General features: G+C 61.4%; 52 protein-coding genes (2 of these 52 only partly in view). 13 read left to right on the top strand and 39 right to left on the bottom strand.

Translation table 11 applies throughout. The features are described from left to right. Positions 1-310, bottom strand: the 5' portion of a protein-coding gene (locus AC1MDC_RS00495) for a tetratricopeptide repeat protein (protein ID WP_480392247.1). Its footprint begins 224 nt before the window's first position; the window shows 310 of its 534 coding nt (coding positions 1-310); its start codon is at positions 308-310; the stop codon falls past the left edge of the window. Between the two features lie 158 nt (positions 311-468). Here AC1MDC_RS00495 and AC1MDC_RS00490 point away from each other — a divergent pair, with 158 nt between their 5' ends. From AC1MDC_RS00490 to nudC, 3 genes are all read left to right on the top strand, one after another. Continuing rightward, entirely contained in the window at positions 469-1,242 is a 774-nt protein-coding gene (locus AC1MDC_RS00490) for a class I SAM-dependent methyltransferase (RefSeq protein ID WP_480392246.1), read from the top strand. Between the two features lie 82 nt (positions 1,243-1,324). Next, positions 1,325-2,137, top strand: a complete 813-nt coding sequence (locus AC1MDC_RS00485; protein WP_011334292.1) for a crotonase/enoyl-CoA hydratase family protein — start codon at positions 1,325-1,327, stop codon at positions 2,135-2,137. A gap of 6 nt (positions 2,138-2,143) precedes the next feature. Then, positions 2,144-2,974 carry an NAD(+) diphosphatase gene (gene nudC / locus AC1MDC_RS00480; RefSeq protein WP_085696056.1) on the top strand — a complete coding sequence of 277 codons (831 nt, stop codon included), beginning with the start codon at positions 2,144-2,146 and terminating at the stop codon, positions 2,972-2,974. On the opposite strand, the gene AC1MDC_RS00475 is transcribed toward nudC, so the two are convergent. From AC1MDC_RS00475 to AC1MDC_RS00460, 4 genes are all read right to left on the bottom strand, one after another. Next, positions 2,942-3,721, bottom strand: coding sequence for a TSUP family transporter (locus AC1MDC_RS00475; RefSeq protein ID WP_085696057.1), 780 nt, complete (start codon positions 3,719-3,721; stop codon positions 2,942-2,944). The two genes, nudC and AC1MDC_RS00475, sit on opposite strands and share 33 nt — an antisense overlap. A 106-nt stretch (positions 3,722-3,827) precedes the next feature. Then, entirely contained in the window at positions 3,828-4,349 is a 522-nt protein-coding gene (locus tag AC1MDC_RS00470; protein ID WP_227232638.1) for a hypothetical protein, read from the bottom strand. A 216-nt stretch (positions 4,350-4,565) separates the two neighbouring features. After that, positions 4,566-5,045 carry a nuclear transport factor 2 family protein gene (locus AC1MDC_RS00465; RefSeq protein ID WP_480392245.1) on the bottom strand — a complete coding sequence of 160 codons (480 nt, stop codon included), beginning with the start codon at positions 5,043-5,045 and terminating at the stop codon, positions 4,566-4,568. A gap of 53 nt (positions 5,046-5,098) precedes the next feature. Further along, positions 5,099-5,665 carry a TetR/AcrR family transcriptional regulator gene (locus tag AC1MDC_RS00460; protein WP_480392244.1) on the bottom strand — a complete coding sequence of 189 codons (567 nt, stop codon included), beginning with the start codon at positions 5,663-5,665 and terminating at the stop codon, positions 5,099-5,101. 269 nt (positions 5,666-5,934) lie between these two features. Between AC1MDC_RS00460 and pssA the strand changes: the two genes are divergently transcribed. Beyond that, complete coding sequence (gene pssA, locus AC1MDC_RS00455; protein WP_480392243.1) at positions 5,935-7,278, top strand: CDP-diacylglycerol--serine O-phosphatidyltransferase; 1,344 nt, start codon at positions 5,935-5,937, stop codon at positions 7,276-7,278. A gap of 150 nt (positions 7,279-7,428) precedes the next feature. Here pssA and efeO (AC1MDC_RS00450) read toward each other — a convergent pair whose 3' ends face one another. Genes efeO (AC1MDC_RS00450) through efeU form a run of 4 tightly spaced genes read right to left on the bottom strand, consistent with a single transcriptional unit; the run spans position 7,429 to position 11,637 of the window. Further along, a complete protein-coding gene (efeO, locus tag AC1MDC_RS00450; protein WP_480392242.1) occupies positions 7,429-8,253 on the bottom strand; it encodes an iron uptake system protein EfeO in 825 nt (274 codons plus the stop codon). A gap of 20 nt (positions 8,254-8,273) precedes the next feature. Then, positions 8,274-9,572 carry an iron uptake transporter deferrochelatase/peroxidase subunit gene (gene efeB / locus AC1MDC_RS00445; protein ID WP_480392241.1) on the bottom strand — a complete coding sequence of 433 codons (1,299 nt, stop codon included), beginning with the start codon at positions 9,570-9,572 and terminating at the stop codon, positions 8,274-8,276. Positions 9,573-9,589: 17 nt separating this feature from the next. Then, positions 9,590-10,789, bottom strand: coding sequence for an iron uptake system protein EfeO (gene efeO / locus AC1MDC_RS00440; RefSeq protein WP_480392240.1), 1,200 nt, complete (start codon positions 10,787-10,789; stop codon positions 9,590-9,592). 8 nt (positions 10,790-10,797) lie between these two features. Then, entirely contained in the window at positions 10,798-11,637 is an 840-nt protein-coding gene (efeU, locus tag AC1MDC_RS00435) for an iron uptake transporter permease EfeU (RefSeq protein ID WP_085696065.1), read from the bottom strand. Between the two features lie 180 nt (positions 11,638-11,817). Between efeU and AC1MDC_RS00430 the strand changes: the two genes are divergently transcribed. From AC1MDC_RS00430 to AC1MDC_RS00405, 6 genes are all read left to right on the top strand, one after another. Then, complete coding sequence (locus AC1MDC_RS00430; RefSeq protein WP_480392239.1) at positions 11,818-12,831, top strand: AraC family transcriptional regulator; 1,014 nt, start codon at positions 11,818-11,820, stop codon at positions 12,829-12,831. 268 nt (positions 12,832-13,099) lie between these two features. Further along, the gene (locus AC1MDC_RS00425; protein WP_480392238.1) at positions 13,100-14,764 is read left to right on the top strand and encodes an AMP-binding protein; all 1,665 of its coding nucleotides are present in this window, start codon (positions 13,100-13,102) and stop codon (positions 14,762-14,764) included. Between the two features lie 16 nt (positions 14,765-14,780). Then, positions 14,781-15,542, top strand: coding sequence for an SDR family NAD(P)-dependent oxidoreductase (locus AC1MDC_RS00420; RefSeq protein WP_227232633.1), 762 nt, complete (start codon positions 14,781-14,783; stop codon positions 15,540-15,542). A gap of 12 nt (positions 15,543-15,554) precedes the next feature. Beyond that, a complete protein-coding gene (locus AC1MDC_RS00415) occupies positions 15,555-16,745 on the top strand; it encodes an acetyl-CoA C-acyltransferase (RefSeq protein WP_085702021.1) in 1,191 nt (396 codons plus the stop codon). 20 nt (positions 16,746-16,765) lie between these two features. Further along, positions 16,766-17,893, top strand: a complete 1,128-nt coding sequence (locus tag AC1MDC_RS00410) for an acyl-CoA dehydrogenase (protein WP_480392237.1) — start codon at positions 16,766-16,768, stop codon at positions 17,891-17,893. A gap of 14 nt (positions 17,894-17,907) precedes the next feature. Then, positions 17,908-18,681 (top strand): enoyl-CoA hydratase, encoded by a 774-nt coding sequence (locus AC1MDC_RS00405; RefSeq protein ID WP_480392236.1) that lies wholly within the window; start codon positions 17,908-17,910, stop codon positions 18,679-18,681. 100 nt (positions 18,682-18,781) lie between these two features. Here AC1MDC_RS00405 and AC1MDC_RS00400 read toward each other — a convergent pair whose 3' ends face one another. From AC1MDC_RS00400 to argH, 11 genes are all read right to left on the bottom strand, one after another. Next, the gene (locus AC1MDC_RS00400; protein WP_039768643.1) at positions 18,782-19,933 is read right to left on the bottom strand and encodes an acyl-CoA dehydrogenase family protein; all 1,152 of its coding nucleotides are present in this window, start codon (positions 19,931-19,933) and stop codon (positions 18,782-18,784) included. Between the two features lie 3 nt (positions 19,934-19,936). After that, positions 19,937-21,043 (bottom strand): enoyl-CoA hydratase/isomerase family protein, encoded by a 1,107-nt coding sequence (locus tag AC1MDC_RS00395; RefSeq protein ID WP_480392235.1) that lies wholly within the window; start codon positions 21,041-21,043, stop codon positions 19,937-19,939. Between the two features lie 190 nt (positions 21,044-21,233). Continuing rightward, positions 21,234-21,920, bottom strand: coding sequence for an HPP family protein (locus tag AC1MDC_RS00390; RefSeq protein WP_227232629.1), 687 nt, complete (start codon positions 21,918-21,920; stop codon positions 21,234-21,236). A gap of 156 nt (positions 21,921-22,076) precedes the next feature. Then, positions 22,077-23,255, bottom strand: coding sequence for an MFS transporter (locus tag AC1MDC_RS00385; RefSeq protein WP_480392234.1), 1,179 nt, complete (start codon positions 23,253-23,255; stop codon positions 22,077-22,079). Positions 23,256-23,272: 17 nt separating this feature from the next. After that, complete coding sequence (locus tag AC1MDC_RS00380; protein ID WP_480392233.1) at positions 23,273-24,625, bottom strand: MmgE/PrpD family protein; 1,353 nt, start codon at positions 24,623-24,625, stop codon at positions 23,273-23,275. Beyond that, a complete protein-coding gene (locus tag AC1MDC_RS00375) occupies positions 24,622-25,512 on the bottom strand; it encodes a polysaccharide deacetylase family protein (protein WP_480392232.1) in 891 nt (296 codons plus the stop codon). Before AC1MDC_RS00375 ends, AC1MDC_RS00380 begins: the two co-directional genes overlap by 4 nt. Next, the gene (locus AC1MDC_RS00370) at positions 25,505-26,353 is read right to left on the bottom strand and encodes a polysaccharide deacetylase family protein (RefSeq protein WP_480392231.1); all 849 of its coding nucleotides are present in this window, start codon (positions 26,351-26,353) and stop codon (positions 25,505-25,507) included. Before AC1MDC_RS00370 ends, AC1MDC_RS00375 begins: the two co-directional genes overlap by 8 nt. 163 nt (positions 26,354-26,516) lie before the next feature. Beyond that, positions 26,517-27,341, bottom strand: a complete 825-nt coding sequence (locus AC1MDC_RS00365; RefSeq protein WP_480392230.1) for an ABC transporter substrate-binding protein — start codon at positions 27,339-27,341, stop codon at positions 26,517-26,519. Positions 27,342-27,380: 39 nt separating this feature from the next. After that, a complete protein-coding gene (locus AC1MDC_RS00360; protein ID WP_007951284.1) occupies positions 27,381-28,145 on the bottom strand; it encodes an amino acid ABC transporter ATP-binding protein in 765 nt (254 codons plus the stop codon). A gap of 10 nt (positions 28,146-28,155) precedes the next feature. Beyond that, positions 28,156-29,034, bottom strand: coding sequence for an amino acid ABC transporter permease (locus tag AC1MDC_RS00355; RefSeq protein WP_480392229.1), 879 nt, complete (start codon positions 29,032-29,034; stop codon positions 28,156-28,158). Positions 29,035-29,095: 61 nt separating this feature from the next. Then, positions 29,096-30,523 (bottom strand): argininosuccinate lyase, encoded by a 1,428-nt coding sequence (argH, locus tag AC1MDC_RS00350; RefSeq protein ID WP_266200234.1) that lies wholly within the window; start codon positions 30,521-30,523, stop codon positions 29,096-29,098. Positions 30,524-30,831: 308 nt separating this feature from the next. Here argH and AC1MDC_RS00345 point away from each other — a divergent pair, with 308 nt between their 5' ends. Further along, positions 30,832-31,797: a LysR family transcriptional regulator gene (locus tag AC1MDC_RS00345; protein ID WP_234205364.1), complete on the top strand. Its 966-nt coding sequence runs from the start codon at positions 30,832-30,834 to the stop codon at positions 31,795-31,797. Here the strand turns inward: AC1MDC_RS00345 and AC1MDC_RS00340 are convergent. Genes AC1MDC_RS00340 through arnB form a run of 10 tightly spaced genes read right to left on the bottom strand, consistent with a single transcriptional unit; the run spans position 31,781 to position 42,755 of the window. After that, positions 31,781-32,308 carry a GNAT family N-acetyltransferase gene (locus AC1MDC_RS00340; RefSeq protein ID WP_480392228.1) on the bottom strand — a complete coding sequence of 176 codons (528 nt, stop codon included), beginning with the start codon at positions 32,306-32,308 and terminating at the stop codon, positions 31,781-31,783. The two genes, AC1MDC_RS00345 and AC1MDC_RS00340, sit on opposite strands and share 17 nt — an antisense overlap. A gap of 36 nt (positions 32,309-32,344) precedes the next feature. Then, positions 32,345-33,937: an ArnT family glycosyltransferase gene (locus AC1MDC_RS00335; protein WP_480392227.1), complete on the bottom strand. Its 1,593-nt coding sequence runs from the start codon at positions 33,935-33,937 to the stop codon at positions 32,345-32,347. After that, positions 33,937-35,316 (bottom strand): UDP-glucose dehydrogenase family protein, encoded by a 1,380-nt coding sequence (locus AC1MDC_RS00330; protein ID WP_085696082.1) that lies wholly within the window; start codon positions 35,314-35,316, stop codon positions 33,937-33,939. Before AC1MDC_RS00330 ends, AC1MDC_RS00335 begins: the two co-directional genes overlap by 1 nt. After that, the gene (arnF, locus tag AC1MDC_RS00325) at positions 35,313-35,717 is read right to left on the bottom strand and encodes a 4-amino-4-deoxy-L-arabinose-phosphoundecaprenol flippase subunit ArnF (RefSeq protein ID WP_234205357.1); all 405 of its coding nucleotides are present in this window, start codon (positions 35,715-35,717) and stop codon (positions 35,313-35,315) included. Before arnF ends, AC1MDC_RS00330 begins: the two co-directional genes overlap by 4 nt. Then, positions 35,714-36,058: a 4-amino-4-deoxy-L-arabinose-phosphoundecaprenol flippase subunit ArnE gene (gene arnE, locus AC1MDC_RS00320; RefSeq protein WP_234205355.1), complete on the bottom strand. Its 345-nt coding sequence runs from the start codon at positions 36,056-36,058 to the stop codon at positions 35,714-35,716. The genes arnF and arnE overlap by 4 nt, the downstream gene beginning before the upstream one ends. Then, positions 36,055-37,704, bottom strand: a complete 1,650-nt coding sequence (arnT, locus tag AC1MDC_RS00315; RefSeq protein WP_480392226.1) for a lipid IV(A) 4-amino-4-deoxy-L-arabinosyltransferase — start codon at positions 37,702-37,704, stop codon at positions 36,055-36,057. The genes arnE and arnT (AC1MDC_RS00315) overlap by 4 nt, the downstream gene beginning before the upstream one ends. Continuing rightward, the gene (gene arnD / locus AC1MDC_RS00310) at positions 37,701-38,585 is read right to left on the bottom strand and encodes a 4-deoxy-4-formamido-L-arabinose-phosphoundecaprenol deformylase (protein WP_085696086.1); all 885 of its coding nucleotides are present in this window, start codon (positions 38,583-38,585) and stop codon (positions 37,701-37,703) included. Before arnD ends, arnT (AC1MDC_RS00315) begins: the two co-directional genes overlap by 4 nt. Beyond that, complete coding sequence (gene arnA, locus AC1MDC_RS00305) at positions 38,585-40,591, bottom strand: bifunctional UDP-4-amino-4-deoxy-L-arabinose formyltransferase/UDP-glucuronic acid oxidase ArnA (RefSeq protein ID WP_227232616.1); 2,007 nt, start codon at positions 40,589-40,591, stop codon at positions 38,585-38,587. Before arnA ends, arnD begins: the two co-directional genes overlap by 1 nt. Then, the gene (gene arnC / locus AC1MDC_RS00300; protein WP_480392225.1) at positions 40,588-41,610 is read right to left on the bottom strand and encodes an undecaprenyl-phosphate 4-deoxy-4-formamido-L-arabinose transferase; all 1,023 of its coding nucleotides are present in this window, start codon (positions 41,608-41,610) and stop codon (positions 40,588-40,590) included. The genes arnA and arnC overlap by 4 nt, the downstream gene beginning before the upstream one ends. Continuing rightward, entirely contained in the window at positions 41,607-42,755 is a 1,149-nt protein-coding gene (arnB, locus tag AC1MDC_RS00295) for a UDP-4-amino-4-deoxy-L-arabinose aminotransferase (RefSeq protein ID WP_085696089.1), read from the bottom strand. Before arnB ends, arnC begins: the two co-directional genes overlap by 4 nt. A gap of 431 nt (positions 42,756-43,186) precedes the next feature. On the opposite strand from arnB, the gene AC1MDC_RS00290 reads away from it, so the two are divergent. Next, positions 43,187-44,077 (top strand): site-specific integrase, encoded by an 891-nt coding sequence (locus AC1MDC_RS00290; protein ID WP_085696090.1) that lies wholly within the window; start codon positions 43,187-43,189, stop codon positions 44,075-44,077. On the opposite strand, the gene AC1MDC_RS00285 is transcribed toward AC1MDC_RS00290, so the two are convergent. From AC1MDC_RS00285 to pmrG, 6 genes are all read right to left on the bottom strand, one after another. Then, positions 44,078-45,139, bottom strand: a complete 1,062-nt coding sequence (locus AC1MDC_RS00285) for an ABC transporter ATP-binding protein (RefSeq protein ID WP_480392224.1) — start codon at positions 45,137-45,139, stop codon at positions 44,078-44,080. Continuing rightward, positions 45,136-46,731, bottom strand: a complete 1,596-nt coding sequence (locus tag AC1MDC_RS00280) for an ABC transporter permease (protein WP_085696092.1) — start codon at positions 46,729-46,731, stop codon at positions 45,136-45,138. Before AC1MDC_RS00280 ends, AC1MDC_RS00285 begins: the two co-directional genes overlap by 4 nt. A gap of 3 nt (positions 46,732-46,734) precedes the next feature. Further along, entirely contained in the window at positions 46,735-47,748 is a 1,014-nt protein-coding gene (locus AC1MDC_RS00275; protein ID WP_227232611.1) for an iron ABC transporter substrate-binding protein, read from the bottom strand. Positions 47,749-47,945: 197 nt separating this feature from the next. Continuing rightward, positions 47,946-49,475: an ArnT family glycosyltransferase gene (locus AC1MDC_RS00270; protein WP_480392223.1), complete on the bottom strand. Its 1,530-nt coding sequence runs from the start codon at positions 49,473-49,475 to the stop codon at positions 47,946-47,948. Continuing rightward, complete coding sequence (gene arnT / locus AC1MDC_RS00265) at positions 49,472-51,178, bottom strand: lipid IV(A) 4-amino-4-deoxy-L-arabinosyltransferase (protein WP_480392222.1); 1,707 nt, start codon at positions 51,176-51,178, stop codon at positions 49,472-49,474. Before arnT (AC1MDC_RS00265) ends, AC1MDC_RS00270 begins: the two co-directional genes overlap by 4 nt. A 282-nt stretch (positions 51,179-51,460) precedes the next feature. Continuing rightward, positions 51,461-52,222 carry a lipopolysaccharide core heptose(II)-phosphate phosphatase PmrG gene (gene pmrG, locus AC1MDC_RS00260; RefSeq protein ID WP_480392221.1) on the bottom strand — a complete coding sequence of 254 codons (762 nt, stop codon included), beginning with the start codon at positions 52,220-52,222 and terminating at the stop codon, positions 51,461-51,463. Between the two features lie 219 nt (positions 52,223-52,441). Here pmrG and AC1MDC_RS00255 point away from each other — a divergent pair, with 219 nt between their 5' ends. Further along, positions 52,442-53,755 (top strand): sensor histidine kinase, encoded by a 1,314-nt coding sequence (locus tag AC1MDC_RS00255; protein ID WP_480392220.1) that lies wholly within the window; start codon positions 52,442-52,444, stop codon positions 53,753-53,755. Here AC1MDC_RS00255 and AC1MDC_RS00250 read toward each other — a convergent pair. The 3 genes from AC1MDC_RS00250 to AC1MDC_RS00240 all read right to left on the bottom strand — a co-directional run. Beyond that, positions 53,713-54,264 (bottom strand): PqiC family protein, encoded by a 552-nt coding sequence (locus tag AC1MDC_RS00250; protein WP_480392219.1) that lies wholly within the window; start codon positions 54,262-54,264, stop codon positions 53,713-53,715. The two genes, AC1MDC_RS00255 and AC1MDC_RS00250, sit on opposite strands and share 43 nt — an antisense overlap. 16 nt (positions 54,265-54,280) lie before the next feature. Continuing rightward, positions 54,281-55,936 carry a PqiB family protein gene (locus tag AC1MDC_RS00245; RefSeq protein ID WP_085696099.1) on the bottom strand — a complete coding sequence of 552 codons (1,656 nt, stop codon included), beginning with the start codon at positions 55,934-55,936 and terminating at the stop codon, positions 54,281-54,283. Positions 55,937-56,035: 99 nt separating this feature from the next. Further along, positions 56,036-56,518, bottom strand: partial view of an NAD(P)/FAD-dependent oxidoreductase gene (locus AC1MDC_RS00240; RefSeq protein WP_480392218.1) — the end only. Its footprint extends 819 nt past the window's final position; only the last 483 of its 1,302 coding nucleotides appear in the window; its start codon lies beyond the right edge, outside the window; it ends in the stop codon at positions 56,036-56,038.

Below are 56,518 nucleotides of genomic sequence, written 5' to 3'. Positions count from 1 at the left end.
GTGTGGCATAACCGCGATAGTTGAGGGCCTTGGCGGTATTCGGTTGTTCCAGCGTGTCGAGCAGGGCCAGGGCTTCTTCATAACGTCCGGCCTTGGCCAGACGGTAGGCGTAATCGGTCCGGTCGGCGTCGGGCACCAGACGGCTGGTCTGCATCACGCACTTCTGGGTTTTGGTATCGAACACTTGGCCTTTGGGGCAGTTGGGTTTCTGCACCGGCGCCTCTTCATCGCCATTGGCGAAGGCGAGGGGGCTCGCGAAAACGGCGGCCACCAGCAACGGGGCGGCGAACATAACGGAACGGATAGTCATGGGCAAGGCTCCACAGAGAGGCATGTTTTACTTTGAACACCGCAAGGTGAAAATTTATTCATTGCTTTGTCAGGCTTTGTTAAAGGAAAGCCCTTTTTCCGGCGTTATGCTCGTCAGCATTCGTTGTCGATCTGCAGTTCTACCATGGGAGTTTGGCCATGAAAGATCAGGTTCACCACTCGGCCGCCAGCGGCTACAAAACCGCCGCCGACACCTACGTCAAAGGCCGGCCCGACTATCCGCCGGCCGTCAGTGAATGGCTGATGGGCACACTGGGCCTTGATGGCCACAAGACCGTTATCGACCTCGGCGCCGGCACCGGCAAATTCACCGGACGGCTGGTGGCGACCGGTGCCCAGGTAATCGCCGTCGAACCGGTGGCGCAGATGCTGGAAAAACTGTCACTGGCGTGGCCGCAGGTGCTGGCTGTCAGCGGTACGGCAACGGATTTGCCGCTGCCCGATGCCTCGGTGGATGCGGTGGTCTGCGCGCAGGCCTTTCACTGGTTTGCCAGTACCGAGGCGCTGGATGAAATCGCCCGGGTCCTCAAACCGGGCGGCAAACTGGGTTTGATCTGGAACCTGCGCGACATCCGGGTCGACTGGGTGCCCAAGCTGGACGCCATCGTCAATGCGCTGGAGGGCGACACGCCGCGCTTCTACACCGGCGAATGGCGCAAGACCTTTCCCCATACGGCGTTCGGGCCCTTGCAAGCCCAGCACTTTCAGCATGGCCATACCGGCTCGCCGGAAGATGTGATTTTCAACCGGGTGCGTTCCACCAGTTTCATTGCTGCACTGAGCGACCAGCAGCGCGCGAGGATTGACGAGCAGATAGCAGAGCTGATTGCCGGCGAGCCGCTGCTGCGGGGCAGGGACGTGGTAACAGTGCCCTATGAGACGGCGGCCTTCGTTGCAGTGAAGAACGGCTAGAGTCCCGCATTTGGCCGAACCGCCGTGCTGATGCCTTGTTATAGTTCGGGCCTCATTTCCAGCCCGGTAAAGGATTTCTGCCATGACTCAATACACCGCCTTCAGCGTCGAACTGGCCGACAACATCGCCCATGTGCAGATCAATCGTCCGGAAAAGATCAACTCGATGAACGCCGCGTTCTGGAGCGAAATTGTCGAAGTGTTCCAGTGGATCGACGACACCGACGAAGTGCGGGTGGTGGTGCTCAGCGGCGCCGGCAAACACTTTTCCTCGGGCATCGACCTGATGATGCTGGCCGGCGTGGCCAATGAGCTGGGCAAGGATGTCGGGCGCAATGCACGCCTGTTGCGCAAGAAGATCCTGACCCTGCAGGCATCCTTCAATGCGGTCGACAATTGCCGCAAACCGGTACTCGCGGCGATCCAGGGTTACTGCCTGGGCGGCGCCATCGACCTGATCGCCGCCTGCGACATGCGCTACGCCGCCGAGGACGCGCAATTCTCGATCAAGGAAATCGACATCGGCATGGCGGCGGACGTTGGCACCCTGCAACGGTTGCCACGGATCATTGGTGACGGCATGCTGCGTGAGCTGGCTTACACCGGTCGCACGTTTGGCGCCGAAGAAGCGCGCAGCATCGGTCTGGTCAATCGCGTCTACAGCGACAAGGACGGTCTGATCGAAGGCGTGATGGACATTGCCCGGGACATCGCCGGCAAGTCGCCGATCGCGGTCACCGGCACCAAGGAAATGATCAGCTACATGCGCGACCATCGCATCGACGACGGTCTCGAGTACGTTGCCACCTGGAACGCTGCCATGCTGCAATCCAACGATTTGCGCGTGGCCATGGCCGCCCATATGAGCAAACAGAAACCCGAATTTCTGGATTGAGAAACCATGACATCTCGCTGGACCACTGCAGTACTGGACACCGATCAACCCGGCGGCTGGGCCGTGGCGCGCAGCCCCGAGGGTTTCCTGTTCGATGACAACGGCGCGCTGTTCCCTCGGGAATGGCTCAAGCGTCAGGAATTGTCGATCCTTGCCGAGCACGGTATCGGTCATCTCGATGGCGAACCGGTGTATCTGCTGGAACTGCGCAGCACCAGCGAGGTGCCGGGTTGCAACTGGAAAGGCCTGCGGGCGTTCATGCTCGACGGCGATCATACGATCTACAAGGTGCTGGGCTACGCCGCGCAAATCGGGACATGGGCGCGCGAACACCGTTTCTGCGGCAATTGCGGTCAGGCCATGATCCAGGTGCCACGGGAGCGGGCGATGTATTGCCAACCGTGCGATCTGCGCAGCTATCCGCGAATTTCGCCGAGCATGATCGTGCTGGTGACCCGTGGCGATGAAGTGCTGCTGGCGCGTTCACCGCGTTTCGTCACCGGGGTCTACAGCACGCTGGCGGGGTTTGCCGAGCCTGGGGAATCGGCTGAGGATTGCCTGATCCGAGAGGTGCGCGAAGAAGTCAGCATCGAAGTGAAGAACATCCAGTACATGGGCAGCCAGTGCTGGCCGTTTCCGCATTCGATGATGCTCGGCTTCCATGCCGAATACGCCGGTGGCGAGATTGTCTGCCAGGAAGACGAGATCGAGGACGCCCAGTGGTTCAACGTGCACGATCTGCCGCCGTTGCCGGCGTCCAAATCGATTGCACGCTACCTGATCGACGTCTATGTGGCGCGGCGCTTAGGCCACGCTGAACCAGTGCTGCCAGGCTAGACGCACGGTCAACCCCAGCACCACGGTGATGAACACCGGACGAATGAACTTGGCGCCGCCGCTGATCGCGGTGCGCGCCCCGAAGAATGCGCCGACCATCACCGACAGGCCCATGCTCAGGCCGATGATCCAGTCCACCTGCCCGGAAAACATGAACACCGACAGCGCCGCAATGTTGCTGACGAAGTTCATGCTGCGCGCCACGCCGCTGGCCTTGACCAGATCGATCGGGTAGAGCAACAGACTGCTGACGGTCCAGAACGCGCCCGTGCCGGGGCCGGCCACGCCGTCGTAGAAACCGAGGCTGAAGCCTTGGGTCGATTGCCACTTCTTCTTGATCGGTGCGTCGCTGTCCAGCGGCGCTTTCGGCGTACCGCCAAACAACAGGTACAGGCCGCAGGCGAAGACGATCACCGGCAGCATCTTGTTCAACCATTCGGCGGGCAGGTAATGGGCGACGATGGCGCCGGTCAGCGCACCGACCAGCGTGCCGACAATCGCGTGCATCCATTGTTTGGGGTGGAACAGCTTGCGGCGGTAGAAGGTGAAACTGGCGGTGGCCGAACCGAAGGTCGAACTCAGCTTGTTGGTACCCAGCACCAGATGCGGCGGCAAACCGGCGGTAAGCAACGCGGGCGTGGTCAACAGACCGCCGCCGCCCGCAATGGCATCGATGAATCCGGCAATGAAAGCGACAAGGGCCAGAATGGCCAGAGTGGTGAGGTCAACGCTGAGTTCGAAAGGCATGGAATCGGCTTATTCGGCAGGGCAGGGACGGGCGGTCATCATAGCTGTAACACTGGTTCATCGCGAATGGGATCCTCAATCATCCAGCGGCGCCTTAAGGGAGTTGTTACACCACCGAGAGCCAGACATTGCCGATGAAGAACGGCCCTTTGTTGCCAAAGGGATTGCTGGGAATGGCGAAGACAATGTCCAACCATTCGAAGCCTGGTCGAATCATGCCATTGAGCGTAATCGTTCTTGTTTTTGGATCGACATACTCCGACCCTGACCAGATTTCTGCTTCACCAGTGCTGCGGTTGGTCGCCCAAAGTGTGTAGACGATAAATGCGTGAACCAGTGGATTGGAAGCTTTGCCGCTATCGGTGATGTGAAACCGTCGATCCTTGGTGTTTTGCAGCGGGACAGCCTCGGGCGCCTGAACATTGAATGTCAAAGCGAATGCACCGGGCTGAATGGGGAAGGGCTCGGTTGCCAGATTCTGCCCCTGGTTTCTACCGCCGACCAAACGTGCGACATAGTTACCGTTGTGGTGTACGACAGACATAGGCGTGTCGTAATTTCGTGGAATCCAGTGACTAAAGTCACCGGTGCCGAAATCACCGTTTGGGATCAGATTATTTTGCGTCATATCAGTTGCTCATTGTCATGGGTAGAAGAGAGGGCGGTCGTCCAACCGGCCACGTTCGTTGCATGACAATGATTTGATGAATTTGCAGTTGTCACTACTGTCATTACTGACAGTCCACAAGTACCTTTTGCGATAAAAACAACGGGCTTTTGTTGTTTTGGGGAAAGCACGAAATGGAAGCATCCTTGCTTCCATCTTGAGTGGCGGGCTCCGTGATTACAGACCCAGTTCAGACAACCCCGGATGATCATCCGGACGCCGGCCCAGTGGCCAGTGGAACTTGCGTTCGCTTTCCTTGATCGGCATGTCGTTGATGCAGGCGTAACGCTGGAACATCAGGCCGTGCTCGTCGAATTCCCAGTTTTCGTTGCCGTAGGAGCGGAACCAGTTGCCCGAGTCGTCGCGCCACTCGTAGGCGTAGCGCACGGCGATGCGGGTGTCGGAGTAAGCCCAGAGTTCCTTGATCAGGCGGTAATCCAGCTCCTTGGCCCATTTGCGGGTCAGGAAGGCCTTGGCTTCTTCGCGGTTGTTGGCGAATTCGGCGCGGTTGCGCCATTTGGTGTCCAGGGTATAGGCCTGCGACACGCGATGCGGGTCGCGGGAGTTCCAGCCATCCTCGGCCAGACGAACTTTTTCAATGGCCGATTCACGGTTGAAGGGTGGCAATGGCGGACGAACTTCGGCTGCAGTAGACATGTTTGTCTCCGGATCTATTAACAGTTAAACAACTTGTCAGGCTTATTAAGGCGTTACAGCTCCAATAACTTTCGCGCCATGCATTGCGCATTATCGGCGGCACTGTGATCACCCATCACAAGCGCTACGGTAATGGCGCCATCAATCAGGATCAGCAACTGCTTGGCCAACAGTTGCGGTTCCTCGGCACCATGTTCGGTACACAGCTCGCACAGGTAGTCGAGCAGCTTTTGTTTGTGGTCCTTGGCGACCAGGCGGACCGGATCCTCGGGATCGCCCGTCTCGCCGCTGGTGTTGATGAAGGCACAGCCCCGAAAGCCTTCCGAGGCGAACCAGGCCTTGAGCACGGTAAACAGGTTGAGCAGGCGGTCGGCCGGGGTTTCAGCCTGATCGACGGCGCTTCTGTACCAGTGCATCCAGCGTACGTCGCGGCGTTGCAGGGCGGCGACGGTCAACTCCTCCTTGTTGGCGAAGTAGCGGTAGATACTTTTTCTGGAGACACCGGCGGTTTTCACCAGAAGATCCATGCCGGTGGCAGCGATGCCACTTTTGTAGATCAACTTTTCGGTGACATCCAGAATGATGTCTCGGGTTGTGTCGTTGCTTGTGATTTCGTTCATGTGGTGAACAGTAGAACGATCGTTCTCCTTGGTCAAGCAGTTATTTCTATTGTTCTTGCTTTGATCGTTCCCACGCTCCGCGTGGGAATGCAGCCCGGGACGCTCCGCGTCCCTTCCAGAGCTGGAACGCGGAGCGTCCCTTGAGGCATTCCCACGCAGAGCGTGGGAATGATCAACGATCAGTCAAGTCATTACAGACACTCACAAGACCCGAAGGAGTTGATGGTGTAAGCTCTCGGGTTCTTCGGATTCGACCCATTGCGAGCCCTATGCCGTTGCTTTTCAAACGCTCTCTGCTGCCCAAACTGCGCAGCTTTCCGCTGACCGCCGAGGCCGTGACGATCCTGCCCGCCGCCGCCGATTTCCGCCGTTGCCTGCTGGAGAAAATCGCCCAGGCGACCCAGCGCATCTACCTCGTCGCGCTCTATCTGCAAAACGACGAAGCCGGCCAGGAAATCCTTGATGCCTTGCACGCCGCCAAACTCAAGCGCCCAGAGCTCGAGATCGCGGTGGTCGTCGACTGGCTGCGGGCCCAACGCGGCTTGATCGGCGCCGGCAAACAGCCGGGCAACTCGGCGTGGTATCAGGAAATGACCCGCACCCACCAGAGCGAGGTGCCGATCTATGGCGTGCCGGTGCAGACCCGCGAGCTGTTCGGCGTGCTGCACCTCAAAGGCTTCGTGATCGACGATTGCGTGGTCTACAGCGGTGCGAGTCTGAACAACGTTTACCTGCACAAATTCGACAAGTACCGTTTCGACCGTTATCACGTGCTGCAAAGCCGCGAACTGGCGGACTCGATGCACCATCTGGTCAAGCACGGCCTGATCGAATCGAAAGCGGTGCACCGCCTCGACCTGCCGAACCTGCCGACCACTCGCAGCTTGCGCAACGACATCGGCGATCTGCGCAGCCGTCTCAAATATGCGGCGTACGACACCAGTGCCGGCAGCACGGCGCATACCGGCCTGTCGGTCAGCCCGTTGCTGGGTGTGGGCAAGAACAACCCGCTGAACCGGGTGATTCTGGAGCTGATCGCCAGCGCGCAGAAGCAACTGACCATCTGCACGCCGTACTTCAACCTGCCGCTGGGGGTGATCCGCGAGATCAACCGGGCGCTGGCGCGCGGCGTGAAGATCGACATCGTGGTCGGCGACAAGACCGCCAACGACTTCTACATCCCGCCGAGCGAGCCGTTCAAGGTGATTGCCGCGCTGCCGTATTTGTACGAGATCAGCCTGCGCCGTTTCGCCAAGCGGCATCAGCGCAACATCGACAGCGGCCAGTTGAACCTGCACCTGTGGCGTGAAGGCGACAACAGCTATCACCTCAAGGGCATGTGGATCGACCAGCGCTACACATTGCTGACCGGCAACAACCTCAACCCGCGGGCGTTCCGTCTCGATCTGGAAAACGCCTTGCTGATCGATGACCCGAAAGGCGAGTGGTTGGAACCGCGCCGGCTGGAGCTGGAAAACATCTTCGAACACACCACGCGGATCGCACGTTTCCAGGATCTGGAAGCCTTGCCGGATTACCCGGCCGGGGTCGCCAAGTTCCTCAAGCGCGTGAGCCGGGTGCGGGTCGAGCGGTTGCTCTATCGCATTCTGTAAGGCACAGAATTTTCAGCGCCGCTAGAAATGCCTTCGCGAGCAAGCTCGCTCCCACATTGGATCTTCGCTGAGCACAATTTCTGTGTTCAACAAAGACCTGGTGTGGGAGCGAGCTTGCTCGCGAAAGGGGTAGAACAGGCGCTACAAGTCTCAGTTCAGACCGAGCTTGCCACGCAAGGTCGACAGGTCTTCGGCCAGGGTATTGACCGGGCCCACCAGCGCCTTGCGGTCGTTGTCCTTCACTTTGTCATAGGTCTCGAAACCACCGTCCTTGGTCCTGTACTTGGCCAGGATCTTGTCCACGGTGGCGAAGTTCTTGTCGACTTTGGCGACGAAGGCCTTGTCCTGCTTCTCGATCTGCGGACGGAACAGGTCGACGATTTTTTTCGCGCCGTCGATGTTGCCCTGGAAGTCGTACAAGTCGGTGTGGCTGTAACGGTCTTCTTCACCGGAAATCTTGGTCGCAGCGACTTCTTCGAGCAGCGCAGCGGCGCCACCGACGACTTTTTCCGGCGGGAAGGTCAGACCGGCGACGCGGGTTTGCAGGTCCTTCACGTCCTTGTTCAGGCCATCGGCCAGGGCATCCAGATCCTTGGTGCTCTTTTCCGAGAACAACGAGTATTCGATGCGGTGGAAACCGGTGAAGTCTTCGGCTTTCACGCCTTTCTCGTGGTCGTCGACGCGGGAGTCGATGGAGGCGTCGAGGTCACTGAACAACTCGGCAATCGGCTCGATCGACTCGTAGTAGACGCGGGTTGGCGCGTAGAGCTTTTGCGCGGTGGTCAGGTCGCCTTTCTTCACGGCGTCGGTGAACTGCTGGGTGTGGCTGGCCAGTTCATCCAGTTGTTCGGTGACATAGATTTTGTAGTCCGACACCGGCCCCACCAGGTCCAGTGGCGCGGTCGCGGCGAACGCCGACAGCGGGATGTTGAGCAAACCAAGGGTCAGCAATAACGCGAGTGGCGTCTTTTTCATGGGGGCGCTCCTGTTGAATGCTATGCAGTTGTTTTTGGTTGAGTAGCGTCGAGCAGCGAGCGACCGATGAAGTCCTTGTCGCCCGTGACACCCGGCAGAGTGAAGAAGTAACCGCCTCCGACAGGCTTGAGGTATTCCTCCAGCGGCTCGCCATTGAGGCGGGTCTGCACGGTGATGAAGCCTTTTTCCAGGTCGGCCTGGTAACAGATGAACAGCAGGCCCATGTCGAGCTGGCCGTTCTTGTTCACGCCGTTGGAGTAGTTGAACGGCCGGCGCAGGATCAGGTTGGCCTGGCTCGCGGCGGTGCGCGGGTTGGCCAGGCGGATGTGCGCGTCTAGCTTGGTCAGCTTGCCTTGCGGGTCCTTGCTGTAATCCGGCACTTCGGTTTCATGGCTGGCGCCCATCGGCGCGCCGGTGGTTTTCACTCGGCCGATGATGCTTTCCTGTTCCTGCAACGGCGTGCGGTCCCAGCGTTCGACGAAGTTGCGGATGATCCGCACCGCCTGATAACTGCCGTGGGCCGCCCAGGCCGGTTCGTCGCTGCCCGGTTGCACCCAGACGATGCGATCCATGGCTTTGCCGTCGTTGGAATCCGGGTTGGCCGAACCGTCGCGGAAACCGAGGAAGTTACGTGCTGATTGCGCCGGCATAGCGGGCTTGGCCGGTGCTTGCGGCGGCACGCTGCCTTCCTGTTTCCAGCGCACCAGCAGCAGATCCGGCAGGTTCTTCACGATGTCGCGCAGGGCGTGGATGTTGGTGTCGGCGGTGTTGGAGCAGAACTGCAGGCTCAGGTCGCCGTGGCAGCAATCGGCCTCCAGCGCATCGTTGGGGAAGCCGACCATGCGCACCAGACGCTTGGGTTTGGCGGACGCAAGACCAAAGCGCTCATCGAACAATGATTCGCCGACAGACACGGTGATGGTCAGGTTGTCTGGTGTCACCACCGGGCCGAGGATGCCGGAATCCGGCGGTGGCAACTTCGGATCGATCTGCGCCACCGGGCCGCCCTTCATCAGGAACGCGATGCGCTCGTTGAGGGTACGGAACAGCCGCTCCAGGTCTTCACGGTCGCTGGCCAGCACATCGAACGACACCAGCATGCCAGACGCCGGGCGCGGGGTGACGATGCCGCTCTGGTGTACGCCATGAAAGTCGTGGTGATCCTGGGTCTTGTCGCTGCTCGGCGCTTCGGTGACTTGCGCAGGCGCGGCGGCCATTGCCGGGCAGCTCAACGCCGTGCCGGCCAGTGCGACACCGGCGGCGCCCATCCCCATCAATACGCGGCGACGTTGCAGGTTGAAGTGTTCGGAATCGTTCATCGGTATTCGTCTTCTGCTTACAGGCCGGAGAGGCCGAGGGCGGGATCAATGGCGTCGAGGGCCTCGGCCAGGGCCTTGGCCTTGTCGGCGATCTGCTTGCGTTGCTCACCGTTGACGGTGTCGTAACTGGCGTAGCCGTCCTTGACCTTGAAACCGTTCAGCGTGGTATCGAAATCAGCCATCGCGCTGTCGATTTTCGGCAGCAGGTCAGCGGCGGATTTGCTCAGCAGCGGGCGCAACAGTTCGACGACTTTGTGCGCGGTTTCCTGATTGGCCGTGAAGCCGTTGAGATCGCTGTGGCTGTAACGCTCCTCTTCGCCGCTGGCGGCGCGCACGTCGGCGAGGGTGTTGAGGTTGCGCACGACGATTTCCACCAGTTGCTCCGGCGGCAGCGACTGGGCCAGCAGCTGTTGTTTCAACGTAGTGACGTTGTCGAGCAGGCCTTGGGCAATGGGCGTCAGGCCGTCGAGTTTGCGTTGCTGGAACAGCGCGTATTCAAGGCGATGGAAACCGACGAAGGCTGGATCCTGCTCGCGTTTCTCGAAGTAATCGGCGCGGGCGTTGATGCTGTTGTCCAGTTCGGCCAGGCGTTGAGCGGCGGGGGCCAGACGCTGATAGGCGGCGCGGGCCGGCAAATACAGCGCCTGAGCCTGGGCCAGATCGCCGCTGTCGATGGCTTGATTCAGCGCCGTCACCGCTTTGATCAACGCGCTGCCCTGGCTGGCCAGGTACACGCGGAACTCCGACAACGGCCCGACGAAGGCAACCATCGGCGGCTTGGCCTTGGCGGCGGCATCCGACGCGGCGGTCGGTGTCACGTGCAGGGTGCCGCGCGGGTTGCTCAACAGACCGCAAGTGATGGCGTAGTCGCCGGGTTGCAGGTTGGCGTTGATCACCTGGCTCAGGCCCGGCGCAATGTTCTCGCGCTCTTCGATCACCAGCACGCCGTCGAGGATTTCCCATTCCACCGCCCGGTCGGAGCGGTTGACGATGCGGAAACTGGCGCGGCCGGCCGGCACCGTCAGGGCGTTCGGTTCGCAACTGTGGGGATGAATATTGACCACCACTTCGTCACGGTTGAGCTGACGTTTGGCGGCGGCCATTTTCGAGGCGTAGTAGAACAGGCCACCGGCGGCGATCATCACGACCACCGAACCGGCCACCGCCCAGCGCAAGGCGCGGGGAGGCGAGTTCTGAGGAATATCAGGCTTTGACATGAAGGCCCTTATTGGCTGGAAACGGAAGACGATTGGGCGGCAGGCTTGGGCGCCGGCATGAAAAACATCACCAGCGCCACCACCAGGTAAATCAGGTATGCGCCGAGGGTGCTGACGGTAGGCGCATCCTGATAACCGAACATGCCGGCCAGCACCGAGCCCAGCGGGCCGTCCATCGGCAGCGTCGCGCTGAAGTCGAAAAGCACGGTTTGCAGGTGATTCCAGACCCCGGCTTCATGCAGCGCCTGCACCGAGTTGGCGAGAATCCCGGCGGCGACCACGAGGATGAACAGCCCGGTCCAGCGGAAGAATGCCGAGAGGTTCAGGCGCATGCTGCCGCTGTAGATCAGGAAGCCGACAATGATTGCGAGGATCAGGCCGAGCAGGGCGCCGATCGGCGCGGCCGGGCCTTCGCTTTGCTGAAACACGGCCAGCAGGAAAAACACGGTTTCCAGACCTTCCCGGGCCACGGCAAAGAACACCATGGCGATCAGGGCGATGACCTGATGTTTCGAAGCAGTCAGTGCGTGATCGAGAGAGGCTTGCAGCGAATGCTTGATCGAACGCGCCACCTTGCGCATCCAGAACACCATCGAACTGAGAATGCCCACGGCCACCAGCCCGACCACGCCTTCGAACAGTTCCTGCTGTTTTTGCGGGAATTCGGCACTGACCAGTTCCAGGCCGCCACCGACCAGCAACGCTAGTGCAGCAGCGAGAAACACCCCGATCCACACCGCCGGCATCCACTGGCCACGGCCGGTCTGTTGCAGGTAGCTGGCGATGATGCCAACGATCAGCGCGGCTTCGATGCCTTCGCGCAACATGATCAAAAAGGGAACGAGCATTCGACGATCACTGTGTAACGAAATGAGGTTACAAGTTGTAACATAATGAAAGTCATTCTCACATGGCATTCATTGACATTTACCTGAACCTCAGCTGAACGAGTCTGAACATCCACGACGTCCGGCCAGCTGCGCTAAGATGCCCGCCACTCGAACAACAACCAGGATTGCGCGCGTTCCATGTCGGAAAAAGACACCATCGCCATTCAACTGGTGCGCGAAGCACTGCTGCAAAGTTGTGCCCCGGGCGTGGCCACGGAAGAAGTCTTGAACAAGGTCGGGATCGATCCGGCGCTGCTGCCCACCGACGCGCGTGTGCCGGCCAGCCAGTACGCGCGGTTATGGCGCCTGTTGGCGCGGCGCGGCGATGATGAGTTTTTTGGCATGGACCCGCGCAAGCTGAAATCCGGCAGCCTGGAATTTCTTTGCCGCAGTGCCATGGCCCAGCCGAATCTGGCCGCAGGGCTTGGCGCGGGTTTGAATTTCCTGTCGCTGATGCTCGAACGCATGCCGGCGCAACTGGTGCGCCAGCAAAGCCTGGCGGAAATCGTGCTGCTGGAAGACGACCCGCAACCGCGCCGCGCCTTCACCTATTTCACTTACTGGATGATCGTCCACGGCGTGGCGTGCTGGCTGGCGGGGCGGCGGATTCCGATCCTGGCTATCGAACTGCGCTGCCCGGCGCCGGATTTCTGCGATGACTATCGGGTGATGTTCTCGGAAAACCTGCGCTTCGACCGGCAACGCACGCGGATGATCTTCGCCGCCGAGGTGCTGGATCTGCCGATCAAGCGCAGTCCTGAGGAGTTGAAGCGCTTCCTGGCCCACGCCCCGGCCAACATTCTGGTCAAGTACCGCGACCCGGAAAGCCTTGCGAGCCGGATCAAGCAGGATCTGCGGCAGCTGGCCGCCGAACACTGGCCGGAAACCGATGCGCTTGCCCAGCAACTGTGCATGTCGGCCTCGACCCTGCGCCGGCGATTGGCGGAAGAAGGGCAGACCTATCAGGGCCTCAAGGACAGCGTGCGCAAGGAGCTGGCAATCACCTGGCTGGCGGAGCCTTCGATCAGTTTTGCCGAGATCGCCACGCGGTTGGGGTTTGCCGATGCGAGTTCGTTCTACAAGGCGTTTCGCAAGTGGTCGGGGACCAATCCTGGGCACTATCGCAGCTTGATTCTCAACGAAGCGGTCTGACCCACACCTCCCACCGTTGATTCTCGTTCCCACGCTCTGCGTGGGAATGCCTCAAGGGACGCTCCGCGTTCCAGCTCTGGAGGGGACGCGGAGCGTCCTGGGCTGCATTCCCACGCAGAGCGTGGGAACGATCAGTTGCAACCGGATTCTTGGCCAAACCAGTCATCCACTTTGAGGGCTTTGACCATTGCCGCAGTCGGCGTGCGGCGCGAGTATTCCTCTGTTGTTTACGGTTCCCCAACCTAATAAGAACAGAGGGATTCTGGCAATGCGCGATTACTTGTCTGCCACCGCACAGTTTGATTATCAGCACACCGTGGACGCCGCACTGAGCGGCACGCTCGAGGCGCTCAACGCCTGCGTCGAATGTTGTGACCGCCACGCGCTGCCGGGGCGCATCGCGCTGTTCTGGGAAGGCCGCGATGGCGCCAGTGCGACGTACACGTTCAGCGATCTGCAGGACAAAGCCGCGCGGTTCGCCAATTTCCTTCTGGCTCAGGGCGTGCAGAAGGGTGACAAGGTCGCCGGCCTGCTGCCGCGCAATATCGAATTGCTGATCACCGTGTTCGCCACCTGGCGCATCGGTGCGGTGTATCAACCGCTGTTCACTGCATTCGGCCCTAAAGCCCTTGAGCATCGCCTGAACAGTTCCGGTGCCAAAGTCGTGGTCACCGATGCGGTCAACCGGCCGAAACTCGCCGAAGTCGCCGACTGCCCGACGCTGGTCACCGTCGGCGGTCCGAAAGGTCAGGGCATCGTCCGTGGCGATTTCAGTTTCTGGGCCGAGCTGGCCAACCATTCCAATGTCTGCGAACCGGTCATGCTGACCGGCGAAGACCCGTTCCTGCTGATGTTCACCTCGGGCACCACTGGCCCGTCGAAAGCGCTGTCGGTGCCGCTCAAGGCGATCGTCGCGTTCCAGAGCTACACCCGCGATGCCGTGGATCTGCGCCCGGAAGATGCGTTCTGGAACGTCGCTGATCCGGGCTGGGCCTACGGCATCTATTTCGGCGTGACCGGCCCGTTGTCGATGGGCCATCCGATCACGTTCTACGATGGCCCGTTCACCCTCGAAAGCACTTGCCGGGTGATCAACAAGTACGGCATCACCAACCTCACCGGTTCGCCCACCGCGTATCGTCTGCTGATTGCCGGCGGCGACGAGTTCGCCAAATCGATCAAGGGCAAGCTGCGCATCGTCAGCAGCGCCGGCGAGCCGCTGAACCCGGAAGTGATTCGCTGGTTCGCCGACAATCTCGGCGTGGTCATTCACGACCACTACGGCCAGACCGAGCTGGGCATGGTGCTGTGCAACCATCACGGCCTTGAACACCCGATCCACGTTGGCGCCGCCGGTTTCGCCTCGCCGGGCCATCGCATCGTGGTGCTCGACGAACAGAATAACGAGCTCGGCGTCGGCCAGCCCGGCATTCTCGCCATCGACCGCACACAGTCGCCGATGTGCTGGTTCGCCGGTTACGAAGGCGTACCGACCAAGGCCTTCGTCGGCGATTACTACCTGAGCGGCGACACCGTCGAGTGGAACCCGGACGGCAGCATCAGCTTCGTCGGTCGCAGCGATGATGTGATTACCACGTCCGGCTACCGGGTCGGCCCGTTCGACGTGGAAAGCGCACTGATCGAACACCCGGCCGTGGTGGAAGCCGCAGTGGTCGGCAAACCCGATCCGGAGCGCACTGAACTGGTCAAAGCCTTTGTCGTGCTCAACCCGCAATACCGCGCCGAACCGGCGTTGGCCGAAGAACTGCGCCAACACGTGCGCAAACGTCTGGCCGCGCATTCGTACCCCCGTGAAATCGAATTTGTCAGCGAGTTGCCGAAAACCCCGAGCGGCAAATTGCAGCGCTTTATCTTGCGCAATCAGGAAATCGCCAAGGCTCAAGAGGCTGCGGCGCACAACGTTTCAGCTTGAATCCAAGGAAACTGTCATGCAGATCGAGAACAAGGTTTTTATCGTCACCGGCGGCGCATCCGGCCTGGGTGCCGCCACCGCTGAATTGCTGGTCAACGCCGGCGCCAAAGTGATGCTGGTGGACATGAACGCCGACGCCGTTGCCGCCCAGGCCCAGCGCCTCGGCGCGCAAAGCGTGGTGGCCGACATCAGCAACGAAGCCGCCGCCGAAGCCGCCGTGCAGGCGACCGTTAAAGCCTTCGGCAGCCTGAATGGTCTGGTGAACTGCGCCGGCATCGTCCGTGGCGAAAAGATCCTCGGCAAGAACGGCCCGCATGCCTTGTCCAGCTTCGCTCAGGTGATCAACGTCAACCTGATCGGCAGCTTCAATATGCTGCGCCTGGCGGCGGCAGCGATTGCCGAAAGCGAAGCCAACGCCGATGGTGAGCGCGGTGTGATCATCAACACCGCCTCCGTCGCGGCGTTCGATGGCCAGATCGGTCAGGCCGCGTATTCCGCGTCCAAAGGCGCCATCGCCAGCCTGACCCTGCCTGCCGCCCGCGAGCTGGCGCGCTTCGGTATCCGCGTGATGACCATTGCTCCGGGCATTTTCGAGACCCCGATGATGGCCGGCATGACCCCGGAAGTGCGTGACTCGCTGGCCGCCGGCGTGCCGTTCCCGCCGCGCTTGGGCAAACCTGCCGAGTACGCTGCGCTGGTGCGGCATATCATTGAAAACAGCATGCTCAACGGCGAGGTGATCCGTCTCGACGGTGCCTTGCGCATGGCCGCCAAGTAAGGAGGATTTTCCATGACCATTTCCAACGATCCGATTGTCATCGTCAGCGCTGTCCGCACCCCGATGGGCGGTTTCCAGGGCGAACTGAAAAGCCTGACCGCGCCGCAACTGGGCGCCGCTGCAATCAAGGCTGCGGTTGAGCGCGCGGGTATTGCCGCCGACGCGGTCGATGAAGTGCTGTTCGGCTGCGTACTGCCGGCCGGTCTCGGTCAGGCGCCTGCCCGTCAGGCTGCGCTGGGCGCCGGGCTGGATAAATCCACCCGTTGCACCACCGTCAACAAAATGTGTGGCTCGGGCATGGAAACCGCCATTCTGGCCCACGACATGCTGCTGGCCGGCAGCGCCGATGTGGTGATCGCCGGCGGCATGGAAAGCATGTCCAACGCGCCATACCTGCTGGACCGGGCCCGTGCCGGTTACCGCATGGGCCACGGCCGGGTGCTCGATTCGATGTTCCTCGACGGCCTCGAAGACGCCTACGACAAGGGCCGCCTGATGGGCACCTTCGCCGAGGACTGCGCCGAAACCAACGATTTCAGCCGCGAGGCTCAGGACGCCTTCGCCATCGCCTCGACCACCCGCGCCCAGCAAGCGATCAAGGACGGCAGCTTCAAGGCCGAGATCGTCCCGCTGACCGTCACGGTCGGCAAGGAACAAGTGGTGATCAGCAATGACGAGCAGCCACCGAAAGCCAAACTGGACAAGATTGCCTCGCTGAAACCGGCGTTCCGCGAGGGCGGCACCGTGACCGCGGCCAACTCCAGCTCGATCTCTGACGGCGCCGCTGCACTGGTGCTGATGCGTCAGTCGCAAGCGCAGAAACAGGGGCTGAAACCGCTGGCGGTGATTCACGGCCACGCAGCTTTCGCTGACACCCCGGGCCTGTTCCCGGTGGCACCGATTGGCGCGATCAAGAAGCTGATGAAGAAAACCGGCTGGTCGCTGGATCAGGTCGATCTGTTCGAAGTCAACGAAGCCTTCGCCGTGGTCGGCATGGCGGCGATGACCCATCTGGAAATCCCCCACGACAAACTCAACATCCACGGCGGCGCCTGCGCCCTGGGCCATCCGATCGGTGCCTCCGGCGCGCGGATTCTGGTGACCTTGCTCTCGGCCCTGCGCCAGAAAGGCCTGAAACGCGGCGTCGCGGCGATCTGCATCGGCGGCGGCGAAGCCACGGCGATGGCCGTCGAGTGCGTCTGAACCCGAGTTAAGGATTTGCCATGATTCCCAACGATGACCAACAACAAATCCGCGACATGGCCCGGCAGTTTGCCGAGGAACGGCTGAAACCGTTCGCCGCCGAGTGGGACCGCGAGCATCGCTTCCCGAAAGAAGCCATCGGCGAAATGGCCGAACTGGGCTTCTTCGGCATGCTGGTGCCGGAGCAGTGGGGCGGTTGCGACACCGGTTACCTGGCCTACGCCATGGCCCTGGAAGAGATCGCCGCCGGCGACGGCGCCTGCTCGACCATCATGAGCGTGCACAACTCGGTGGGTTGCGTGCCGATCCTCAAGTTCGGCAACGACGACCAGCGCGAGCGCTTCCTCAAACCGCTGGCCAGCGGCGAGATGCTCGGTGCTTTCGCGTTGACCGAGCCGCAGGCTGGCTCGGACGCCAGCAGCCTGAAAACCCGTGCACGGCGGGAAGGCGATCACTATGTGCTCAACGGCTGCAAACAGTTCATCACCTCCGGGCAGAACGCCGGGGTCGTGATCGTGTTTGCGGTCACCGACCCGAGTGCCGGCAAGCGCGGGATCAGCGCCTTCATCGTTCCGACCGACTCGCCGGGCTACAAAGTCGCCCGGGTTGAAGACAAGCTCGGCCAGCACGCCTCGGACACCTGCCAGATCCTGTTCGAAGACGTGAAAGTGCCGGTGGCCAACCGTTTGGGCGAGGAGGGCGAGGGCTACAAGATCGCCCTGGCCAACCTCGAAGGCGGCCGCGTCGGCATCGCTTCGCAAGCGGTGGGCATGGCCCGCGCCGCGTTCGAAGCCGCCCGTGATTATGCCCGCGAGCGCGACAGCTTCGGCAAGCCGATCATCGAGCATCAGGCTGTGGCGTTCCGCCTGGCGGACATGGCGACCCAGATCGCCGTGGCGCGGCAGATGGTGCACTACGCCGCCGCCCTGCGTGACAGCGGTCATCCGGCGCTGGTCGAAGCGTCGATGGCCAAGCTGTTCGCCTCGGAAATGGCCGAGAAGGTCTGCTCCATGGCCTTGCAAACCCTCGGCGGTTACGGTTACCTCAACGACTTCCCGCTGGAGCGCATCTACCGCGACGTGCGGGTCTGCCAGATCTACGAAGGCACCAGCGACATTCAGCGCATGGTCATTTCGCGCAATCTTTGAGAAGGAATCTGCACATGAGTTACGAAACGATCTTGCTGGAAACCCATGGCCGCGTCGGCCTGATCACCCTCAATCGCCCGCAGGCGCTGAATGCCCTCAACGCGCAACTGGTCAGCGAAGTGAACCGCGCGCTCGATGGTTTCGAAGCCGACGCAAACATTGGTTGCATCGTCATCACCGGCTCGACCAAAGCCTTTGCCGCCGGCGCCGACATCAAGGAAATGGCTGATCTGACCTACCCGCAGATCTACATGGACGACCTGTTCAGCGACAGCGACCGCGTGGCTAACCGCCGCAAACCAATCATCGCTGCGGTCAACGGTTTTGCTCTCGGCGGCGGCTGTGAACTGGCGCTGATGTGCGACTTCATCCTGGCTGGCGACAACGCCAGGTTCGGCCAGCCTGAAATCAACCTCGGCGTGCTGCCGGGCATGGGCGGCACCCAGCGCCTGACCCGCGCTGTAGGCAAGGCCAAAGCGATGGAGATGTGCCTGAGCGGACGTTTGATCGACGCGGTGGAAGCCGAGCGTTGCGGCATCGTCGCGCGCATCGTGCCGAGCGATGAATTGCTGGATGAAGCGCTGAAAGTCGCAGCGGTGATCGCCAGCAAATCGTTGCCGATTGCGATGATGGTCAAGGAAAGCGTCAACCGCGCGTTCGAAGTGAACCTGAATGAAGGCGTGCGTTTCGAGCGTCGGGTGTTCCATGCGGCATTTGCGACGCAGGATCAGAAGGAAGGCATGGCGGCGTTTGTGGCCAAGCGGTCGCCGGAGTTCCAGGGCAAGTAACGCGGCGTATTCACTGACGCCATCGCTGGCAAGCCAGCTCCCACATTGGATCTGAGGTTTACACCAATCCCTGTGGGAGCAGAGCTTGCTCGCGAAGCTTTTAGAGCTGGTAGTTCTTCAACTCTCGCGCAATCACCATCCGCTGTATTTCGCTGGACCCTTCATAAATCTGGGTAATCCGCGCATCCCGGTAATACTTCTCCACCGGGTAATCCTCCAGATACCCGTACCCGCCATGAATCTGAATCGCTGACGAGCACACCTTCTCAGCCATTTCCGAAGCAAACAGCTTGGCCTGCGAAGCCTCCGACAGACACGGCTTACCCGCTGTTCTCAGTCGCGCGGCGTGCAGAATCATCAAGCGTGCCGCGTTGATCTGCATCTGCATGTCCGCCAGCAGATTGGCGATGCTCTGATGTTCGACAATGGCCTTGCCGAACTGCACCCGATCACGGGCGTAACCCAGCGCCGCTTCGAATGCCGCACGGGCGATGCCCAATGCTTGCGCGGCAATGCCGATGCGTCCGCCTTCCAGGTTGGAGAGGGCAATCGCCAAACCTTTACCGCGTTCACCCAACAGATTTGCTTCAGGAATGCTGCAATTGTTCAGCGTCACCGCGCAGGTGTCGGAGGCGCGGATACCCATCTTGTGTTCGGTGCGGTCGACGATGAAACCCGGCGTATCGGTCGGCACCAGAAACGCCGAGATGCCGCGCTTGCCGAGATCCGGATCGGTCACCGCAAACACGATTGCCAGTTTCGCCCGCTTGCCGTTGCTGACGAATTGCTTGGCGCCGTTGATCACCCATTGCCCGTCGCGCAGTTCGGCGCGGGTGCGCAAATTGTGCGCTTCGGAGCCGGCCTGGGGTTCGGTCAGGCAGAAGCAGCCGATCACCGCGCCGCTGGCCAGATCCGCCAGCCAGGTCTGTTTCTGTTCTTCGCTGCCGTAATTGAGCACCGGCCCACAACCCACCGAGTTGTGAATGCTCATGAACGCGCCGGTCGCGCCGTCACCGGCGGAAATTTCTTCCACCGCCAGCGCATAAGCCACGTAGTCGACGTAAGTGCCACCCCATTCTTCCGGCACTACCATGCCCAGCAGGCCGAGTTCACCCATCTTCGCCACCAGACCGTCATCGATCCAGCCGGCCTTTTCCCAGGCTTGCGCGTGTGGCGCGATTTCGCCACGGGCAAAGTCCCGGGCCATGTCGCGGATCATTACCTGGTCTTCAGTCAATTCGAGATCGTGCATGGCTCAGCTCCCGCTCTCTTCAAAACCGTGGAAGAAACTCGCGATGTGCTCGGCGTGCAGCGCAGCAAGCGTCGGCGGGTTCCAGCGCGGTGATTTGTCTTTGTCGATCAGCAAGGCACGCACGCCTTCGATCAGGTCGCCGCGCTCGAACCACTGGCGATCCAGATGCAGTTCGAGGGCGAAGCAGTGTTCCAGGCTCAGGTGCCGGCCGCGACGGAGCATTTCCAGGGTCACGCCCATCGCCAGCGGCGAACGGGTTTCCAGCAGGTCGGCGGTGGTGGTCGCCCATTCGTGACTGTCGGCGACGGTCACGGCGCGCAGTTGCTCAACGATGCTCGGCACGTCAGGCAAGGCAAAGAAGTGATCGATGGCCGGGCGCAAGGCTTCAAGCGGCGCATCCGGCAAGGTTTGCACCGCGTGGCGGGCCAGCAGGTTTTGCAGGTCTTTCAGCGGCGTGTCGTGCCACTGCAACTGGTCGAGCTGTTCGTCGAGGGTGCCGAGTTTGCTGCTGTCCAGATACCAGTCAGCGAGGCCGCAATACAGCGCATCCGCCGCCCGGATCTGCACGCCGCTGACACCCAGGTAAATCCCCAGCTCACCGGGAATGCGCGGCAGGAAATAGCTGCCACCGACATCCGGGAAATACCCGATCGCCACTTCCGGCATCGCCAGACGGCTTTTCTCGGTGACCACCCGCAGATCAGCGCCTTGCACCAGACCCATGCCGCCGCCGAGAACGAAACCGTCCATCAGCGCCAGCACCGGTTTGCGGTAGTGGTGGATCGTCAGGTCGAGGGCGTATTCCTCGACGAAGAAATCTTCGTGCAGCGTGTCACCGCTTTTATGGCTGTCGTACAGGGAGCGAATGTCGCCCCCGGCACAGAAGGCTTTCTCGCCGGCACCGCGCAGCGTGACCGCGTGGATATCGGCATCAGCGGCCCAGGCGTCCAGGTGTTGCTGGAGCTGGCGCACCATGTCGAGGGTCAGGGCATTGAGACCGGCGGGGCGGTTGAGGGTCAGATGACCGATGTGATTGCGAATCTCGGCCAACACTTCGTGTGGCGTGGCATCCATGGACGAAGTCCGCGGGGATGAAGCCTGAGCAGTCATCACTAACTCCCTGCTTTTATTGTCTTTATTCGAGAAGCTCGCGCGCGAGCGTTACCGGATCGTAACAGTGCAAATTTGCCGTGTACAACGGGGATATGTGCACGGGCTGTCTGCATTTTTGCCTTAGGCCAAATGCACGGGATCGCCGCTTCTTTTCAATCGACAACGCTGACAGGCGCGGGCTCCTGGTTCAGCTGAACACCTGGCCAATGCTCCGCCGCCTGGCATGCAATTCACTGGCATGAATCAGCTGCTCCAGATCCTCCGGTGTGACATCGATGAACGCCTCCATGTCCGCCAGCGCCCGTTTCAGATCCTCGGCCGTGATGGACTGAATATCCACCGGCGCTACGGCCGGCGCCGGTTCGGCGGGGCGTTTCGGGTAGCGGATGCGGGTGAGGTTGTTGTAGGCCAGTGCGGCCAGCAGCAGGCATGCGGCGCTGAGCATCACCGGTTCCAGGGCTTTCCAGTCCATGGCGATGGTCATCGGGTCGGCCAGCACCATGGTCAACGCGACGGCGCCGGCCGGTGGATGCAGGCAGCGCAGCCAGCACATCAGGATCAGCGCCATGCCCGCCGCGAGGCAGGCGCTGCCCAGGGTTCGGCCGAGGACGTGGGCCACCAGCAACGCGACGACACCCGCGCACAGGTAGCCACCGATGATCGACCAAGGCTGGGCGAGTGCGCCGGACGACACCGCGAACAGCAGCACCGCCGAAGCGCCCAGCGGGCCGATCAGGTGGTAGGCCACTTCAATGCCGAACACCTGACTGCATGCCCACACGCTGAACAACGTGCCCAGCGCCATACCGATGGCGGCGCGGCTCCATTCGGTGGGGCGGGTGTTGATGGCGGCGGGCAACCAGCGAGCGAGCATGCAGATTCGATCCTTTGTGAAATTCAGGGCAAAAAAAAGGACTGTCCGTAAACGCGGAAAGTCCTTCGAAGAGTTCCAACTATTGGGGGAGGAACGCGCACAGTGTGCCAAGCAATCACGATGCTGACAAATTCATATAAATGCAGTTTCAGTGCATTATTTATGCAGTAAAGCCACGCGCCGCCCGCTCATGAAACACAGAAAACCACCTAGCGCGGTCAGTGCGCTGAGGGCGTAGAACATCGTCGGCGCCGGCGTATGCATCAGCAGGAAACCGCAAATCACCGGGCTCAAAGCGCCGCCCAGCGCCGCCAGATTCTGCGCGCCGTAATAGCTGCCGCGCAGTTCCTCCGGGGCCAGGGTGTCGACGAACAGGAATTCCGACGGGTAAATGATCATCTCGCCAAGGGTGAAGATGAACATGGCGATGCACCAGGTCACCAGGCTGTCGGCCAGGCTGAAGCCGATCAGGCCGAGGATGAACAGGCTGGTGCCGGCGGCGATCCAGTAGCGCAGTTTTTCCCGGTTGAGAAAGCGGCCGATCTGGTACTGCAACAGGATCACCGCGATGGCGTTGCAGGCGAGCAGGGCGGCCATGGTTTGCAGGGCTCGCTGCGAGTCTTCGACCACCAGCAGGTATTGCGACAGGTATAACGTGAAACGCCCGTGAACCACGGTGCTGAGCAGGCAACCGCAAGTGAACATGATGAGCGTGCGGTCGTTTTTCAGGGTGATCAGGGTTTTCAGGAAGCTCTGCGGCTGGCCGATGGCGGCGACCGGACTGGCGCCTTTCGGGATGCCGATCATCAGGAAGATGCTGCCGAAAGCGATGCCGGCAGCAATCAGGAACGGCGCAATCGGATACACCCCGGCGATCACCACACCGAGCATCGGGCCGGTGGCGTAGCCGATGTTGGTCAGGGTGTAGCGCAGCGAGAACGCCTTGGCCCGCTGGCCCATGGGCAGGTTTTCACTGAGGATCGCCTTGGAGCCGATCAGGAACAGCGCCGAGGCGGTTTCAGTAATGACCAGCGTCAGGGTGGTCAGGTACAGATCTTTGGCGAAGGTCAGCAGCACGAAGCCGATGGCACTGGAGAGCATCGCCAGAATCAGCAACCGCCGCTTCTCGAGCCGGTCGATGATGTAACCGCCGTACAGCGCAAGCAGGGTGGCGATAAACACCGCGATGCCCAGCAACAATCCGACGTCCTGTTGGTTGAGGCCGAGCTTGTTGCTCAAGAACAGTGTGAGCAACGGACTGGTGATGGCGCGGCTGACGACGATGGTCAGCGAGACGATCATCAGGCGGCGGATAACGAGCGAGTAGGTGGCCACGGGAAAATCAAATGTCCTTATTCGGTTAACAGGTGCTCGAGATCGCGCACGGAATCCAGCGTTTGCAGCTGTCGTAGCTGCGCAAATAGCGGCTCGGCCTTGAGCGGTGAAATCACCCGCAACGCCAGACTGAAAAACTTTTCCTCCAGCGCCGCCTCACTCAGCGGATTACCCGGCGCGCCCAGCGGCACCTCGACACACAGGCTTGCTTCGCGCCCGTCGCGGGTTCGAACGACGACTACCGGCTCGCCATCCTCCGACAGTCGCTCATCCACTTCAAGGCGAATGCGCGTCAGCCAGTGGGCAATGCGCGGATCGTTGCGTGGCTGTTCGTCATAAGCCTCCAACCGGCAATGACCGTGTACCAGTCGCGCGGCGAGGGCGTAGGGCAGGCTCATCTGCGCAGCGGCCAGACTTCGGGTGTCGCGACCGCCGCACATGTCGAGCAGAAACCCGCACAAACTCACCTGGACGTCTTCCACCTGATCCGCGCCGACCTGTAATTGCTCCAGCAACAAGCCGAGCGCATCGATGGCCGAATGAGTGCCACGACACGCGGCATAGGGTTTGATCGAACAGCGCGCGAGTTTCCAGACCCGTTGCAAATCAGCATTCAGCGCATCCGGCTGCGCACTGCCCGGCGCGAGGGTTTTAAGAAAACCACCCCAGACATCCTCGAACAACATCGACGGCCCACTGACACCTTCGCGAGCAAAACGCGCCGCGAGCAAACCGCCCTCGGCCGCACGGCCGCTGTGCAGTTTCTTGCTTTGCGAACCGTCATGGATGAACGCCCACAACCCACCGCTGAAACTGCCGGCGATGCCGAGCGCCGATACGGTTTGCCCGACATCCAGCGCAAAGATCCGCGCACAGGCCGCCGCCGCGCCGAACACGCCGCAGGTGGCGGTGGAATGCCAGCCGGCGCCGTTGTGCGCCGAATAACTGCCGCAGGCTTCCAGCACCCGCCGGCCGATTTCGTAGCCGATCACCACGGCGGTGATGAACTCGCGACCGTCTACCGGCCGATCCACCAGCGATAGCGCCGCCATCACTGCCGGCAACACCACCGCGCCGGAGTGGTCGCAACCGCCGGTGTCGTCCAGTTCCAGCGCGTGGGCAGCGATGCCATTGAGCAACGCCGCATGCCCCGCGCCGACGCGCAGTGACGAACCCCAGACCCGCGCGGTGCCCGGCTCTGCAGCGAACACCTGCCGTGCCTGAAGCGCTACCGCACTGTCGGCCCCGGCCAGTGCTGCGCCGAAGGTGTCGAGAATGTGCCGTTTGGCCTGTTCCACCAACGCCGGCGGCAGGTCTTCAAACCGGGTCTCGACGCAAAACTGCGCCAGCCGCTGCATGCGTTCCGTCATACGAGGTAGTCCCGATAATGGCGTTCATACACCGACGCCGGATGATCCTGCGCGACCGGCGCCGCCGTTTGTGCCCACCACTGCGCGACTTCGGCGCCGGTGGCGATCCACACGTCGTCATGCTGCTGAATGCCTTGCAGCAATTCGCGCAGCACGCCGATGCGCCCCGGCGTGGCAATGATTTCCGGATGCAGGCGCAGCACGTAGCACAGGCCGAAGCGGTGAAATCCGGCGAAGTCCATTTGCAGGTTGCCCAGGGTGTGGCTGTAGGAGGCGATCCGCGATTGCGCCGGCGGCACGGCCGGGCTCAGGTTGAAGGCGAAATAGGGTTCGTCTTCCAGTTCGTAATGCAACGGCAACTCGACGACTTCAGGCGCGGTTGGATGAAGGAACGGCAGGTCATCGCCGCGCCATGATGACGACCAGTGAATGCCGTGATCTTTCAAGGCTTCGATGAAGCCCGGCGCGCCGTTGCCCGCAGGGATCCGGAATCCGCTGGGATGCACGCCGGTCAAGGCTTCCAGCGCAGCACAACCCTTGGCGACCTCTGCGCTTTGTGTCGCCAGATCCAGCGTGTCGTAATCCTGATGGCGGTAGCCGGCGCAGGCGATTTCATGGCCGTCAGCCTGGATCGCGACGATATGCTGCGGGTTTTCCTCGGCGACGATGCCGGGCACGAACCAGCTGCTGCGCACCCCGAGTTCCCTGAAAAGGCCGAGCAAACGCTCGACGCCGCGTTGGGTGCCGTAGCGCCACACCGACAGCGTCTTGTCGCGCCCGGCGACTTCCGGGGCCTGGGTGAGAATGCCGTGGATATCGTTGTAATCGACGGTCAGCACCACTGCGCAGCGTTTACCGGCAGGCCAGAGATTATTCGCGTCAGCCATGGTGATGCTCCTTCAGCCACCAGCGTGCGACGTCGCGGCAGGTGGCGAACCACACGTCATCGCGTTGGCGCATGTGTTCGAAGAGTTTCTCCAGCAACAGGATGCGCCCCGGTTTGCCGGTGATTTTCGGGTGGAACAGGGTGGTCAGGCACAGGCCTTCGTCCATCGCGCCGTCGTACTCGCGCTGCCAGTTGTCGAGGGTCAGCTCGTAGCTGGCGGTGCGGTCGAGCCCGGACGGAAAGTTCGGTGCGCGGGTGTAGGCGAGGGAGGCGTAGTCGTCCATTTCCCAGCGGCCGGGGATTTCCACCAGCGGCGTGTCGTGGCCGGGGACGTTGACCAGATACGGGCGATCGTCGCCGCGCATGCTGCTGGAATAGATCACGCCGTTGTCTGCCAGCATCGCCGGGGTTTCGGCGCGCCAGTCACCGGACGGCGTGCGAAAGCCCTCGGCGCGGATGTGCAGGTATTGCCAGAAGACGTCGCGGGATTTGTTCATCACGGCCTGCTGCTGATCCAGCGTCAGGGCGTAGAAGGATTCGTGCTTATAGCCGTGGTAGGCGACTTCATGGCCGCGTTCGACGATGGCCTGGCATTGTTTCGGCCAGTTTTCCACGACCCACGCGGGGACGAAGAAGGTGGTCGGGATCTTGAAGGTGTCGAGCAGATCCAGCAGGCGCGGCAGGGCGCGGTAAGGGCCGTAGCCGCCGAAGCCGAAATACTCGGGTTTGTGCCAGATCGAGTTGTTGAGCATGGCATCGCCGGTCGGGCCGTCGAGGTCGAAGGCCAGGGCCAGGCAGGCTTTGTGCTGGGCGGGCCAGGCGGGTTGGGGTGAACTGAGCATTGGGCGCTCCACACATGTAGGGACGTACGCTGTACCTGTGGGAGCGAGCTTGCTCGCGATGAGGCCATGTCAGTCGACATCTCTGGTGAATGACACACTGACTTCGTCGGAATGCCGCCCAGAGCAAGCTCGCTCCCACAATGGAAAGGTGGCGCTGACCGGATTACTTGCCTGCGTTAATGGTCACTTCCTTGATCGCACCCAGTTCCAGATCCCACTTCTTCAGGATCGCGTTGTAGCTGCCGTCATCCACCATGCTCTGCAGCGCCACTTTCACGGCTTCACTAAGCTCAGGCTTCTTCTTGCTCACTCCCAGCCCGGTGAACTGCACGGAGATCGGTTGGCCGACCGTTTTGTACATGTCCTTTTCCTGGGTCTTGAGGTACGACAGGGTTTCGCTGCCCTGCATCGCCGCATCAATGCGGCTCTGGCGCAGTTGGGCGCGGGCGTCGGCCGAGCCTTCGGTGCCGACCACGTTGATCGCAGGCTTGCCGGCCGCTTCACAGTTGGCCTTGCTCCATTCGGCAATTTCCGACGGGAAGGTGGTGCGGCGGCTGGTGCCGACTTTCTTGCCGCACAGGTCGATGATCTCGTTGGTCGCGGTGTTTTTCTGCAAGGTGTAGAACTGCGGGCCGCTGGTGAAGTAGTCGACGAAGGTCACGCTGGCCTGACGCTCGGCGGTGTCGGTCATGCCCGACAGGACCATGTCCACGCGTTCGGTGGTCAGGGCGTTGATCATTTGCTCGAAGCCGGTTTCCTGCCACTTGATCTTGACCCCGAGGCGTTCGGCCAGGGCGTTGCCCAGGTCGTAGTCAAGGCCGGTGAGCTTGTTGGTGGCCGGGTCCTTGAAATCCATCGGCGGATAGTTGGGCATGATCGCGACGACGATCTCGCCTTTCTCCTTGATGCTGGCCGGCAAGTCGGCGGCCACGGCGAAACCGCAAGACATGAGGGAGGTGAGTACTGCTGGAATGACGAAGTTCTTCATGGACGTTCTCTTATGAGTGTTGTGAAGGCCAAAGGGGCCTCAGGTTCGAACGGCAGAAATGAAGCTTTGGGTGCGCGGGTTTTGCGGACTTATTAGTATTTCTTCGGGGCTTCCAGCCTCCACGATCTGCCCGCCGTCCATGAACACCATGCGGTTGGAAACCTCCCGGGCGAAGCCCAGTTCATGGGTGACGACGATCATGGTCATGCCGGTCTGCGCCAGATCGCGCATTACCGACAGCACCTCACCGACCAGTTCCGGGTCGAGTGCCGAAGTGGGTTCATCGAACAGCATCAGCTTGGGTCGCATGGCCAGGGCGCGGGCAATCGCCACCCGTTGCTGCTGACCGCCCGAGAGTTCAATCGGGTAGCTGTTGCGTTTGTCGGCCAGGCCGACCCGGGCCAGCAGTTCCAGGGCTTCTTCGTGCGCCTCCTTGGGCGAACGCTTGAGCACCTGACACGGGCCTTCGATGATGTTTTGCAGCACAGTCATGTGCGGAAACAGATTGAAGCGCTGGAACACCATGCCGGTGGCCAGGCGCTGGCGAGCGATCTGCGACTCGTTGAGTTCGTGCAGCTTGTGCCCGACGACGCGGTAGCCGACCAGTTCGCCGTCGACCCAGAGGCCGCCCTTGTCGATCTTTTCCAGCTGATTGACGCAGCGCAGCAGGGTGCTCTTGCCCGAGCCGGACGGACCGATGATGCACAGGACTTCGCCTTGCTCGACCTCGATATTGATGTCCTTGAGCGCGTGGTACTGGTCGTAATATTTGTTCAGGCTCACGGCCTTGACGATGCTTCTCATGACGGATTCCTCAAGAACGCTTGCCGGCGCCGCGAGCGAAACGACGCTCCAGACGGCTTTGACCAAAGGACAGGACGGTGACGGTGGCCAGGTACCAGATACCGGCGACGATCAGCAGCTCCATGACCCGGGCGTTGGCGTAGTAGATATTCTGGGCGTTGTAGAGCAGTTCCGAGTACTGGATCACGCTGGCCAGCGAGGTCATTTTCACCATGCCGATAAATTCGTTGCCGACCGGCGGAATGATGATTCGCATGGCCTGGGGCAAGATGATCCGGCGCAGCGCTTGCAGGCGTGGCATGCCGATCGACTTGGCCGCTTCGTACTGGCCGGTGTCCACCGACAGCAGGCCGGCGCGTACCACTTCTGCGGTGTAGGCGCCCTGGTTGATGCTCAAGCCGAGCAGGGCGGCCACGAACGGCGTCATCAGGCTCACGGTGTCGAGCTGGAACAGGCCGGGAATGCCGATGGTGGGGAAGATCAGCGCCAGGTTGAACCACAACAGCAGTTGCAGAATCAGCGGCGTACCGCGAAACAGCCAGGTGTAGGTCACTGCCACGTAGCGCAGGATCGGGTTGGCCGACATGCGCATGATGGCGGTGATGACCCCGAACACGATGCCCAGCGCCATGGCCAGCACGGCCATGATGATCGTGTTGAACAGGCCCCACATGATCGCTTCGGAGGTGAGGAACTGGCCGATGTACGACCATTCGATCTTGCCTTCGGCGAAGGCCCGCACCAGGCCGATGATGGCGATGACGATCACGGTGGCGAAGAAAATCCGCCCGTAATAACGCCGTGGCACGTGTTGGTACTGGGTAATGTCGAACTGGTTTTCCGCCAGTTTGCGCTCCGCCTGGAGTTGTTCTGCCTGAGTCTGGCTCATGGTGTTTCTCCGTACACTGTACTTTTCGATCAACCCCCTCCCGGTGGGAGGGGGACCCGGCTCAGAGGCGGAAGCCCTGGTAGTTTTCGGTCCACTGCTGTTGTGCGGCGAGGGCGGTTTTCAAGCGGCTGATCTGCTCGCGCACCTGTTGTGGCGCGGTGCCGCCCCAACCGCTGCGGGCAGCGATGGCGGCTTCCAGGGTCAGGCTGTCACGCACGTCTGCCGTGAGGCGCGGGTCGATCTCGGCCAGCAATGCCGGCGAGGCTTCCCACAATTCGAGGTCGTGTTTTTCGCAGGCTTGCACCAGCGCTCCGGTGATTTCGTGGGCTTCCTTGAACGGCACACCGCGCACCGCCAGCCAGTCGGCGACTTCGGTGGCGAGGGTGAAACCCAGCGGCGCCTGACGCCGCAGTTCCTCGACGTTGACGGTCATGGTCGCAACCATTCCGGCCATGGCCGGCAGCACCAGCAGCAGGGTGTCGACACTGTCGAGCACGCCGTTCTTGTCTTCGCTCAGGTCGCGGTTGTACGACAGCGGCAGGGATTTGAGCGTCGAGAGCAGGCCGGTCAGGTTGCCGATCAGGCGACCAGCCTTGCCCCGGGCCAGTTCGGCGATGTCGGGGTTTTTCTTCTGCGGCATGATCGAGCTGCCGGTGGCGTAGGCGTCATCCAGATCGACCCAGCGGAACTGGCGCGACGACCACAGGCAGAACTCTTCGGCCAGACGCGAGATATTGATCCCGAGCATGCTGGCGATGAACAGGAATTCGGCGACGTGATCGCGGCTGGCCACGGCGTCGATGGAGTTTTCGCAAACCCCGGCGTAGCCCATTTCCTTGGCCGATTGCTGCGGCTGGCGAGCGATGGCGGAACCGGCCATGGCCGCAGCACCGAGGGGCGACAGCGAAGTGCGTGCGTCCCAGTCCACCAGACGCTGCACGTCACGCAACATCGATTGGGCGTGGGCCAGCAGGTGATGGGCGAACACGATCGGTTGCGCCTGCTGCAAGTGGGTGAAACCGGGGCAGATGCTTTCGACGTGCTGCTCGGCCTGATCCACCAGCGCCGTTTGCAGGGCCAGCACTTCCACGGCCAGGGTGCGCACGTGATCGCGCAGGAACAGGCGCAGATCGTTGGCGGTCTGGTCGTTGCGCGAGCGGCCGGCGCGCAGCTTGCCGCCCAGCGCGCCGAGGCGCTCGGTCAGCAGGCGTTCGATGAAGGTGTGAACGTCTTCGTCGTCCAGCGTCGGGGCGATGCACCCGGCAGCGAAATCGGCACCGATGCCGTCCAGGGCTTCAATCATCGTGCGGGTTTCCTGCTCGTCCAGCAGGCCGGCACGTTGCAGTTCCCCGGCGTGGGCCTTGGAGCCGGCCAGATCGTACGGCGTCAGGCGGAAATAGCGCTCGGGGCAACGGGACAGGGCCGCCAGGGCTGCGGACGGGCCGCTTTTGAAACGGGCGCCCCAGAGACGGTCGGTGGTTTGAGACATTTGTTGTTTTCCTCGTCGGTAAAGCGAACTGAAATCGGTGTGCATGGCCCTGAAAGTCGCGCTGGCTATTTAGCGAACAGCCGCGGACGGAATCAGGCCAAAGCAGTTTTCAAGAGGGCAGTTGCAAAGAGACAAGAGCTGATCGAAGTGTCAGCTTTTTATGTTTGTCGATCAGTGAGTTGGCACTGATGTTCGGGATTTTTTGGCGGTTGCCAAGGCTTGTTTTCTGTGGTCATTATTATTAGCCGGCGATGTTTTTGTTGTTGGACACAGATTGTTGAACATTGCGCCAGAGGTAAATCAGCATTATGGAAACCCCACTTTCCAATTCCGGAAACCCACCGGTCAAAACCGCTCACCGGGCACCTTTGGCCCTCAGCGGACTGGATTTCAAACTGCTCAAGGTGTTCAAGGCGGTGGTCGAGGCCGGCGGCTTCAGCGCGGCGCAAAACGAGCTGAACGTGGGCCTGGCCGCGATCAGCAAGCAGATCTCCGACCTGGAAATTCGCATCGGCATGCGCCTGTGTACCCGGGGTCGCGAAGGGTTTCACCTGACCGAAGAGGGGCGTCTGGTGTATCAGGCGTCGATTGACTTGTTTGCCTCGGTCGACAACTTTCGTGACCGTCTTAGTTCGGCGCAGAATGAACTTATCGGTGATCTGGGAGTGGGGGTGATCGACAATACGATCAGCGACGATAATTCGCCGTTAGTTGCCGCGCTTAGAAAAATAAATGAGCACTCGCCGAAAGTAAGGTTTCAACTTCAGGCGACCCAGTTGGATGAAGTTGAAAGAGGCGTAGTGGAAGGTCGCTTAGTGGCCGGAATCGTTCCGGTTTATCAAAAGCGCGAAGAATTCGATTATTACCCGCTCTATGAAGAACGCTCGCAGGCTTACTGCGCCGTCGGCCACCCGTTGTTCGACCTGCCGGCAGACCAGATAGGCGGCAACGTGCTGCAGGATTACGAGTGCATCAACCACCGCTATGCGATCCATCGCGACAAGCTCAACTTTGCCCGCTACGACAGTTTTTCCGCCTCGGCGACCCAGGTCGAAGCGGTGGCGTTGTTGATCAAGACCGGGCGTTTCGTGGGCTTTCTGCCCCAGCATTACGCCGCCACGCTGGTGGCCGCCGGGCAGTTTCGCGCGGTGTGCCCGGAGCTGATCCACTTCGACACGCCGTTCAATCTGATCCTGCGACACAACACCGTGCGCAGCCCGTTGGTCAAGGCGTTTGCCCAGGCGCTGGGGGTTGATCTCAAGGCGACGGCGTGAGCACCAGGCGCATGGCGCAACGTCGCTCGCCGGGCAATCCGTGAGCGATTTCATTGCGCAATACTTGGTTCAGGCGCGCGTCGCAGTCTTCGGCGTTCAATAGCGCAAAACCCATGCGCTGATAGAACGGCGCATTCCATGCAAGGTCGCGAAACGTCGTCAGCGTCACCGCCCGAAGTTGCCACAGACGCGCTTGTTCAATCGCCGACAACAGCAACTTGCGACCGACGCCCCGACCTTGAAAGTGTTGGCTGACGGACAGTTCCTCAATGTGCAACTGTTGATCGACAGTCACCGCCCTTAAAAAACCTGCAAGTTGCCCGTCGTTGTTTTCCGCCACCCACAGTTCGTCCCGTTCAATGGCCGCTAAATGCGCCGAGGCCTGCGGCACAGCGGCATCTGCCAGCCAGGCCAGTGACGGGTCGAGGCGAAACAGCGCGGCGGCCGAACGCTCGATGGCGGGGAGGGCGATGGCATCGGCTGCCAGGGCCTGTCGCACGGTAAAGGTCATCAGTCAGCGGTCCCTGTCGAAATCAAGGCGCGCAGGTTAAGGCGCCAGCCATAGCAACACATAATCGTTTTTGTCGAATCGCCCGCTCAGCACCGGCTGCAACGCCCCGATCGGCGTGCCTTGCAGGGCCAGGTAGTCACTGCGATCCATCATCAGCCACGCCGGCCCCTTGAGTGCTTCGAGTGCCTGCGTGGTTTCGGTGAACAGCAGTTGCAGGTCCTGCTCGACGTTGACCATGAACTTGATCGCCTTGGCGTCCTTGCCCATGCCGTGCAGCACCAGCGGCGCGGGTTGCTCGTGGATCCGCTTCATTACCGCCTGACTGAAGGTTCGCGTGTCATAGAGCTGGCGCTCGACCGGCTCGAACACCAGCGCATAGGCCGACCAGACCGCCAGCACGGCACTGAACGCGAGGACTTCGGTTCGCCAGCGCGGCAGTCGCAACCGCGACATTGCGGCCAGCTGCAGCAATCCCAGCACGATCATTACCGGTGTCAGGTCGGTCAACGACTCGGGAAACCGTCGCTTCGCCACCCACAACAGGACGATCAACAATCCAGGAATCAATAACCACAATCCCTGCAGGCCGACACGCAGCCAGGCAAACACCCGGCCATGCAACACCTGAAACGGATACGCCGCAATGATCGCCGCCATGGGTAGCATCGGCAGCAGGTAACGGGCCTTTTTCGCCTGCGGAATTGACAGCCCGAGCATCACGATCAACCCCGCCGCCGCGCAATACTGCACCAGTCGCAAGGCCGGGCCGCGCTGCCGCGGTTGGCTCAGCCACGCGGCCGCCAGCGCCAGCAAGGCCAGCGGATACGCCAGCGCGTAGTTGCCCAGCGAGCTGGTGAAGTAATACAGCGAACCGCTGACGCCTTCGCTGCCGTCCATGCGCCCCATGAACTGCATGCGGATCACGTCCTGACGAAACGCCGGCCCGCCGCTGAGATCCGCCAGCCACAACAACAGCCCGACGCACGCCGCCAGCAGCAGCGACGCCAGCACACCGAAGGTCAACAGACGCGACCATTGGCGATCCAGCAGGTAGTAACTGCACAGCATGCCGGTCGGCACCACCAGCCCGATCGGCCCGCGAATACCGAACCCCAGCAGCAATAGAAGGAACACCAGCGGCCAGCGTCGAGCGGCAGCGAAATGATCGTGGGCATAGCCGAGGTAGAATACCGAAAACGCCACGGCGGCGAGCATCAGATCCTGCGATACCGCGCGGGTCTCGGTGATGAAGGTGCCGGTGAGCATCAGCAGCGCGATGCTGACCACCGCCCAGCGCACGGATGAAGGCGCGAGCAAGCGATACATCAACGTCACGATCACCGCACCGGCAACCGCGCTCGGCAGCCACGCCGTCAGGCTGTTGACCGTGCCGAACGGCAACGACAACAGCCAGATGAACAGCGTCGACAGCGCCGAATAATCCGCGTACGGCTCACCATAAGTGGTGGGAAACACGCTGGGTCCGTGTCGCAGCATTTCCTGGGCAAACAGCACGAAGCGTGAGTCGAAACCGATCGGCGCTTGCCCGTACACGCCGGCAATGAACAACACGAACGCCAGCAGCCCTGCGATCAGGGACTGCCGGCGCAGGGTGGGGGATAACCCCATCAGGCCACGTCCGAAGCGTGCGGCCACTGCTGCAAGGGAATCGGCAGGGCGCGCGATTCGCCACGGCCCATCGGGAAGTAATGGAAGCCGTTGCGGGCCAGGCGTTCGGCGTCGTACAGGTTGCGGCCGTCGAAGATCACCGGGGCCTTGAGGCGTTGTTGGATCAGGTCGAAATCCGGCGCCTTGAACTGCTGCCATTCGGTGCAGATGATCAGCGCGTCGGAACCGGCGAGCACGGATTCCGGGGTGCCCATCAGCATCAGTTTCGATTCGTCCGGGTACAGATGCTGGGTTTCCTGCATGGCTTCCGGGTCGAACGCCCGCACATTGGCGCCAGCGGCCCACAATGACTCCAGCAGCACCCGGCTCGGCGCGTCGCGCATGTCGTCGGTGTTCGGCTTGAAGGCCAGGCCCCACAGGGCGAAGGTCTTGCCGCGCAGTTCGCCCTTGTAGAACGCGTTGATGCGTTCGAACAACTTGTGTTTCTGCCGCTGGTTGATCGCTTCCACCGCTTGCAGCAAATCACTGGAGCAGTGTGCCTCTTCGGCGCTGTGGATCAGTGCGCGCATGTCTTTTGGGAAGCACGAGCCGCCGTAACCGCAACCGGGGTAGATGAAGTGGTAGCCGATGCGGCTGTCGGCGCCGATGCCCTGACGCACCGATTCGATGTCCGCACCCAGGTGTTCGGCCAGCTCGGCGATCTGGTTGATGAAACTGATCTTGGTCGCCAGCATGCAGTTGGCGGCGTACTTGGTCAGTTCGGCGCTGCGCAGGTCCATGAACATGATGCGGTCATGATTGCGGTTGAACGGCGAGTACAGATCGCGCATCACGTCGCGCACTTCTTCGCGTTCGCAGCCGATGACGATCCGGTCCGGCCGACGGCAATCGGCGACCGCCGAGCCTTCCTTGAGAAATTCCGGGTTGGAGACGATATCGAACTGCAACAGGCGTCCGGCCTTGAGTAGCGCTTTGTCCAGATGGGTGCGCAAGGTGTCGCCGGTGCCGACGGGTACGGTGGATTTCTCCACCAGAATCAGCGGCTGTTCACGGTGGCGAGCCACGGCGTCGCCTACCGAGAGCACGTAACGCAGGTCGGCCGAACCGTCTTCTTTCGATGGGGTGCCGACGGCAATGAACGCGACCTTGCCATGCTGCACCGCGAGTTTTTCATCGCAGGTGAATTGCAGGCGCCCGGCGTCCAGGCCTTCGCGGACCAGGCTGGCCAGCCCCGGCTCGAAGATGCTGACGTGGCCCTGACGCAACAGTTCGACTTTTTTCTCGTCGATGTCCATGCACACCACGTCATGGCCGACTTCGGCCAGCACGGCGGCCTGCACCAGGCCGACATAACCGCTACCAAACACTGTGATTTTCATGGCGAACTCCTCAATTCGGGCGCACGGGCCGGACGAGTATTGATGGTGATGACCCCGAGCATGACCAGCGCCACGCCCAGTGATTTGGAGAAACTGAAGGATTCGTTGAACCACGGCAGGCTGGCCGCCAGCAGATACACCAGCGCATAGCTGATGCTCAGCAGCGAATAGGCCCGGCCCAGCGGCAGATCGCGCAGGGCGGCGAGCCAGCAGAGCATCGACAGCGCATAGGCGAAGATCGCCGCGAGCACCACGGCCAGCGCGACTGAATCGACACCGGGCACGGTCAGCCACTGATCCGGTCGGGGCAGGCGCGTCATGCTCCAGCGCATGCTCAGTTGCGCCACGCTCACCAGCAGCACGCTGGCCAGGGCGAAGAAGATTCCACGGCGCCGGTTCATGACTGTTGCCCCAACAACGCTACACCGCCGATCACCAGCAACACGCCGAACCAGTGCTGAATGTCGACGGGCTCCTTGAATGCGAAACGGGCGATCAGGGTGATGATCACGAAATTCAGGCTGAGCATCGGGTAGGCGATGCCGACCGGCAGGCGCTGCAACACCAGCAGCCACACCAGCAATCCGCCGCCGAGGGCAAACAGGGCCAGCCACAGCCACGGCGAGCGCACTTTGCGCGACCACGGCAGGCTCGCGCCGCGCCAGCTCTCGACGGCGAATTTCTGCGCGACCTGGCCCAGGCAGGTCAGCAGGCAGGCGAGCAACAGCAACCACAGGCTCATGACGCCTCCTGCGGAAGCATCATGATCACCAGATTGCCTTGCTCATAACGAACGCCGTCCTTGGGCAGTCTGTCGAGTTCGTCCAGTTCGTCTTGCCCCTTGACCCGCATCACCACGCCGACCGAACCGGTCTTGCGGGCTTCGCGCATCCACTGTTGCACCTGATCGGGATCGACCCGTTGTTGAATGCCGTCAGGATAGGCAAGCCCATATTTCAATTCGCCTATCGTGTTGTATAGCGCGACCTGCGGACGTTTCAGGCGCCAGGACAGGGCCGATGCGGCGCCCAGGTCGTTGCTCAGCAGGTGCGTGGCGCTTGCCAGTTCCGTTTGATGGGCGAGGATGAACTGGTCTGGCATCTTGTTCGCCACCACCGATTTGGGCAGTGATGCCGGCAGCAATGCGATCAGCAGCAAACTGCCCACCGCCGGCGCCGCCCAGCATTGCAACGGACGAAACGCTTGCAGCAGGTTGCTGATGATCCAGCCGGTCAGGGCGATGAACACCAGCACCAGACTGTGCAATTCGTGGTCGTACAGCGGGCGCTTGAGCTGCACGTAAACCAGCCCGATCAGCGTAACGATGCCCAGCAACAGGTTCAGCAGGCCATTGAGGCCCAGCGCCCGGCCTTGCTCCAGGCGCAAGCGATCGGCCAGTGCATGGCCCAGCAGCAACGCCAGCGGGAGCAGGCACGGCAAAATGTAGGTCGGCAACTTGCCGTTGCTCAGACTGAAGAACAGCAGCGGCATCAGCAGCCACAGGCCGAGAAACGCAATGCTCGTTTCACGCCGGGTCTGCCACGCCTGTTTCAGCGCCACCGGCAGCATTCCCACCCACGGCAGACTGAACGCCACCAGCAGTGGCAGATAGAACCACCACGGCGCGTCATGCTGGGCATCGTCGCCGGCAAACCGGCGGATGTGCTCGTGCCAGAAAAAGAATCGCCAGTAATCCGGTTCCTGACCGTGCACCGCCAACACCCACGGCAGGCTGACGATGATCGCTACGGCAATCGCAATCGGGCCGTACAGCAGCAATTCCTTCCAGCGCTTTTGCCAGAGCATCCACGGCAAGGCGATCAGCACCGGCAGCAGCCAGGCGAGAAACCCCTTGGTCATGAACCCCATGCCGCACGCCAGGCCCAGCACCGCCCAACCGGCCATGCGCTGGCCGTTGGAACGGCTGTCGAGGGCAAACCACAGCGCCACCAGACTCAGGTTGACCCAGAAGGTGAATTGCGGGTCAAGGTTGGCGTAACCGGCCTGGCCGGCAACGATGACGAAGCTCATGTAGAGCAGGGCGCAGACGAAGCTTTTGCGCGGGTCATTCCACAAACGGCGGGCGATGAGAAAGCACAGCAGCACGCTCAGCCCGGTGCTCAGGGCCGAGGCAAACCGCACGCCGAACAGGTTCTGCCCGAACACGGCCTGCCCGAGGGCAATCATCCAGTACCCGGCCGCCGGTTTTTCGAAGTAGCGCAGGTTCAGGAAATGCGGCGACACCCAGTTGCCGCTCAGCAGCATGTCCTGGCTGATCTGCGCATAACGGGTTTCATCGGGAATCCACAGACCATGACTGCCCAGCGGCAGTAAATAGGCCAGCAGAAAAATCCCCAGCAACAGCGGCAATGCCCAGCGTTTGCTCATGCGCCTTGCACTCCCAGCCAGCCTTCGCGGCCTTCGAGGGCGCCGCGTTGCACACGGCCGACGGGCAGGGCGTTGAGAAACTCGGGCAGCAAGTCGCCCAGCGGCTGAAAGTGGATATGTCGCTGGCGTGCGTCGGCCAGCAGTCGACGAAAATCTTCGGCCATCAGAATCCCTTCTACTTCGGCGTGAATGGTGTAGACGTTGAGGTTGTCCGGGCGGAACCGGTCGAGGATGAAAGCGTTGAAATCCTTCGCCGCCACACTCGGCCCGACCACTTCATCGAAGGTCGGCAGGTCTACCGGAATCTGCGGCGCGCCGACCGAGCCGTCAGACAGCAATGGGCGGAACAGCCGCTGCCCACGGCAATCGCTGTTGTAGCGAAAGCCGAAGGCTTGTTTGGCTTCGATCACACGCTCGTCCGCACGCCAACCGGCGGCGGCTGAACACATGACCTTTTCGCCGAGGATGTCGCTCAAGGTGTCGACGCCCTGACGGATCTGCTCGACCAGTTGCGCATCGCTCCAGCGCCCGGCATTGGCCTGCCAGCCGTGGTGATCCCAGGCGTGCAGGCCGACCTCGTGGCCGGCGGCCCGGGCCTGACGCATCAGGTGCCCGAGGTCGCGGCCGATCGGTTTGCCCGGCCACGCCGTGCCTGCGAGCAGGATGTCCCAGCCGTACAGACCGGCGGCGTTGGAGCGCAGCATTTTCCAGAGGAACTGCGGACGGATCAGGCGCCACAGATGCCGGCCCATGTTGTCCGGGCCGACACTGAAGAAAAACGTCGCCTTGATCTGCGCTTCATCGAGAATTTCCAGCAAGCGCGGCACGCCTTCGCGGGTGCCGCGATAGGTGTCGACATCGATGCGCAATCCGGCCTGCATCAGCATGCCTCTTTATGAGGGCGCTTCTCGATTTCCAGCATCGCTTCACGCAGGAAGAAATCCAGCGTGTTGCCGATGGTCTCGCGCATTTCCACGGTCGGCGTCCAGTCCAGCAGGCGCTTGGCGTTGGCGATGCTCGGTTTGCGGTGCTCGACATCCTGGTAGCCGGCGCCGTAGAACGCCTTGCTTTCCACGTCGCGGAAACCGGCGAACGGCGGGAAGTTGGAACGCAGCGGATGCGCTTCGAACTGGCGCAACAGTTCTTCGCCCAACTGACGAATGCTCGCCTCGTTGTCCGGGTTGCCGATGTTGATGATCTGGCCGTTGCAGACGTCGTTGTCGTTATCGATGATCCGCGCCAGCGCCTCGACGCCATCGGCGATGTCGGTGAAGCAGCGTTTCTGCTCGCCACCGTCGAACAGGCGGATCGGCGTGCCTTCCACCAGATTGAGGATCAACTGGGTGATGGCGCGGGAGCTGCCGATGCGCGCCGAATCAAGGCGATCCAGTCGTGGCCCCATCCAGTTGAAGGGACGGAACAGGGTGAAGTTCAACCCTTTGGCGCCATACGCCCATATCACCCGGTCCAGCAGTTGCTTGGACACCGAGTAGATCCAGCGCTGCTTGTTGATCGGGCCGACGATCAGGTTCGAGGTGTCTTCGTCGAAGTGCTTGTCCTGGCACATGCCATAGACTTCCGAGGTCGACGGGAAGATCACGCGCTTGTTGTATTTGACGCAGTAGCGCACCAGCTTGAGGTTTTCTTCGAAGTCGAGCTCGAACACCCGCAGCGGATTGCGCGTGTATTCGATGGGCGTGGCGATGGCCACCAGCGGCAGGACCACGTCGCATTTCTTGATGTGGTACTCGATCCATTCCGAGTGAATGCTGATGTCGCCTTCGACGAAGTGAAAACGCGGATGGCTGCGCAGTCGGTCGATGGCATCGGAACCGATGTCCAGGCCATAGACTTCGTAGCGCTCGTCACGCAGCAGCCGCTCGGACAAATGGTTGCCGATGAAACCGTTGACACCGAGGATCAGCACCCGTGTGTGGCGCGGGCCACGGCCGGACTCGGCACCGCGCAGCAGCGAACCGTCCACCAGACCCAGTTCATTGGCCAGTTGCGGGCCGCTCAGGTACAGGCCGTTGTCGTTGCGCTGACCGGCGTTGATCACCAGCGAGTCCTCACCGCAGGCGATGCGCAGCGGATCGACGCTGATGACCCGGCCCGGCGCCTGGCCTTCGTTGCCCTTGACGACTTCGGCGCTCCACACAATCAGCTTGTGCTCGCCCACGGCGCAGAAGGCGCCGGGGTAGGGCTGGGTCACGGCCCGCACCAGATTGAACAGTTTTTCCGCCGGTTGCGCCCAGACCAGTTTGCCGTCCGCCGGAGTGCGACGGCCGAACACCGTGGCTTTGGATTCGTCTTGCGGGGTTTCGGTGAGTTGGCCCTGAAGCATCGCCGGCAAAGCGTCGCGCAACAGGTCGCTGGCGGCAGTACGCAATTTTCCGTGCAGGCTCAGCGCCGTGTCGACGCGCTCGATGGCGACGCGCTGCTGGGCGACGATGGCGCCGGCGTCGGCACGTTTGACCATGCGGTGCAGGGTCACGCCGGTTTCGGTTTCGCCGTTGACCAGCACCCAGTTGGCCGGCGCACGGCCACGGTAGCGCGGCAGCAACGAGCCGTGCAGGTTGAAGGCGCCTTTTTTGGCCAGCGCCAGCAGGGGCTCGCTCAGCAGGTGGCGATAGTAGAAGGAGAAGATGTAGTCCGGATCGAGCTTGGCAATCCGCTCGATCCACAACGGGTGGTTGGCGTCTTCCGGGGCATGAACCGCAATGCCTTTGTTGGCGCACAGTTGTGCAACCGAAGCGTAGAAGGTGTTCTCCTTAGGATCATCGGCATGGGTAAACACCGCCGCAATGTCATAGCCACTGTCGAGCAGGGCTTGAATGCCGGCGCAGCCAATATCGTGGTAAGCGAAGACAACGGTTTTTGCGCTCATGAGAGAACCTGATCAGACGTGGAGTTGGAATTGAGGCCGTCAACGGTGATGGCTGGAACCGGCTTGGCGGGGTGCCCGCGCAGGACCTTTTCGATGAAGAAACGCGGGCGGGCGCGCACATCGCTGTACATGCGGCCCAGGTATTCGCCCAGCAGGCCCATGCCGATGAACTGGCCACCGGTGAACACGAACAGCACGGCGAACAGCACGAACAGGCCATCGCCGGCCCAGCCGGCGCCAAACGCCAGGCGCATGACAATCAGCGCCGCCGCGAACAGCACGCCGAGCCCGGCCATGGCGAAGCCGACGATGCTCAGCAGGCGCAGGGGCGTGGTGGTCATGCAGGTGATCAAGTCGAACATCAGGTTGATCAGGCGCATCGGGCTGTATTTCGAATCGCCGTGTTCGCGCTCGGCGTGGGCCACGGGGATTTCGGTGGTGTGGCGGGCGAAGCTGTTGGCGAGGATCGGAATGAATGTGCTGCGTTCGCGGCAGGCGAGCATCGCGTCGATGATGGTGCGGCGGTAGGCGCGGAGCATGCAGCCGTAGTCGCTCATGGCGACACCGGTTGAGCGTTGCACGGCGAGGTTGATCAGTTTCGACGGATAGCGGCGCAACGCCGAGTCCTGACGATTGCCGCGTACAGTGCCGACCACGTCGTAGCCCTTTTCGGCCTCGGCCATCAGACGCGGGATTTCTTCCGGCGGGTTCTGCAGGTCGGCGTCGAGGGTAATCACCACGTCGCCCTTGCACTGTTCGAAACCGGCCATGATCGCGGCGTGCTGACCGTAGTTGCGGTTGAGGATGACCGCCACGAACGGGCTGTCCTCCACTGACGCGGCGTCTTCGAGCAACTGCGCAGAGGCGTCGCGACTGCCGTCATCGACCAGCACAATTTCGTAGTCATGGCGTAATTGCTGGCAGGCGGCGCGGGTGCGGCGCAGCAGTTCCGGCAGGCTGTCTTCTTCGTTGTAGACCGGGATGACGATCGACACGCAATGAATCGGATAAGGTCTCACGGGCGTTTCCCCATCAGGTGTTGAATGGCCCCGACGACCCGGTCCAGATCCTGGTCGGTCATGTCGGGGAACAAGGGAATCGAGCACAGCCGCGCCGAGTTCCACTCGGTGTCAGGCAAGGACAAGTGCGGGTCACGCTGGCGATACCAGGTGTGCAGGTGGGTGGCGATGAAGTGGATGCCGGTGCCGATGCCTTGCTCCTGCAAACCCTTCATGAAGGCTTCGCGATCGATCCCGCAGCGCTCGCTGTCGATGCGCAGGATGAACAGGTGCCAGGCGTGCTGTTGCGCGTAATGCGGAACCGCCAGCGGTTGCACCGGCAGGCCTTCGAGTTTTTGCAGGTATTGCGTGGCCAGTTCGGTGCGGCGGGCGTTGATTGCGTCCAGACGTTCCAGTTGCACCAGCGCAATCGCCGCGTTGATGTCGGCCAGGTTGTATTTGAAACCGGGCTCGATCACCTGGGCCTGGGGTTTGCGGCCATGGGTCAAACGGTCGTAGGCATCGACGCCCAGACCATGGAACTTGAGCATGCGCACGCGGTTGGCCAGGGCTTGGTCGTCGGTGACGAACATCGCGCCTTCGGCGCAGGTCATGTTCTTGATCGCGTGGAACGAGAAGATCGCGGTGCCATGCGAACCGACGTGGCGGCCCTTATAGCGGGTGCCGGCGGCATGGGCGGCGTCTTCGATCACGGCGATGCCGTGCTTGTCTGCCAGCGCGTACAGCGGATCAAGGTCGAACGCGGCGCCGGCGTAATGCACGGGAATGATCGCTTTGGTACGCGGGGTAATGGCGGCTTCGATGCGCGCGGCGTCGGTCATCAGGGTGTCGCGGTCGACATCGACGAACACTGGCGTGGCGCCGAGCAGGGAAATCATGTTGGCGGTGGACACCCAGGTCTGCGACGGGGTGATGACTTCATCGCCGGGGCCGATGCCCAGCGCCAGCAACGTTACATGCATGGCACCGGTGGCCGAGGAAAGTGCCACGGCATGCCGACAACCGACGTACTGCGCAAACTGTTCTTCAAGTGCCTGGTTTTTCGGCCCGGTGGTGATCCAGCCGGACCGCAGTACTTGCTCTACGGCGGCAATTTCTTCGTCGCCGATACTGGGGCGAGAGAAGGGGAGAAACGCCTGACTCATGCACACCTCATTGCAAAGAAAAAAGAAATAGATCCAATAGGAAATCGGATCCAATCAAAGCGTAGACGCGAAAAAATCCTTTGCATCAATAAGTTGCCAAGACGACATAACGTCGGGTTCGGTTGACATTTCAGGCGTTGCCCGGCAGGTTGGGCAGCGCCGGCACAGGACTCAGTGGAATTAAGGTTATGCCCGTTTTTGTGAAAGGAACATGAAAAACCGGTCGGCGAATCGTTTATCTGAAACCCATACAGCCACTGTTCAGACTTCTACCGCTTATCGCGGTTTTTAGTAGAAAAGTCCTACGGAAGTGTTCCCCTTATATTAAAAATGTTGCAGTTGTTAGTTGCTGTGTTGAACTGTTTTTACTCAAGGCCCGACGTTTGATTGACTTACCCGTTGCATCCCCCGACACCCTGAAAACCAACCCGATGACCGTGTATCTGGCGCGTCTGGCTCCCTCCAGCCAACTGACCATGCGTTACGTTCTGCAAGATGCCGCCGACCGTCTCGGCTTCGAAGACATGAACGTCGAAGACATTCCCTGGCATGCACTGCAACCGGAAGATGTGGTTGCGTTAGTCGCCGCATTGCGCGCCGACAATTACGCGCCGAATACGTCTTCGCTGTATGTAAACGCCATTCGCGGTGTGATGAATGAAGCCTGGCGCATGAGTCTTATCAGCCAGGAACATCTATTGAAGATGCGCTCGGTCAAAGGCATTGCCGGTACCCGACTGTCTCAGGGGCGCAACTTGAAGCGCACGCTGATACATGAATTGATGGAAGTCTGCGCGGCCGATCCGCGACCACAAGGTTTGCGTGATGCGGCGGTGATTGCGCTGTTGTACGGCACCGGCATGCGCAAGTCGGAGTCGGTGGATCTGGACCTCAATCAGGTGGACTTCAACGAGCGCAGTCTGTGCGTCACCGCCAAGGGCAATAAACAACTGATCAAGTACGCGCCAGCCTGGGCGTTCGCCAAACTGAATGCCTGGCTGGAGTTTCGTCGCTCGGAACTCAAGGAAGGCGAGAGCGACGACACGTTTCTGTTCAACCGCATCCGCCGTGGCAGCCACATCACCCGTGAGCGCATTACCAAGCACGCGATCTATTACATTGCCCGCCAGCGCGGGACCCAGGTCGGTGTGAAAATCATGCCCCATGATTTCCGGCGTTCGTTCATCACTCGGGTGATCGAAGAACACGACCTGTCGATCGCCCAGAAGCTGGCCCACCACAGCAACATCCAGACGACCGCCAGCTACGACGTGCGCGACGACAACGAGCGGCGCCGCGCGGTGGATCGCTTCGACCTGTAGTCAGGGCATCGCAAAGACGTGGGCTGCCCCCAGAATGGACAACTGCACGGTGCTGCCGGCCGGTGGCGCGTGCATGCCGGAGCTGCGTACCAGCAATGAGCGGCCGGGGCTGGCCCGGGAGCGAAGTTCCACGGTCAGGGTGCAGACGTTGCCGCCGAAGTCTCGATCAGTGACCACTGCGTGGCAGCCGTCCGGGTCGGCCGGGTCGGCCGGGATGTCCGAGAGTTGAAGTTGTTCAGGCCGCAGCATGATCTGCGCGGCGCCGGAAAAACCGTTGGTGTTGACCGCCACCCGACCCAGATCGCAATGGGCCCAGCCCGCTTCGATCCGGGCGGGCATGACCACGGCTTCGCCGAGAAAATGCGCGGTCTGTTCGTCGCAGGGATAGCGGTAGAGGTCCATCGGATGCCCCGACTGCACCAGACGACCGTCGCGCATGATGGCCAACTGGTCGGCGAACGACAGCGCTTCGCCCTGATCGTGGGTCACCAGAATCGTGGTCACGCCGGCATCCTCCAGCAGGCGCGCGACCATTTTGCGCATGGCGCCGCGCAAGCCGGTGTCGAGGGCGGAAAAGGGCTCGTCGAGCAGCATCAGGCGTGGCCGCTGGGCCAGTGCGCGAGCGAGTGACACCCGTTGTTGCTGGCCGCCGGACAGTTCGTGGGGCCAACGCGCAGCCATGTCGGCGTTCAGGGCGACGCTGTCCATCAGTGCCTGAATGCGTTCGGTTCGGGTGCCGCCGGTTTCCGTCAGTCCGAATCCGATGTTGTCGGCCACGGTCATGTGCGGGAACAGCGCACCGTCCTGCGGCACGTAACCAATCTGCCGTTGATACGCGGGTACGGCGTGGGTGCTGTCGACCAGGGTCTGGCCGTTGAGCGTGAGGCTGCCGGCGTCGGGGAATTCGAACCCGGCGATCATCCGCAACAGGGTGGTCTTGCCGGAGCCGGAGGGGCCGACGATCACTGTGCGGCTGCCGGTCGGGACGGACAGGTTGACGGAGTCCAGCGCCGTTTGTGCGCCGAAGGCTTTGCTTAATGAGTTGATTTCGAGAGCGTTCATCGGCCGGCACTGCGCCTGGATTGGTGATAGAGGATGGCCGTGAGCGGCAGCGACAACAACACCATCAGCAGCGCGTAAGGCGCTGCGGCAGCGTAGTCGATTTCGCTGGTCATGGCCCAGAAACCGGTGGCCAGGGTGCGCGTGCCGTTGGGCGCGAGCAGCAGGGTCGCGGTCAGTTCATTGGTGATCGCCAGAAACACCAGCGCCGCGCCCGCCGCCGCACCGGGCGCCGCCAGACGCAAGGTGATCTGCCACAGGGCGCGCAACGGTGAGCGCCCGAGGCTTTGCGCGATGTTTTCCAGCTCGACCGGCGCTTGCGCAAACCCGGCGCGCAGGCTGACCAGTGCCCGGGGCAGAAACATCAGCAGATAGGCCAGCAGCACGGTGATCGTGGTCTGGTAGATCGGTCGGGCGAAATGGATGGTCACGGTCACCAGTGCCAGCGCCACGACGATTCCCGGCAGCGCGCTGGTGATGTAATTGCAGCCTTCGAGCAGGCGCTGCAGCTTGCCGGGGGCACGAATTGACAGCCAGGCAATCGGGATCGCCGCGAGGCTGGTCAACAGCGCACCGGCCACCCCGAACGACAGCGTTTGCAGCAACGCCGGCAGCAATTCGTTGCCTTGCCAGACCTCGGCGCCGCCGGCGATCAGCCATTTGCCGAGGGTCAGCAACGGCACGCCGAGCGCCAGCAGGCAGGTCAGGCCTTGCAGGCACAAGCCCAGCGCGGCAGTGCGCCGATGCAGGCGCACGGTGCGTTGTTCGCGAGCGCTGCCGGAGCCGACGCGGGCGTATCGCGCATGACCACGGGCGCCGGATTCCACCATCAGCATCGCCAGGCAACACAGCGCCAATACACTGGCGAGCATGTTGGCGGCCGGGCCGTTAAAGGTTGATTTGAACTGGTCGAAAATCGCCGTGGTGAAAGTGTCGAAGCGGATCATCGCGTACAGGCCGTATTCCGCCAGCAAGTGCAGACCGACCAGCAATGCACCGCCGCAGATCGCGAGGCGCAGTTGCGGCAACACCACCCGGAAAAACACTGCCCACGGCTTGAGGCCGAGGGATTCGGCGACGTCTTCAATCGCCGGATCGAGACGACGCAACGTCGCTGCAATCGGCAAGTACAGGAACGGGAAATAGGCGATCACCGACACCAGCACCCCGGCTGGCAATCCATTGATCGACGGAATCAGACTGACCCACGCGTAGCTGTGCACGAACGCCGGCACCGCCAGCGGGGCGACCGCCAGCAATGACCACAGCCGTCGCCCCGGGAGGTCGGTACGTTCGGTCAGCCACGCCAGAGTGGTGCCGAGCACGATGCAGATCGGCAGCGTGATCAGTACCAGCAGCACGGTGTTGATCAGCAGCTCGGCCACCCGAGGGCGGAAGACCAAAGCTTCGATGGTTGCCCAGCCGGTGTACCACGACACGCCGATCACAAAGCCGATCGGCACCAACGACAACAGCGACACCGCGATGGCCAGCACGACCACCCACGGACTCCCGCGTCCGTTGAGGGCGCGGGTCCTGCGCGACAAATGGGCGGAGGGCGTCGCAACGATCTCCGCGTGCAGCGATTCAGGCATCAATTACAGCAGTCCTGCCTGGGTCATCAGTTCGACGGCTTTCTTGCTGTCGAGCTTCGATGCATCGACTTTCGGCGCGTCCAGGTCCTTCAACGGCACCAGTTTCGGATTGGATCCGGCGTCCTTGCCAACGGCGTATTCAAAAGAGTTGCCGGTACGCAACACTTCCTGGCCTTGCTTGCCGGTGATGTATTGGAGGAATTTCTGCGCGTCTTCCTGGTGTTTGCTGGAAGCCAGCACGCCGCCACCGGAAATGCTCACGAATGCGCCCGGATCCTGATGCTTGAAGTAGTGCAGGGCGGTGTTCTTGCTGTTTTCGCCGGTCTTGGCCTGATCGACGAAGGCGTAATAGTGATAGATCACGCCGCTGTCGACTTGTCCGGCGTTCACCGCTTTGAGCACCGAGCTGTTGCCTCGGTAGGCGGTGAAGTTGGCTTTCATGCCCTTGAGCCATTCGAGGGTGGCGGCTTCGCCTTTCTGTTGCAGCACGGCGGCGACGATCGCCTGGAAATCCGCACCGGCAGGCGACGCGGCCCAGCGACCTTTCCAGGCCGGGCTTGCGAGGTCCATCAGCGATTTGGGCAGGTCTTTTTCCGACAGCTTGGCCGGGTTGTAGACGAACACCGTGGAGCGCGCGGCGATACCGACCCAATGGCCGTGGGCCGGGCGATACGCCGCATCGACTTGTTCGAGGGTCGCCGGAGCCACGGGCGCGAACAGCTTGGCGTTGTCCACCAGCACCATGGCCGGGGAGTTTTCCGTCAGGAACACATCCGCTGGCGATGCCGCACCTTCCTGAACGATCTGATTGCCCATTTCCGTGTCGTCGCCGTTGCGCACCGTGACCGGAATCCCGGTTTCTTCGGTGAACCCGGCCACCCAGGCCTTGGTCAGGGTTTCGTGCTGGGCGTTGTAGACCAGAAGGCCGACTGAATCGGCGGCAAAGGCCTGCCCGGCAGCAAGCAGCGCAGTCGCCAGCGCGGCCTGTTTCAGGAAGGACGGAAGGGATGGACTCATGGCGGGGCAGCTCCTGTTTTTTAGACGTTCATGGGCAAGCGTTCGCGTGAGTTTCAATGCGAATGATTTGCATACGTTGGCTGGCAATGTAGAGAAGCAAATGAGAAAAAATCGTCAAACCAACCGTTAATACATGTCATTGCCATTCAGGTTAGCAGTCACTTGGCGGGGACGCCGGGCGAACCCGGCGCTGTCTTTCAGAAACGTTGGGGGAGGTAGGCCACGCTTTGATCTTCCCGGCCGTGGAACAGCTGTTCGCCGCGCGTGGGCGTGGTGGTGATGACTTGATAGTCGCGGCTGAGGTGATTCAGCGGAATGGAATCGCCGGTGTGGTACTGGGCGACAAAGAGGGTTCGTTGCGGATCCCAGTGCTGGCCGCTGGTGCGTTCCAGCCAGGCGAACATGGCAGCGGTATCGCCGTCGCGGGGGAAATCCCGGTTTTCCGGTACGTAGTAGAACGGTGCACCGCCCGTCTGCAGGTACAAGGGGACTTTGTTGTCGACGTCGACCATGACCAGGCGCCATTGGCTCAACGGTGCGCGTTGGCTGGCTTGCAGAAGGACGGTTTCGCCGAAACGGATTACACCCCCTCCACTGTTGGTCCACGGGTAAAGCACACCGAGTATGCCGAGCAGCAGGACAGTAGCCACGCCGAAAGCGATTTTCAGGCCACGCCCGTCGAACGGGCCTGCGCCATTTCGAGCCGCCACGCGCCGGGTGATCCACCACGCCCCGAGCAGTTGCGCGAACGGCACCAGTGGCAGCACGTAATAACTGCGTCGGCTGCCGCTGGCCGTGAAGAACAGCATTAATAATCCCAGCCCCTGAATCAGCCAGCGGGTGTCCGGCTCGATGTGTTTCCAGTTCCGCGCCGCGACCCACAAGGCAGCGATCCAGCACGGCGCCCAGGGCAGGGTATAAATCGGCAGGTACAGTAAATAGGTGTAGATCGGGCCGATGTTGTCGAATGGCTGGAAAAACCGCACGACGTTTTCCCGCAATACCAGCCCAAGGCCGCTTTGCCCGTAATTCGGCGCGCCGTAGAGGTGGGACAGCAGGAACGGCGTCATGTAGAACACCCCGGCAATCAGCAGCGCGGCGAGCAGTCTCAGATTGAGATGACGCTTCCAGCGACCGTTATTCAACAGGTGCGGCAGCAGCACCAGCCCCGGCAGGATAAAGCCGATCAGCCCCTTGAACAGTGAGGTCAGGGCCAGCAAACAGCAGAACACCACGTAACGCGAAAAACGGGTGTCCTCTGGGCCGCGCCAATACCACCAAACCGCTGCCAGCACCCCGCACACGGTCAGAATGTCGGCCGTAGCGACCCGTGCCCAGAACACGAAATAGAAGGTGGTTGCCAGCATCCACCCGGCGATCAGCCCCGTGCCCTTGCGAAATAACTGCTCGCCCAGCCGATACACCAGCCACACGCTCAACCATGCGGACAGCACCGAAGGCAGACGTAGCGACCAGTGATCCAGGCCACCGGTCAACCCTGCGGTTGCGGTGATCAGCCAGTACGACAGCAACGGCTTGTCGTAATAGGGATCGCCCTTGAGGTACGGATCGAAGTAATCGCCGCTTTGCAGCATCTGCAACGCGATGTTGGCCCAGCGGGTTTCCGCGCCCCACAGTTCGCGGCTGCCCAGGCCCAGCAGCAACATCAGGGCGCTGGCGGCCAGCAGGAGCAGCAGGGCGGTGCGGTCATTGTTGCGCACCGTCATGGCTGACCCTGCGCAAAGATGAAAATGTGCAGATTGCCCCGCCGATAATGCTTGCCGTCCACCGGCAGCCGTTCCACTTCCTGTTCTTCCTGCGTGCTGTTGACGCGCAGCACCACACCGACGGCGCCTTTTTTTCGCGCGTCGGTCATCCACTGGTCGACGCTGTCCAGGGTGACTTTGCGTGCCGACATGGCCGGGTCTTCGAGGCCGTATTTCAATTCGCCGATGGTGTTGAACAGGTCCACTTGCGGGCGTTTCAGGCGCCACGCCAGTGCCGAGGCCGCGCCCAGATCGTTGCTCAGCAGGGACGCGGTTTCACTCAGTTCCCGTTGATGCTCGGCAATGAACTGATCGGGCATCTTGCTGTTGACGATCTGCGCCGGCATGGCCGCAGGCAGCAACGCTACGAGCAGTCCGATACCCAATGCCGGCATTGCCCACAACGTCAGTGGCCGCAGCACTTGCAAGGCGTTGGCGATGATCCAGCCCATCACCACGATATAAGCCAGCGACAGGCTGAACATCTCGGTGTTTTCGTAGATTTCTTTCCTGGCCTGAAGATAGAGCAGGGCCACCAACGCAACACTGGCGAGCACCGTGTTGAGCACACCGTTCAGGCGCAGGATCCGGCCATTGCGTTGATCCTGCCACCTGACCACGGTTTGCCCCATCAACAGCGCTACGGGCAGCAGGCACGGCATGATGTACGTAGGAAGTTTGCCGCTGCTCAGACTGAAAAAGGCCAGTGGCAGCAGGAACCACAGTGCCAGGTACGCAATTTTTGCCTCACCCCTTTCGCGCCACATGCGCAGCAAGCTCGAAGGTAGCAGCAGCGCCCACGGCAGGGTTGAGGCAAACAGCAAAGGCAGGTAGAACCACCACGGACGGGCATGTTGCGCGTCGTCTCCGGCGGCAAAGCGACGGATGTGTTCGTGCCAGAAGAAGAACCGCCAGAAGTCCGGTTCCCGGTAATGGACTGCCAATACCCAAGGCAGGCTGACGAGGGCGCAGACCGCCATAGCGACCAGTCCGTAACGCACCAGCTCACCGAACCGTCGTTGCCAGACCATGTAGGGCAGGGCGATCAGCACCGGCAACAGCAGGGCGAGGAAGCCTTTGGTCATCAGGCCCATGCCACATGCGATGCCGAGCAGGACCCAGCCACCCAGGCGAGCGCGGGGCGTGCGGCTGTCGATGGCAAACCACGCAGCCACCATGCTCAGGTTGACCCACAAGGTGAATTGCGGATCGAGATTGGCATAGCCCGCCTGACCGGCGATCAGCCCGAAACTCATGTACAACAGGGCGCTCGCGAGGCTGATTCGAGGGTTGTTCCAGAGTCGACGGGCCAGCAGATAAGTCAGCCAGACACTGGCTCCGGTACTCAGCGCCGAAGCAATGCGTACGCCAAACAGGTTGTCACCGAAAATCGCCTGGCCGATGGCAATCAACCAGTAGCCGGCAATTGGTTTCTCGAAATAACGGATGCCCATGAAATGCGGGGCTACCCAATTGCCACTCAGCAGCATTTCCTGGCTGATCTGGCCGTAGCGGGTTTCATCGGGGATCCACAGGCCGTGGTTCATCAACGGCAGCAGGTAAAACACCACGAACGCCAGAATCAGGCCGGGGATGGCCCAGCGTTCGATTGTTGTTGCCGGGGACAAGAGGGCAGCGTGTCGCAGCGGGTTGTTCTCAGACATCATGACAAAGCCTTGGTACCGTACGAAGTTCTGATGTCGATGACCTGCCCGGCGTGTTCCTGAGCGAGCGTGTCATCGTGCTGAATGAATGCAGGTGTCGGGGCATTTCCTGTATCCAGAGAACTGCCGTACCTCCAGGCCGAAGTTCTCGCGATATAGCAAAGCCTGAAAAAAACAGCTGTCCAGTAAATCGGGGGCAGATACACCGCTTATTACAATTTAATGAAGTCTGCTTTGTTTGATTGAATGCAACTCGGAACTGTCAATTAGCTGTCCAAGGCGTTAATCACTATTGAGTTGAGACCAGGCCTCGGCATCCAGAATACCCAGCACTTTAAATTGCCCCTTGGCATCAAGGCGAACAAACAGCGTGCTTCCATAATCAGCGGCGATCGCGTGAGGGAAACCGGTCTGTTTTTCAAAGTCGCTGATACAGCCGCTGTGGGTGATCAGCACCAGATTGCGTTGCGCAACTTTGTGCGCCACCACCTCGTTACGCAGCGACGGACCGCAGGATTCAAGCCAGGTCTGGGCAGTAGCGTCCTGCCCGAACATGGCACGCGCCGTTTGCACGGTCCGGGTCAGCGGGCTGGTCAACACCTGCGCCTGCTGCATGCCCAGCCTCGCAAAACCCTTGCCCACCCGCGCAGCCGAGTCATTGCCTACCTGAGTGATACCGTCTTCCGGACCCAGACAAACATGGTCGGAGCGGTCGCAACGTTCAGCATGGCGCACCAGCGCCACGACTTCGCCCGCCTGCCAGGCGTTGGTCCAATCAGCTCTTGAGGCCTTCCCCGCATGGCCCAGATCAATGGGTGAGCGGGTTACCCAGACGAAGCCGCTGACCAGTGCAATCGCTACCCCAGCACCGATAACCGTCAGCAGTTTTCCAAGTCGCAATATTCGACGTTGTTTATAGACTGCTGTTAACAGCATCTGTCGCTCCACGCCATACCCCTTAACTTCGCAGGCGCGAGTGGCCTGCGATTTAATCAACTTTATGGTTGCGTACTTGAATGCTGGCTGAATGTTGGAGCTGTTCACGTTGGGCCGCAGTGAAGAACATGTGAAAAATTTGCGAGAGTAGAAAGTGTGCAATTAATCAAGTTTCTGATAACCAGACTCAAATACGCTTTTTTTACCGGGCTGGCTTAACAACTGTTGCTGTTTGAGGTGAAGCTGAATCTGTTCGGTCACATCTACTGAGTACACACCTGATGTTGACCGCTGAGTCTGACAACAGAGGTGGAGTCCTCCAGCCGAATGGATTTCAAGCAAAGCCTGACGAAACGGATCGTCATCGTATTCGCCTCGATGAGTGCGCTGGTGGCCGGCGTATTTGCGCTGGGAATCGTTGCCACCGTGCATGTGGTGGAACACAAGTTGACCGCCACGACCTTGATGGGCGGTCTGCATCGTTTGCTGGCTATGGATGACATCAGTCGCTGGAGCCATCGACCGGAAAAGAGCGAGCTGTTTTTCTTCGAAGGCGGGCCGGGTGCGATGGCGCTGGTTCCGTCACTGGCGTCTCTGTCACCGGGGTTTCAGGAGGTCATGTTCGAGGGTGACGGTTTTTTCGCCATGGTCGAGATGGTGGGTGGACGCAAATACGTGCTGTTGCGTGATCAGGAGAGTCTCGAGCAGCGTGAGCGTCTGTTGTTCATTGTGGTCGCGGTGGGATTCATTCTGAGCATTCTGCTTGCGATTGTGCTGGGCCGATTGCTGGCACGGCGCGTGATGGCCCCGGTCATTCGGCTGGCACGCCAGGTTCGTCACCGCGACCAGCTGCTGGTGCTGGCGCCGCCCCTGCATCCGGACTACGCGGCGGACGAGGTCGGGGAACTGGCGCTCTCGTTCGATCAGACACTGGGCCGGCTGCGCGAAACGCTGAGCCGTGAAAAGCTCTTTACCAGCGACGTGAGCCATGAGCTTCGCACACCGTTGATGGTGCTCGGCGGCGCCTGCGAATTACTGCTCGCCAATCCGTCGCTCGATGCGCGTTCGGCCGCGCAGGTCAACCGTATCGCCCGGGCCAGCCATGAAATGCGTCAGCTGGTGGACACCTTCCTCATGCTCGCCCGCTCGCAGGAAGATACCGGTGGTGACATTTGCGTCACGCTTGAGGAGGTTGCGCGGGTCCAAGGTGAAATCTGGGGTCGGCTGATCCGCGAAAAAGGGCTCGATTTTTTCTGCGACATCAACCCGGCCGGCGCGGCTCGCTACAACCAGACCTTCTTGCAGTCAGTAATGGGCAACCTGCTGCGAAATGCCTGGCATTACACCGATCAGGGTTTTGTCAGGCTGAGCGTCGGGGAAAACGGTTTTGTGGTCGAAGACAGCGGCATCGGTATTCCGGAGGAGCAGCGACAAGCGATGTTTCAGCCGTTCGTGCGCGGTGACGAGCGTCGAGGAGAGGGGCTAGGACTGGGATTGTCACTGGTGCAGCGGATCTGCAACCGGGAGCACTGGCAAGTCCGGCTCACCACGCGCGAGCCCCACGGTTGTCGTTTTGCCGTCTCGCTGAGCCCGGTTCCTCAAGAGGACGGTGGACAGCCGCGCGTAGTGCCCGCTGCCTGACTGATCAGCGCAGCCAGACGCTTGACGTTGTTCTGCTGGGCTCCCACCAGATCGTCGATGGTCGGTCCGGACGGGGTTTGCAGCAGCGAACGGCAGGCGAGCAGGGCATCGTCCCCGGCGTTGGCCTGGCGCAGGCGCCATTTGACGTCGATCAGCCCGTATTGCCCGGGAATCGAATCGAAGCGTTGCACATCGATGCGCACGGACGTTTTGCGCACGCCGCCGGCATTGCTCAGTTGATCCACCAGCGCGCTGCGCAATTCATCACTGAGGCTCGCGCCCCACCATTCGGTCTCAAGAATCGCCAGGCCGCTGTTGCCCTGGCGGATCACGATTTGCGGCCGGTCGACCTGCGGCGGCACGCTGATGCTTTCGATGGCGATCTCCGAAACAGCGCGGCCGGCCACCGGTTGCGTCGGCGTCAGTGTATGAAAGCTGATCGGGGCGCTGCTGCACGCGCCGAGCAACAAGCTGATCGCGAGCACGGTGAACTTCAGCTTTAAAGCCATGGGACAGCTCCTGTGCTCAGTTGCGCGGCGGCCCTTTGAGGTCCAGTGGCGCGGCGTTGTCGGGACGGCCGCGAATCAACGATTCCGGATGACGGCCCAGATAATCGGACAGCTCACGCAGCGAACGGGACATGCGCCCGAGCTCGTCGAGGGTCTGGCTCAGTTGTTCGCGTTGCGGTGAATCTTCGGCCAGGGTCGAACTGGCCGATTGCAAGGTCTTGCTCACGTCGGCGAGGGTGTTCTGCACGCCGGGCAGGGTCTTGGCGTTGAACTGGGTCAGGCCTTTGCGCAATTCCACGAGGTTGCTGTCGAGGTTACCGGCAATCCGTTCCACCGGCAGCTTGTTGAGTTTGTCGACCATCGCTTCGAGTTTTTCCTGCAACTGTTCGAGGCTGCCGGGGACGGTCGGAACGCTGACCGGGCGGGCAGTGGGGTCAAACGCGACTTTTTCGGCTTTGGGGAAGAAGTCCAGGGCAATGTACAACTGGCCGGTCAGCAGGTTGCCGCTACGGGCCTGGGCGCGCAGACCGTTGTCGATAAAGGTGCCGATCAGGCGCACGGCCGCCGCTTCGTCGTCCGGATTGTGCTCGAGTGCCTTGAGCATCTTGATATGAGCCTGGCCGAGGCGTGCCGGGTAGATCACGATGCCGACGTTGAGCGGGAAGCTGCGTTTTTTCGCGTCGAAATCGAGGTTGACGCTGACCACCCGGCCGATCTCGATGCCGAGAAATTCCACCGGCGCATCGACTTTCAGCCCGCGCAGCGCCTGGTCGAAACGCAAACTCAGGTACTGCGCCTTGCCGTTGGGCGGGGCGAGGGCGGTTTGCTGATCGTCGAACAGGTCATAGGTTTTTTCTTCGGCGGCAGCGACATCGTTGGGGCTGTACTCCGGCGCGCGGAAGGCGATGCCGCCGACCAGCAAGGTCGACAACGATTCGGTTTTCACCGCAAAGCCGTTGGCGCCGACGTTGACGTCAATGCCGCTGGCGTTCCAGAACCGGGTGTTTTCGGTGACAAAAGCATCGTTTGGCGCGTGGATGAACACCTCGATGTTCACCCCTTTGCCATCGGCGTCCAGTGCGTAGGCCACCACCTGACCGACTGGAATCTTGCGGTAATAGACCGGCGAGCCGATGTCCAGCGAGCCGAGGTCCGAGGCGTGCAGGTTGAAGCGCTTGCCCGGTTCGCCGTAGGTGATCGGCGGCGGGTTTTCCAGGCCTTTGAAGTGTTTTGCGCGCGAGTTGGACTGACCGATGTCGGCGCCGATGTAGTCACCGGACAGCAACGTGTCGATGCCCGAGACACCGCCCGCACCGATGCGCGGGCGCACCACCCAGAACTGTGAGTCTGCGCGGGTAAAGGTTTCGGCCTGCTTGGCCAGTTTGATCGTGGCGTTGACGTGTTTCTGGTCGTTGCTCAGCTCGACATCCGTGACCTGGCCGATCACCACGTTGCGGTATTTGACCTCGGTCTTGTTGGCGGTCAGGCCGCTGCCGGTCTTGAAAGTGACGATGATGCTGGGGCCCTCCTGCATCAGGTTGTGCACTACCAGCGAAATGCCCACCAGCACCGCGATGATCGGCACGATCCACACCAGCGAAATGCTGAAACGGCGGGTCTTGACCGACGCCTGGCCGGGCGCTCGCGGTTGATCGGCGGCTGACGACTCCATCCATGACCTCCAGAGTGTATCGGGCACTGAGCGTCAGGAACGCCAAAGCACTTCATCAATATAGAAGTGCTTCGCGATAGAGCAAATGTGCAGGACGCCTTATCCCAACAACTCTCGCAGGCGATACCAGAACATGCCCAGTGCCAGCAATGGCGAGCGCAGCGCCGGACCGCCGGGGAAGGTCATGTGCGGTACGTGGCTGAACACGTCCATGCCCTGACTGTGACCGGCGTGGATCGCCTCACCCAACAGCTTGGCGCACCAGTGGGTGACGTTCAGACCGTGGCCGGAATAGCCCTGGGCGTAGAACACGTTCGGCTGTTGCTTGAGTCGACCGACCTGCGGGAAACGGTTGGCGGTGATGCCGATCTTGCCGCCCCACTGGTAGTCGATGCGTACGTCCGCCAGTTGCGGGAAGACCTTGAGCATCTTCGGGCGCATGTAGGCGGCGATGTCCGCCGGGTCCCGTCCCGAATAATGGCAGGCGCCGCCGAACAGCAAGCGGTGGTCCGCCGAGAGCCGGTAGTAATCGAGGCCGACTTTCTGGTCGCACAGCGCCAGGTTCTGCGGAATCAGTTCGGC

This window comes from Pseudomonas sp. 1, from assembly GCF_056626735.1.
This window is presented reverse-complemented; position numbering and strand designations above follow the sequence as displayed.

Bases quoted from the DNA above. Each gene is read 5' to 3' on its own strand.
- AC1MDC_RS00335 (WP_480392227.1), bottom strand. From the start codon at position 33,937: ATGGGGTTATCCCCCACCCTGCGCCGGCAGTCCCTGATCGCAGGGCTG.
- nudC (WP_085696056.1), top strand. From the start codon at position 2,144: ATGACATCTCGCTGGACCACTGCAGTACTGGACACCGATCAACCCGGC.
- AC1MDC_RS00345 (WP_234205364.1), top strand. From the start codon at position 30,832: ATGGAAACCCCACTTTCCAATTCCGGAAACCCACCGGTCAAAACCGCT.
- AC1MDC_RS00475 (WP_085696057.1), bottom strand. From the start codon at position 3,721: ATGCCTTTCGAACTCAGCGTTGACCTCACCACTCTGGCCATTCTGGCC.
- AC1MDC_RS00285 (WP_480392224.1), bottom strand. From the start codon at position 45,139: ATGAACGCTCTCGAAATCAACTCATTAAGCAAAGCCTTCGGCGCACAA.
- AC1MDC_RS00430 (WP_480392239.1), top strand. From the start codon at position 11,818: ATGTCGGAAAAAGACACCATCGCCATTCAACTGGTGCGCGAAGCACTG.
- AC1MDC_RS00245 (WP_085696099.1), bottom strand. From the start codon at position 55,936: ATGGAGTCGTCAGCCGCCGATCAACCGCGAGCGCCCGGCCAGGCGTCG.
- AC1MDC_RS00255 (WP_480392220.1), top strand. From the start codon at position 52,442: ATGGATTTCAAGCAAAGCCTGACGAAACGGATCGTCATCGTATTCGCC.
- efeO (WP_480392240.1), bottom strand. From the start codon at position 10,789: ATGTCAAAGCCTGATATTCCTCAGAACTCGCCTCCCCGCGCCTTGCGC.
- AC1MDC_RS00415 (WP_085702021.1), top strand. From the start codon at position 15,555: ATGACCATTTCCAACGATCCGATTGTCATCGTCAGCGCTGTCCGCACC.
- AC1MDC_RS00370 (WP_480392231.1), bottom strand. From the start codon at position 26,353: ATGCTCAGTTCACCCCAACCCGCCTGGCCCGCCCAGCACAAAGCCTGC.
- arnT (WP_480392222.1), bottom strand. From the start codon at position 51,178: ATGTCTGAGAACAACCCGCTGCGACACGCTGCCCTCTTGTCCCCGGCA.
- AC1MDC_RS00365 (WP_480392230.1), bottom strand. From the start codon at position 27,341: ATGAAGAACTTCGTCATTCCAGCAGTACTCACCTCCCTCATGTCTTGC.
- AC1MDC_RS00355 (WP_480392229.1), bottom strand. From the start codon at position 29,034: ATGAGCCAGACTCAGGCAGAACAACTCCAGGCGGAGCGCAAACTGGCG.
- efeU (WP_085696065.1), bottom strand. From the start codon at position 11,637: ATGCTCGTTCCCTTTTTGATCATGTTGCGCGAAGGCATCGAAGCCGCG.
- AC1MDC_RS00405 (WP_480392236.1), top strand. From the start codon at position 17,908: ATGAGTTACGAAACGATCTTGCTGGAAACCCATGGCCGCGTCGGCCTG.
- AC1MDC_RS00330 (WP_085696082.1), bottom strand. From the start codon at position 35,316: ATGAAAATCACAGTGTTTGGTAGCGGTTATGTCGGCCTGGTGCAGGCC.
- arnD (WP_085696086.1), bottom strand. From the start codon at position 38,585: ATGCAGGCCGGATTGCGCATCGATGTCGACACCTATCGCGGCACCCGC.
- efeO (WP_480392242.1), bottom strand. From the start codon at position 8,253: ATGAAAAAGACGCCACTCGCGTTATTGCTGACCCTTGGTTTGCTCAAC.
- AC1MDC_RS00250 (WP_480392219.1), bottom strand. From the start codon at position 54,264: ATGGCTTTAAAGCTGAAGTTCACCGTGCTCGCGATCAGCTTGTTGCTC.
- AC1MDC_RS00400 (WP_039768643.1), bottom strand. From the start codon at position 19,933: ATGCACGATCTCGAATTGACTGAAGACCAGGTAATGATCCGCGACATG.
- argH (WP_266200234.1), bottom strand. From the start codon at position 30,523: ATGTCTCAAACCACCGACCGTCTCTGGGGCGCCCGTTTCAAAAGCGGC.
- AC1MDC_RS00425 (WP_480392238.1), top strand. From the start codon at position 13,100: ATGCGCGATTACTTGTCTGCCACCGCACAGTTTGATTATCAGCACACC.
- AC1MDC_RS00490 (WP_480392246.1), top strand. From the start codon at position 469: ATGAAAGATCAGGTTCACCACTCGGCCGCCAGCGGCTACAAAACCGCC.
- AC1MDC_RS00340 (WP_480392228.1), bottom strand. From the start codon at position 32,308: ATGACCTTTACCGTGCGACAGGCCCTGGCAGCCGATGCCATCGCCCTC.
- AC1MDC_RS00465 (WP_480392245.1), bottom strand. From the start codon at position 5,045: ATGTCTACTGCAGCCGAAGTTCGTCCGCCATTGCCACCCTTCAACCGT.
- AC1MDC_RS00460 (WP_480392244.1), bottom strand. From the start codon at position 5,665: ATGAACGAAATCACAAGCAACGACACAACCCGAGACATCATTCTGGAT.
- AC1MDC_RS00280 (WP_085696092.1), bottom strand. From the start codon at position 46,731: ATGCCTGAATCGCTGCACGCGGAGATCGTTGCGACGCCCTCCGCCCAT.
- AC1MDC_RS00485 (WP_011334292.1), top strand. From the start codon at position 1,325: ATGACTCAATACACCGCCTTCAGCGTCGAACTGGCCGACAACATCGCC.
- AC1MDC_RS00410 (WP_480392237.1), top strand. From the start codon at position 16,766: ATGATTCCCAACGATGACCAACAACAAATCCGCGACATGGCCCGGCAG.
- AC1MDC_RS00290 (WP_085696090.1), top strand. From the start codon at position 43,187: ATGACCGTGTATCTGGCGCGTCTGGCTCCCTCCAGCCAACTGACCATG.
- arnA (WP_227232616.1), bottom strand. From the start codon at position 40,591: ATGAGCGCAAAAACCGTTGTCTTCGCTTACCACGATATTGGCTGCGCC.
- arnE (WP_234205355.1), bottom strand. From the start codon at position 36,058: ATGAGCCTGTGGTTGCTGTTGCTCGCCTGCCTGCTGACCTGCCTGGGC.
- AC1MDC_RS00395 (WP_480392235.1), bottom strand. From the start codon at position 21,043: ATGACTGCTCAGGCTTCATCCCCGCGGACTTCGTCCATGGATGCCACG.
- AC1MDC_RS00375 (WP_480392232.1), bottom strand. From the start codon at position 25,512: ATGGCTGACGCGAATAATCTCTGGCCTGCCGGTAAACGCTGCGCAGTG.
- AC1MDC_RS00420 (WP_227232633.1), top strand. From the start codon at position 14,781: ATGCAGATCGAGAACAAGGTTTTTATCGTCACCGGCGGCGCATCCGGC.
- arnT (WP_480392226.1), bottom strand. From the start codon at position 37,704: ATGAGCAAACGCTGGGCATTGCCGCTGTTGCTGGGGATTTTTCTGCTG.
- AC1MDC_RS00380 (WP_480392233.1), bottom strand. From the start codon at position 24,625: ATGACGGAACGCATGCAGCGGCTGGCGCAGTTTTGCGTCGAGACCCGG.
- AC1MDC_RS00270 (WP_480392223.1), bottom strand. From the start codon at position 49,475: ATGACGGTGCGCAACAATGACCGCACCGCCCTGCTGCTCCTGCTGGCC.
- arnF (WP_234205357.1), bottom strand. From the start codon at position 35,717: ATGAACCGGCGCCGTGGAATCTTCTTCGCCCTGGCCAGCGTGCTGCTG.
- AC1MDC_RS00470 (WP_227232638.1), bottom strand. From the start codon at position 4,349: ATGACGCAAAATAATCTGATCCCAAACGGTGATTTCGGCACCGGTGAC.
- AC1MDC_RS00390 (WP_227232629.1), bottom strand. From the start codon at position 21,920: ATGCTCGCTCGCTGGTTGCCCGCCGCCATCAACACCCGCCCCACCGAA.
- AC1MDC_RS00360 (WP_007951284.1), bottom strand. From the start codon at position 28,145: ATGAGAAGCATCGTCAAGGCCGTGAGCCTGAACAAATATTACGACCAG.
- arnB (WP_085696089.1), bottom strand. From the start codon at position 42,755: ATGAGTCAGGCGTTTCTCCCCTTCTCTCGCCCCAGTATCGGCGACGAA.
- AC1MDC_RS00275 (WP_227232611.1), bottom strand. From the start codon at position 47,748: ATGAGTCCATCCCTTCCGTCCTTCCTGAAACAGGCCGCGCTGGCGACT.
- pssA (WP_480392243.1), top strand. From the start codon at position 5,935: ATGCCGTTGCTTTTCAAACGCTCTCTGCTGCCCAAACTGCGCAGCTTT.
- efeB (WP_480392241.1), bottom strand. From the start codon at position 9,572: ATGAACGATTCCGAACACTTCAACCTGCAACGTCGCCGCGTATTGATG.